General features: G+C 35.4%; 57 protein-coding genes (2 of these 57 running past the window's edge). 2 read left to right on the top strand and 55 right to left on the bottom strand.

Annotation, left to right across the window (positions count from 1 at the left end; all coding sequences use genetic code 11):
• From QY331_02345 to QY331_02265, 17 genes are all read right to left on the bottom strand, one after another.
• Positions 1–1,761: the 5' portion of an FTR1 family protein gene (locus tag QY331_02345; protein ID WKZ70094.1), read on the bottom strand. It extends 207 nt beyond the left edge of the window; 1,761 of the gene's 1,968 nt are visible here — the first part of the coding sequence; its start codon is at positions 1,759–1,761; its stop codon lies beyond the left edge, outside the window.
• Positions 1,762–1,847: 86 nt separating this feature from the next.
• Entirely contained in the window at positions 1,848–2,303 is a 456-nt protein-coding gene (locus tag QY331_02340) for a hypothetical protein (GenBank protein ID WKZ70093.1), read from the bottom strand.
• A 48-nt stretch (positions 2,304–2,351) separates the two neighbouring features.
• Positions 2,352–2,555 carry a hypothetical protein gene (locus QY331_02335; protein ID WKZ70092.1) on the bottom strand — a complete coding sequence of 68 codons (204 nt, stop codon included), beginning with the start codon at positions 2,553–2,555 and terminating at the stop codon, positions 2,352–2,354.
• A gap of 242 nt (positions 2,556–2,797) precedes the next feature.
• On the bottom strand, positions 2,798–3,133 hold the full coding sequence (locus QY331_02330) for a carboxymuconolactone decarboxylase family protein (GenBank protein ID WKZ70091.1): 336 nt from the start codon (positions 3,131–3,133) through the stop codon (positions 2,798–2,800).
• Positions 3,134–3,216: 83 nt separating this feature from the next.
• Positions 3,217–3,888, bottom strand: a complete 672-nt coding sequence (locus tag QY331_02325; protein WKZ70090.1) for an FAD-binding oxidoreductase — start codon at positions 3,886–3,888, stop codon at positions 3,217–3,219.
• A 61-nt stretch (positions 3,889–3,949) separates the two neighbouring features.
• On the bottom strand, positions 3,950–4,672 hold the full coding sequence (gene ric / locus QY331_02320) for an iron-sulfur cluster repair di-iron protein (GenBank protein ID WKZ70089.1): 723 nt from the start codon (positions 4,670–4,672) through the stop codon (positions 3,950–3,952).
• A 42-nt stretch (positions 4,673–4,714) separates the two neighbouring features.
• Positions 4,715–6,106 carry an NAD(P)/FAD-dependent oxidoreductase gene (locus QY331_02315; GenBank protein ID WKZ70088.1) on the bottom strand — a complete coding sequence of 464 codons (1,392 nt, stop codon included), beginning with the start codon at positions 6,104–6,106 and terminating at the stop codon, positions 4,715–4,717.
• A 17-nt stretch (positions 6,107–6,123) separates the two neighbouring features.
• On the bottom strand, positions 6,124–6,351 hold the full coding sequence (locus tag QY331_02310) for a 4Fe-4S dicluster domain-containing protein (protein WKZ70087.1): 228 nt from the start codon (positions 6,349–6,351) through the stop codon (positions 6,124–6,126).
• Complete coding sequence (locus QY331_02305) at positions 6,351–6,806, bottom strand: cbb3-type cytochrome c oxidase subunit I (GenBank protein ID WKZ70086.1); 456 nt, start codon at positions 6,804–6,806, stop codon at positions 6,351–6,353. Before QY331_02305 ends, QY331_02310 begins: the two co-directional genes overlap by 1 nt.
• Before the next feature lies 1 nt (position 6,807).
• Complete coding sequence (locus tag QY331_02300) at positions 6,808–7,104, bottom strand: metal-sulfur cluster assembly factor (protein WKZ70085.1); 297 nt, start codon at positions 7,102–7,104, stop codon at positions 6,808–6,810.
• A gap of 12 nt (positions 7,105–7,116) precedes the next feature.
• The gene (locus tag QY331_02295; GenBank protein WKZ70084.1) at positions 7,117–8,382 is read right to left on the bottom strand and encodes a hypothetical protein; all 1,266 of its coding nucleotides are present in this window, start codon (positions 8,380–8,382) and stop codon (positions 7,117–7,119) included.
• 3 nt (positions 8,383–8,385) lie between these two features.
• Positions 8,386–9,204: a DUF2249 domain-containing protein gene (locus tag QY331_02290; GenBank protein WKZ70083.1), complete on the bottom strand. Its 819-nt coding sequence runs from the start codon at positions 9,202–9,204 to the stop codon at positions 8,386–8,388.
• Positions 9,205–9,216: 12 nt separating this feature from the next.
• Positions 9,217–9,450 carry a DUF2249 domain-containing protein gene (locus tag QY331_02285; protein WKZ70082.1) on the bottom strand — a complete coding sequence of 78 codons (234 nt, stop codon included), beginning with the start codon at positions 9,448–9,450 and terminating at the stop codon, positions 9,217–9,219.
• A 116-nt stretch (positions 9,451–9,566) separates the two neighbouring features.
• Positions 9,567–10,259, bottom strand: a complete 693-nt coding sequence (locus QY331_02280) for a Crp/Fnr family transcriptional regulator (GenBank protein ID WKZ70081.1) — start codon at positions 10,257–10,259, stop codon at positions 9,567–9,569.
• Positions 10,260–10,422: 163 nt separating this feature from the next.
• Positions 10,423–10,839 (bottom strand): Rrf2 family transcriptional regulator, encoded by a 417-nt coding sequence (locus tag QY331_02275; GenBank protein WKZ70080.1) that lies wholly within the window; start codon positions 10,837–10,839, stop codon positions 10,423–10,425.
• A gap of 19 nt (positions 10,840–10,858) precedes the next feature.
• Positions 10,859–11,506, bottom strand: a complete 648-nt coding sequence (locus QY331_02270; protein ID WKZ70079.1) for a hemerythrin domain-containing protein — start codon at positions 11,504–11,506, stop codon at positions 10,859–10,861.
• Complete coding sequence (locus tag QY331_02265; protein ID WKZ70078.1) at positions 11,503–12,246, bottom strand: DUF542 domain-containing protein; 744 nt, start codon at positions 12,244–12,246, stop codon at positions 11,503–11,505. The genes QY331_02270 and QY331_02265 overlap by 4 nt, the downstream gene beginning before the upstream one ends.
• A 70-nt stretch (positions 12,247–12,316) precedes the next feature.
• Here QY331_02265 and QY331_02260 point away from each other — a divergent pair, with 70 nt between their 5' ends.
• The gene (locus QY331_02260; protein WKZ70077.1) at positions 12,317–13,453 is read left to right on the top strand and encodes a tellurite resistance/C4-dicarboxylate transporter family protein; all 1,137 of its coding nucleotides are present in this window, start codon (positions 12,317–12,319) and stop codon (positions 13,451–13,453) included.
• A 70-nt stretch (positions 13,454–13,523) separates the two neighbouring features.
• Here the strand turns inward: QY331_02260 and QY331_02255 are convergent, their stop codons facing one another.
• From QY331_02255 to QY331_02195, 13 genes are all read right to left on the bottom strand, one after another.
• Positions 13,524–15,014, bottom strand: coding sequence for an MFS transporter (locus tag QY331_02255; protein ID WKZ70076.1), 1,491 nt, complete (start codon positions 15,012–15,014; stop codon positions 13,524–13,526).
• A 114-nt stretch (positions 15,015–15,128) separates the two neighbouring features.
• Positions 15,129–15,857: a respiratory nitrate reductase subunit gamma gene (gene narI, locus QY331_02250; GenBank protein ID WKZ70075.1), complete on the bottom strand. Its 729-nt coding sequence runs from the start codon at positions 15,855–15,857 to the stop codon at positions 15,129–15,131.
• 6 nt (positions 15,858–15,863) lie between these two features.
• Positions 15,864–16,538: a hypothetical protein gene (locus QY331_02245; protein WKZ70074.1), complete on the bottom strand. Its 675-nt coding sequence runs from the start codon at positions 16,536–16,538 to the stop codon at positions 15,864–15,866.
• Entirely contained in the window at positions 16,539–18,092 is a 1,554-nt protein-coding gene (gene narH / locus QY331_02240) for a nitrate reductase subunit beta (protein ID WKZ70073.1), read from the bottom strand.
• A 129-nt stretch (positions 18,093–18,221) separates the two neighbouring features.
• Positions 18,222–21,830 (bottom strand): nitrate reductase subunit alpha, encoded by a 3,609-nt coding sequence (locus QY331_02235; protein WKZ70072.1) that lies wholly within the window; start codon positions 21,828–21,830, stop codon positions 18,222–18,224.
• Positions 21,831–21,855: 25 nt separating this feature from the next.
• Complete coding sequence (locus QY331_02230; GenBank protein ID WKZ70071.1) at positions 21,856–22,680, bottom strand: cytochrome c; 825 nt, start codon at positions 22,678–22,680, stop codon at positions 21,856–21,858.
• A 317-nt stretch (positions 22,681–22,997) separates the two neighbouring features.
• Positions 22,998–23,414, bottom strand: coding sequence for a hypothetical protein (locus QY331_02225; protein ID WKZ70070.1), 417 nt, complete (start codon positions 23,412–23,414; stop codon positions 22,998–23,000).
• 72 nt (positions 23,415–23,486) lie between these two features.
• Entirely contained in the window at positions 23,487–24,248 is a 762-nt protein-coding gene (gene ric, locus QY331_02220; GenBank protein WKZ70069.1) for an iron-sulfur cluster repair di-iron protein, read from the bottom strand.
• Between the two features lie 416 nt (positions 24,249–24,664).
• Positions 24,665–25,447, bottom strand: coding sequence for a T9SS type A sorting domain-containing protein (locus QY331_02215; GenBank protein ID WKZ70068.1), 783 nt, complete (start codon positions 25,445–25,447; stop codon positions 24,665–24,667).
• A gap of 1 nt (position 25,448) precedes the next feature.
• On the bottom strand, positions 25,449–26,984 hold the full coding sequence (locus tag QY331_02210; protein ID WKZ70067.1) for a tail fiber domain-containing protein: 1,536 nt from the start codon (positions 26,982–26,984) through the stop codon (positions 25,449–25,451).
• A gap of 29 nt (positions 26,985–27,013) precedes the next feature.
• The gene (locus tag QY331_02205; protein WKZ70066.1) at positions 27,014–28,570 is read right to left on the bottom strand and encodes a tail fiber domain-containing protein; all 1,557 of its coding nucleotides are present in this window, start codon (positions 28,568–28,570) and stop codon (positions 27,014–27,016) included.
• An 11-nt stretch (positions 28,571–28,581) separates the two neighbouring features.
• On the bottom strand, positions 28,582–30,126 hold the full coding sequence (locus tag QY331_02200; GenBank protein ID WKZ70065.1) for a tail fiber domain-containing protein: 1,545 nt from the start codon (positions 30,124–30,126) through the stop codon (positions 28,582–28,584).
• 29 nt (positions 30,127–30,155) lie between these two features.
• On the bottom strand, positions 30,156–31,604 hold the full coding sequence (locus QY331_02195; GenBank protein WKZ70064.1) for a tail fiber domain-containing protein: 1,449 nt from the start codon (positions 31,602–31,604) through the stop codon (positions 30,156–30,158).
• A gap of 866 nt (positions 31,605–32,470) precedes the next feature.
• Here QY331_02195 and QY331_02190 point away from each other — a divergent pair.
• Positions 32,471–32,671: a hypothetical protein gene (locus QY331_02190; GenBank protein WKZ70063.1), complete on the top strand. Its 201-nt coding sequence runs from the start codon at positions 32,471–32,473 to the stop codon at positions 32,669–32,671.
• Here the strand turns inward: QY331_02190 and QY331_02185 are convergent.
• The 25 genes from QY331_02185 to QY331_02065 all read right to left on the bottom strand — a co-directional run.
• Positions 32,659–32,850, bottom strand: coding sequence for a hypothetical protein (locus QY331_02185; GenBank protein WKZ70062.1), 192 nt, complete (start codon positions 32,848–32,850; stop codon positions 32,659–32,661). The genes QY331_02190 and QY331_02185 overlap by 13 nt on opposite strands.
• Before the next feature lie 182 nt (positions 32,851–33,032).
• Positions 33,033–35,309 (bottom strand): TonB-dependent receptor, encoded by a 2,277-nt coding sequence (locus tag QY331_02180; GenBank protein WKZ70061.1) that lies wholly within the window; start codon positions 35,307–35,309, stop codon positions 33,033–33,035.
• A 102-nt stretch (positions 35,310–35,411) separates the two neighbouring features.
• Positions 35,412–36,755 carry a BamA/TamA family outer membrane protein gene (locus QY331_02175; GenBank protein WKZ70060.1) on the bottom strand — a complete coding sequence of 448 codons (1,344 nt, stop codon included), beginning with the start codon at positions 36,753–36,755 and terminating at the stop codon, positions 35,412–35,414.
• An 85-nt stretch (positions 36,756–36,840) separates the two neighbouring features.
• On the bottom strand, positions 36,841–38,184 hold the full coding sequence (locus QY331_02170; protein WKZ70059.1) for an inositol-3-phosphate synthase: 1,344 nt from the start codon (positions 38,182–38,184) through the stop codon (positions 36,841–36,843).
• A gap of 19 nt (positions 38,185–38,203) precedes the next feature.
• Positions 38,204–38,929: an HAD family hydrolase gene (locus QY331_02165; protein ID WKZ70058.1), complete on the bottom strand. Its 726-nt coding sequence runs from the start codon at positions 38,927–38,929 to the stop codon at positions 38,204–38,206.
• Positions 38,926–39,939: a lysylphosphatidylglycerol synthase transmembrane domain-containing protein gene (locus QY331_02160; protein WKZ70057.1), complete on the bottom strand. Its 1,014-nt coding sequence runs from the start codon at positions 39,937–39,939 to the stop codon at positions 38,926–38,928. Before QY331_02160 ends, QY331_02165 begins: the two co-directional genes overlap by 4 nt.
• An 8-nt stretch (positions 39,940–39,947) precedes the next feature.
• Positions 39,948–40,862 (bottom strand): CDP-alcohol phosphatidyltransferase family protein, encoded by a 915-nt coding sequence (locus tag QY331_02155; protein ID WKZ70056.1) that lies wholly within the window; start codon positions 40,860–40,862, stop codon positions 39,948–39,950.
• 17 nt (positions 40,863–40,879) lie between these two features.
• Complete coding sequence (locus QY331_02150) at positions 40,880–41,731, bottom strand: hypothetical protein (protein WKZ70055.1); 852 nt, start codon at positions 41,729–41,731, stop codon at positions 40,880–40,882.
• 28 nt (positions 41,732–41,759) lie between these two features.
• Positions 41,760–42,722, bottom strand: coding sequence for an MlaD family protein (locus QY331_02145; GenBank protein WKZ70054.1), 963 nt, complete (start codon positions 42,720–42,722; stop codon positions 41,760–41,762).
• Positions 42,712–43,491, bottom strand: coding sequence for an ATP-binding cassette domain-containing protein (locus tag QY331_02140; GenBank protein ID WKZ70053.1), 780 nt, complete (start codon positions 43,489–43,491; stop codon positions 42,712–42,714). The genes QY331_02145 and QY331_02140 overlap by 11 nt, the downstream gene beginning before the upstream one ends.
• A 3-nt stretch (positions 43,492–43,494) precedes the next feature.
• Positions 43,495–44,250 (bottom strand): ABC transporter permease, encoded by a 756-nt coding sequence (locus tag QY331_02135; GenBank protein ID WKZ70052.1) that lies wholly within the window; start codon positions 44,248–44,250, stop codon positions 43,495–43,497.
• A 16-nt stretch (positions 44,251–44,266) separates the two neighbouring features.
• Positions 44,267–44,968, bottom strand: coding sequence for a sugar phosphate nucleotidyltransferase (locus QY331_02130; GenBank protein ID WKZ70051.1), 702 nt, complete (start codon positions 44,966–44,968; stop codon positions 44,267–44,269).
• A gap of 36 nt (positions 44,969–45,004) precedes the next feature.
• On the bottom strand, positions 45,005–45,547 hold the full coding sequence (locus tag QY331_02125; GenBank protein ID WKZ70050.1) for an acyloxyacyl hydrolase: 543 nt from the start codon (positions 45,545–45,547) through the stop codon (positions 45,005–45,007).
• 12 nt (positions 45,548–45,559) lie between these two features.
• Positions 45,560–46,966: a DUF3943 domain-containing protein gene (locus QY331_02120; protein WKZ70049.1), complete on the bottom strand. Its 1,407-nt coding sequence runs from the start codon at positions 46,964–46,966 to the stop codon at positions 45,560–45,562.
• Positions 46,963–48,168: an ATP-binding protein gene (locus QY331_02115; protein ID WKZ70048.1), complete on the bottom strand. Its 1,206-nt coding sequence runs from the start codon at positions 48,166–48,168 to the stop codon at positions 46,963–46,965. The genes QY331_02120 and QY331_02115 overlap by 4 nt, the downstream gene beginning before the upstream one ends.
• Positions 48,169–49,251: an endonuclease/exonuclease/phosphatase family protein gene (locus QY331_02110; GenBank protein ID WKZ70047.1), complete on the bottom strand. Its 1,083-nt coding sequence runs from the start codon at positions 49,249–49,251 to the stop codon at positions 48,169–48,171. It abuts the gene before it with no gap.
• Between the two features lie 8 nt (positions 49,252–49,259).
• Positions 49,260–50,492, bottom strand: coding sequence for a hypothetical protein (locus tag QY331_02105; GenBank protein WKZ70046.1), 1,233 nt, complete (start codon positions 50,490–50,492; stop codon positions 49,260–49,262).
• A gap of 1 nt (position 50,493) precedes the next feature.
• Positions 50,494–51,273, bottom strand: coding sequence for an outer membrane lipoprotein-sorting protein (locus QY331_02100; GenBank protein WKZ70045.1), 780 nt, complete (start codon positions 51,271–51,273; stop codon positions 50,494–50,496).
• Positions 51,270–51,839 (bottom strand): YtfJ family protein, encoded by a 570-nt coding sequence (locus tag QY331_02095; GenBank protein ID WKZ70044.1) that lies wholly within the window; start codon positions 51,837–51,839, stop codon positions 51,270–51,272. The genes QY331_02100 and QY331_02095 overlap by 4 nt, the downstream gene beginning before the upstream one ends.
• Entirely contained in the window at positions 51,826–54,045 is a 2,220-nt protein-coding gene (locus QY331_02090; protein WKZ70043.1) for an MMPL family transporter, read from the bottom strand. Before QY331_02090 ends, QY331_02095 begins: the two co-directional genes overlap by 14 nt.
• 99 nt (positions 54,046–54,144) lie before the next feature.
• Positions 54,145–54,732, bottom strand: a complete 588-nt coding sequence (locus QY331_02085) for a TetR/AcrR family transcriptional regulator (protein ID WKZ70042.1) — start codon at positions 54,730–54,732, stop codon at positions 54,145–54,147.
• Positions 54,733–54,781: 49 nt separating this feature from the next.
• On the bottom strand, positions 54,782–55,366 hold the full coding sequence (locus QY331_02080) for a TetR/AcrR family transcriptional regulator (GenBank protein WKZ70041.1): 585 nt from the start codon (positions 55,364–55,366) through the stop codon (positions 54,782–54,784).
• A gap of 271 nt (positions 55,367–55,637) precedes the next feature.
• Positions 55,638–56,396, bottom strand: a complete 759-nt coding sequence (locus tag QY331_02075; GenBank protein WKZ70040.1) for a type IV toxin-antitoxin system AbiEi family antitoxin domain-containing protein — start codon at positions 56,394–56,396, stop codon at positions 55,638–55,640.
• Positions 56,397–56,629: 233 nt separating this feature from the next.
• Positions 56,630–57,280 (bottom strand): hypothetical protein, encoded by a 651-nt coding sequence (locus QY331_02070; protein ID WKZ70039.1) that lies wholly within the window; start codon positions 57,278–57,280, stop codon positions 56,630–56,632.
• Between the two features lie 81 nt (positions 57,281–57,361).
• Positions 57,362–57,671 carry the 3' portion of a hypothetical protein gene (locus tag QY331_02065; protein ID WKZ70038.1) on the bottom strand. 116 nt of this gene lie beyond the right edge of the window, so only the last 310 of its 426 coding nucleotides appear in the window; its start codon lies off the right edge, out of view; the stop codon is at positions 57,362–57,364.

Raw genomic sequence — 57,671 nt, 5'->3', positions numbered from 1 at the left:
CATTATGATAATAGATAGTACAGCTAAAGTAAAAGCTGAATATTTGAAAAGCTTAGCTATGGGTAGTTTTACCGCAAACTTTACGGCAGCCCATGAAATGGTCAAAACAACTAACAAAGAAATACCCGCACCAAAATAGCTGCCGTTCATTCCACCTTCACTTGATTCTAAATTTATTGTTGATAAGAAAATAACAGATTCAAAAGCCTCGCGGAATACAACAACAAACGAAAGCACAGCCAGCCCGATCAAATTTTTACCGCGTACTAATCTAACTATTTTGTTTTCAACAAAGTCTTTCCACCGTTTTGCTTCGGTTTTACTGTGAAGCCAAAATCCAACGTAAAGAAGAATTAAAACAGGAAAGAGAGAACCAAATCCTTCCATTAATTCTCTATTTTGCGCACCGAATGAGATTATCAGATTGACAAAAAACATGCTTACTATTCCGATAAATAGCGCAGATATCCATCCTGCATGAACAAATTTTTCCGCCCAGCCTGCACCTACGGATTTAAGCACACTTAGTATTGTAATTATAATTAGAAAGGCTTCTATTCCCTCGCGCAATATTATTGAAGCGGCTAGTGCAAATGATACCCAAAATGTGAATTTTTGTTCGGTTAACAAGTGACTTGCTTTGTTAATTAGATTCACTGTCTCGGCAACTGAAGCATTCAATTTTTTTACTTCTATCCCGCCACTTATTTCCGATCTAATACGAAACATGGCTGATTCGATTTCATTCTTCAAATTGGGGTCTATGCTTTGAAGCTGCGACTCAAACGGCTCTATACCTTCTAGATATGCAGCGAGTGCCCTTTCTTCTGCTATTTCTATACTGCCTTTTTCATATTGCTTGCGTGCACTCTCCAACATTTTTGCTGCGATTTCAATTGTTACTTTCTTTTGATGTTCCGGCTTGTGCAAGCGTAAGGATGCAATTGTATTTTTGTAATTATCGTTTTTATCAATAAGCTTCTCAGATAAAAGTCCTTCATCGCTGTAGAGTGCAAGTTCTTCAAACGAAACCTTTGTAGAAGCAGAATTAATTACCTGTACTAACTCTGTTGAATTTTCGTAATCATTTAGATAGCGAAGCGCACTTACGTAAAAAGCAACATCCCAAATTTGTTCATCTGTTAAATTATCGAATGGGGGCATTGCTGTTCCGCTTACGCCTAATCGGACTGTGTTATAAATTTGCAGAGGTGCTATTTTTCTCATAAGTGAATGATCCAGCATATCGGCTGGAGCGGGATTTAGATTTTTTATTACCGCAGTCTCTTTCACTCCTTCTGAACCATGACACGAAGCGCAATTTTCATCAAAAAGATTTTCCCCGTTTATAATATCCGGCCAGTGTTTTGGGGTTACAGATATCAAATTCAATTTTAAAATCGCTTTTTTAATAGATGTGGAAATGCGCGCTAATTCATTAGCATTAATTTTGTTATTAATTGATCGACTTAACATGAGGATGGATTTCTCAATCTTATTCTCACTTTCAAATACTAATTGGGAAGCAACAACACTAAATAATTTTTCAATCTCTTCCCCAAATTCCTTCATCTCCTCGTATTCCATTTCATTGATAATTTTGCCATCCGAAATTGCATTGGGATAGTCCGTACCGATGTAATCGAGAAGGCTAATTAGTGACCTAACTTTAGTTTTATCTACTGGCTGAGCAAATATGGTAGTAAAATTGGTTAAATATATTGTGAGTACTATAAAGATAGTATTTATTATGCTTTTCATTCTTAACTCATCTTTCAAACATTCCTTCATCTTCTTAGAGTAATTTTCATTCATACGGTTACAAACTATTTTATTGGGTCAGAAAATCAAGAAATATACTGCTTTACCGATTTAAACAAACCCATCCCAAAAATTATGAGCGAGATAACTTTTATTACCTCCAATGCAATAAATAAAAAATGAATATTTGATCCGGGTACACTTTGATTATTTATATACAGATCAGCTCTTTCACCGAGAATAGGAAGCAGCCAAAATGTTTGGATCAATAAAATAACAACTGGTAGAAAATATGCTAAATTATGGATAGTAATTATTTTTCCATCTGCCAATACAAAATTCAATATAATAATGAATGCCAATGCCCATTCAACTTTATTCAGCGCCCCGAATACAAGTTTCCCGATTCCAAGACCAAGCGGGAGCGTAATACCGGGTGCCTTAAATTTAAGCCAAGCTTCTAAAAAACTGATTGCCGATACAAAACCGATCCACATAAATACTGATACTACCGCAAATGGAAATTTTATTTGATATATCATTTTTCTTTGCTCCAATCTTGCTTAAAAAACAAAGTAATTAGCTGCCATCTAAAGTTGAACAATTGTGAGAGCAAAAGATGAATCATCCGGTGCCTCCACATCATGAAAAATTGCTCTATCTAAAACGATCATACTGTTTGATTTAATTCTAGTTTTTGTATCTCTGACAGCAAAATTAAGATTACCGAACAGCAGAAACAGAGTTATCGCTCCTTCGACCTTGTGTTCGAGCAGCGAATCACCTTTACGCAACTAAATTAATATTACCCGCAGCTTATTATTTTTCCGAAGAGTAACAGCCTTGCGGTCTACGTTCAACCAACCGAATTCTTTTAATAGTTTTTTAATTTCATCATTGATTGAAAATTTTAACAAAGGCATCTTCAGTATTCCCCTACCTAAATTTTCTCTTTCCGATTTATACAATTTTATTTCACGTTCAAAAAAAGATCAAATAGATATTTTGCTACTAAGTCGCTTGCATCATAGCAAAATTAGGATTTGTCCATTTCATCCATAGCAATGCCTGCGTGTGCATAGGCTGCACCTGCGCGCATTTCTGCAGCAATCCAAATTGCTTCCATAATTTCTTCTTTGCTGGCTCCGCTCTGCATTGCCTGCTTTGTGTGCGCTCTTATACAATAAGGACACTGTGTAATATGAGCAGATGCAACCGCTATAAGCTGTTTTGTTTTTATATCGAGCGCCCCTTCTTCAAAAACAGTTTTACTGAAATTGCGCCATGTACTAATAATATTTGGTGACAAAGATGCTTTTTCATCATTCAGTTTTTTGCTTGTTGAAGGATATAGGTTTTCCGTTTTCATCATAAATTCTTTTTAATTTTTTCTTAGATAACACTTATAAATAATTTACCGTATGTTTTATTCGCAGGCAGCTTTCAGATGATCAACTAAAATTGTTCCTTAATAATCGCATCTTTATCAACCTTAAGATTTGCTAGTTGCTTTTCTAAAGCTTCCATCATTGGCGGAGGTCCGCATAGATAAAACTTTTTATCAAAATCTTTTACCGATGATTTTAGAAACTCTTCGGTTATAAAGCCCTCGGCATAACCTTCGGCATTTTCATCCGACAAAATATTTATGAAATTTTTACCCAGCATTCTGCTGAATTCATCTTTGTGAATTATATCATCCGATGTTTTGTTTGCAAATATTAATCTATTGCTGCCAATTTTATTCTCAGCTTCCAGCTTTCGTAAAATTGCAATAAAGGGCGTAATACCGGCACCGCCTGCAATAAAAGTTCCTTCGCCCTTGTATTCTATTGCTCCCCAAGACTCGCTTATAATAAGTTCGTCACCCGATTTTAGTTGTCCTATTTCTTTTGTAACGCCCTTATGATTGTTATATATTTTTATAGTAAACTCCAGATAATCCCAATCATTTAATCCTGTAAATGTAAATGAACGTTTTTGATTGGTGAAGTTGGGTTTGTTTACTGCAACATCAGCCGCCTGCCCAGGTGTAAATTTATACCCATTTGGTTTTTCTAACTTCAACACTTTTACATCATGAGTATCATTTTGGACACTGAGTATTTTCAATTTAAAATCACTCATACCCATCTCCTTAATTATATTCAAAAGATATTGTTTTGTTTAAAACCCAATCGGCAATTCTTTACTTCATCATTTTTTCATATTCAATAGCTTTCGGAAATAGAATGTTATTTTCTAAATGAATATGCAGATGCAGGTCATCTTGGAACTCCTTCAGCAATGCAAACGTAACGCGATAAGTATTACATCCATCTGCGGGCGGTGTGTAATTATTTGATATCTCTGCTATTTGTCTAAATCGTTCTCCCTCGTTATCATGTTCATGCATCATAGCTTGAATTGGGTTTTCGACTGTTCCGAATTGGGGTAAATCTATCTTTTCATTATTTTGTTTTGCGGCAGCCATTTTTCTAACATAAGGGAACAAAATTAATTCTTCCTTTTTCATGTGCATTGCCAGTTCGCCGGCAGACTTATTAAAGTGTTCATTTATTTCAAAAAGCTCCGGATGATTTTCACCATGTACCTTACAGAGTTTTGCAAGATATTGTTTTAATTCCGGTGTTTTTACTTCTACATATCGATGATGTTTTTTCTCAATATAATCTGCAAGTAAATCAAGTTCCCAGGAATCAAAATCTACAGATCCATTATTGTTGTTTTGTTTTACGGAATTTAGCTCCGAAATAATTTTATCCGCATCTAAATTTTTTACTGATAGTACTTCGTTAAAAATTTTTCCGCCGTTGCAGCAAAAATCAATTTTATGCGATTTAAATATCTCCGCTGTCCGGTAATCTTCCGTAACAATTTCTCCAACTGTTTTTTTCAATAATTCGTTCACTGATGCTCCTTAAATTTATTAATATGATTTTTATAAATTAGTTTAGTATGTAATCCAATTTCTGCTTTCTTTTCTGAGCAGAAAAATATGTTTCTCTTTAATAGCTGCTTTGAGAAGTCTTCCGAGAAAACCCACAAAGGTTACTTTTTTGATTAGGGGGAGAGCCATCCACCCAATTGCTAAATGTTTACCTAAACTAACTACCTCGCCTGTTACTTTTGGGTAATATTTCTTTTTCTGCCTACCTGTTGTTTCGCTAAAAATATTTATTGCAACCACCCTACCCTGCTGCAGCGCAAATTGTGCAGCGGCAGGAACCGTTTTGCCGGTGTAAGGATTTATTGCGTTTGCACTATCACCTATTACATAGATATTATTATCACTTTTTGCATGCAGATGTTCATCGACAATTACTTTACCTGTTTGGTCGGTTTCTAACCCGCCGTTTTTCAAAAGTTCCGAAACACGAATGCCGCCTGTCCAAATAAAGTTTTTTGTTTTAATTTCTTTTCCATCGGCAAGCACAATTTCATCTTTTGTGCGTCGTGCAATTTTGGTTTTAGTTAAAACCCGTACCCCCTTATTTATTAGTTTCTCTTTAATTTTTTGAGAATATCCCGGCTCCATAAAAGGAACAAGTCTATCAGCAGCCTCGATTATTATTATTTCCAATTCATCATTTCTTACATTATAATTTTTAATGCAAGCCGAAGTATGATCGGCAAGCTCTCCGGCAAACTCAACACCCGAAAGTCCGCCGCCGCCGATTACAAAACGTAATTTATTCTTTCTAATCATCGAATCATTTTCGGAAGCTGTTTGGGCACATATTTTTGAGATATGGTTATAAATTTTATCTGCATCTTGCAAAGTTTGTAACGGTAAGGAATGCTCTTCCATTCCGGGGATATCATAATAATTAACCTTACTACCGATTGCTATAACCAAAAAATCATAGCCGATAAACTTCGAATCCATTTCTATTTGTTTATGCTTAATATCAATATTGATTACAGTACCGATGTGAAACGAAATGTTTTTCTTTCGTAAAATTCGGTCTAATGGAATTGAGACCTCTTCTTTGCGAACAGCCGCTTCATGAAGCTGTGTTTTTATTGTGTGATAGGGATTCTTGTCTATTAAATGAATTTTATATCTGCAATCTTTTCTAAGGTATTTTTCTAAGCGTAAAGCTGCTGTTAAACCGCCGTAGCCTGCGCCAATTATTACAATGTTCCCGTTCCCTGTTGATTCAGATTGTTTTGATTGGAGTGGTTCCTGTACTTCATTATTATTCTCAAAATATCTAGGTATAAGGTCATTAAACACTTCACGATAATGCTGACGCGCAATTATATGGTCCTTTCCCCTGTATTCAATATGCATGAAATCATCTAAGAATTCGGCAAGTGTTTCATCTTTAATTGAATTCATTCCAACCTCGGTAGATTTTAATTGACTTCAATTGCATTCATTGGACAAACTGCGACACATTTTATTTCGTTCAACTGTGAACATTCATCACAAATTTCCGTAACTATAAAATAATGATCCTCCGATAAAGACGGAAATATAATGCCGTTTACATCTCGCTCTTTGCCGGGTTCCAATACCGCATCACGCGGGCATTCGACCGCACAGGCGGTGCAATTTATACAATCATCGGTTATAAGCATCATTAAAATTTTTCTCCTTTCGCTTCTCTATACTGGCTGCCGACAGGTCTTATTCTTCCCCACATCGAATAAAAGAAGAGCGTCATAGCAATCACTTGTAAAGTGGAGGCAATCGTTACAATAACATTGAGCCACCGAACAAAATAAAACGACAATGCTGCTTGCGAAATAAATCTTAGCGCAGTTGCCGTTGTCATCATCCAGTACACAATTAAAATTAAATCGGGATTGTATCTCTTGTCTTTCTTTTCAGCACGGGGGAAAAACCATAATGCAACGCCCATAATCATCATCATTACCGAACCAACTAAGATTACGTGAGTATGCGCCGATACCAAATCATAACTATAACCAGTTTCAAAAACATTTTTTGCAAACGACATATATAATCCGGTTGATATTCCGAGGATTAAAAATATTATGCTGGTTTTTACAAAATATCTTACTGTGGTAAACATTTTAGTATCCTAACAATTCTTTAATTTCATTACTCATCATATCGGGCGTCCATTGCGGTTCCCAAACAAGATTGATTTTAACATCCATTACCGGGTCGAGTTGTTTTACAACTCTTTCCGCCCATTCCGTAATGCTGTCGTGCATTGGGCAGCCCGGTGTTGTTAGTGTCATTGTTATAATTACTTTTTTATCTTTTATATCTATACCGTAAACTAGACCCATATCAACAATATTAAAACCAACTTCGGGATCGATTACGCTTTTTAGTTTTTGACGAACTAGTTCTTCGGTAACCATCTTTTTTCCTTTCTATCTTCTAAGTACCGTTATCATATTAATCATAAACAGAATTGAAGCGGTGAAAAACAATATAAATGCAATTAATACCCCGATTTGAATATCGAGTATAAATGAAATAGTTAACACCGCCATACCGGAAAGCATAAGATAAAGTATTGAATAACCTACTTTTTCGCTGTACATATCTTTCAGCATAGGTACATTTTCCTTACCAGCTTTGCTGCTGTACTTATGATACCATCTTAGAAAAGGCAATATTTTATGAAGCTGCCCGATTATTAACATCGACAAGTAACCGAACACAATTAGGTACCCGTAGATTAAACTTAGGTTTCTTACATCACTTAAATTTCCAACCCCAGTGATAAGTCCGGTTAAAGTACTGATACCGAAAAAAATAAATGCCGCGACAGAAAGCTCGAGCCCCACATCGAGTTTTCTTCTTACCCTGTTCTTAAAAATCATGTAAACCTGGTAAAGAAATAAAAATATTCCTACAGCAATTAAGATTACAAAGAAGTAAAAGAAGATCGTAGTATTTTCGTAATGCATAGCCGTCGAAATTCCGAGCAGTCCTGTGTTAATTAAAACAAAAGCCCCTAAAGCAGATTTGGTAGAATATTTATGAGAAAGCGTAAACATAGGAATTAATTTATATGTAACTCCCATAACTACAAAGGAAACCCAGCCTACAAACGCAATGTGAGCGTGTAAATTCAAGTATTGCAAGTGATTAATTTTTATATACGGCGTATAAAGGTTTATACTTAAAAGCAAGCCGGCTACGGCAGTAACGATAAGATAGAACACGGCAGCCGCAAGATAGTAGCCTGTAATATTCCATTTCTTAACTCTTATAAATGTCATTATCATATTGAACGCAAAGATTAACATAGCAGCATTAAGAACAATTGCCGAGGGCATTATAAAATTCTTACTATCGAAAACCCAAAAACCATATACTAGTCCGGCAGCACCGATTAAATAAATCCAATACTGAATTTCGGCAAGAACTTCGCTGAATAGTTTAACCTCGAGTACAACCGGTACAAGCTGAAACAGTGCGCCGAAAATTATCATTGTTATCCAGCCCAGGGTAGCAATGTGTGTAAGTGCAAGTATTTTAGGTTGAAAATGATGACCGGTTATGGTTTCGTATTCCAGAAGTTGTAAAAATGTAAGAAGCACAAAAGCAAGAACCGCGGTTCCCATATATTTTATTACTATTTTAATAGGGGGCGAATACGAAGACGCTATGGAATTTGTGTTAATCATTTCTCATTTCTTTACAATAAATACCTTGTAATAATTTTCTTCAATTTTATTTGACTGCGCCCGGTATCCTCGTTCTTCAAGTTTGGGATAAAGCATCAACGGTTCGCGGTGATGATGTACAAGCAAAAGAGTATTTTCATCTACCCGCGGTAATGTTTCAAACACTTTCATCATTGGTTCCGGTGGAGGAAGCTCTCTTACATTTATTTCAATCACGTTTTCGTAACCCGATAAATTAATTGCGAACGTATCATCGATTTGATTTGCTTTATCTTCTTTTATACCATGCTCTTTACCGGTTTTATAAAAGTAAACTTTGAATGTGTTATCCACCTTTTCGGTAAAATGTTCAAATCCTTTGTTCCCGAGAACAGTGTATAACGGTAGAGGTTCGAATGAATTGATTAACAGAAATATTTCGTCATCGGCAATATTTTTTACAAAGTTCATTATTGTCGAGAGCGGGTCTTTTCCTTCATCGATAATAGGTCTTACATCAAGTTCTTTTATTTTCCCTCTTTCAGCGTTTATCAAGAATTCAGGTTTATTCGTTCCCAACTCTTCTTCTTGTTTAGGTCTGTTCATCATCTTTTCAAAATTATCCGGTAATTGGTTAATAGCCTTATTTAATTCAAACAAAAAGTTATACAAGTCAACGCCGCCAATTTTAGCGGCTTGTTCCACGGTAACCCGCCCCGCTAAAGCTTTCCGTAAAATTTTATTTTTTAATTTCGAAAAGTGCGGACTCGCTTTAATAAATATTTCGAGAGTATCGGGATACTGTTGTAAGACGTGAGATACCCTCATTTCTTTGGTAATCATTATAATTCACCCTTACGTTAACCCCTTTTTTGAAATATTAACCCGCCATACTTCGGGACCTTGTTCAACATATTCCCATCCGAACTGCTCCGGTCTTTCCGCTTGAAACTGGTAATAAAGCGGCATCGGGTCGTGATCGTTAATTAATTGAAATGTTTCGCCTGCATTTAATTCATCAAAGGTTTTGAAGATTGTCGGGTGTTTTTCTCTTGGTTGAACCGAACGAATATCAAGTTGATTTGGCATTTATACCTCCATTTTATTACAGTGCTTTTGAATTAATGGAAGCAATATAATGCGGATTGTTATCGCGTTCTTTGACTTAAGTCAGTTTATTACATTTTTATTGAAAAGGAATAAGTCTAATTGTCAGCAAGTTTTTTTAGCTCGGATAAATTATTAATAAATATTTTTTTGCCCTGTACCCGTATAATTTTTTCACTTTGAAGTTTATTTAAAGTTCTTGAAAATGTTTCGGTTATTGTACCTATGTAAGAGGCTATTACAGACTTAGGAGCAGCTAATTTTATGAAAGGTTCGGGCAGGTTTTCTGTTCCGCTTTTTTTCACTTCTTTTATTATATATTTTGCCAGCCTGTTAATTACTTCTTTTGATGAAAGGTCTTCAATTTGTTTGACTAACGACTTCATACGTTTTGCAAATCCCGCCAACATTTTAAGGGATATTTCCGGATTGTTCATTATAAGATTAATAAATTCTTCTTTCGGTATAAATAAAGCAATACTATCTTCAATTGCATCTGCGCTAACCGGGTAATTTTTACCTTCAAACAAAGGGATATCCGCGAATACATTGACAGGCTTAATAATATGAATCACTGTTTCTTTGCCTTCTTTGTTTAGGTCGTAGACTTTTACTATTCCTTTAAGCAGAATATAAAAGCCGCGGTAATAATCTCCGGCTCTGAATAAATTTTCGCCCTTTGAATATTTATGAATTGAACCTATTTCAGAAATTTCTCTTAACTGTTCAATAGAAAGTTCCGAAAAAACCGGGATAGATTTTAATGTCGATTTTTGATCTATTTTTTCCATCTGTATTTACGGGGTCGAGTGAGTTAAAAGAGTATAAGATAAATAAATTGTGGATTCTTTTAATAAACGATTTCAACTAAAGTCTGATTCACATGAGAGTAACCGTTTTTTCCATATCGTTGCTAAATAAAAAATCCACGAAAGATGAGTTGCTAAAGTATTTCTAAAACCTAAACCAACCTGAAGTGAGTAACTCTTTGACGCTATGATTATGTATAATATCGCAAAATTCATCTCTAACTTTATCCAACGAGTCATGCATTGGGCATTTTCCCCCAAATTTACATTCCTTAAAACCGAAAAGGCACAATTTTAAGTCCGCTGCTTTGTTAAGTTCAAAAATCACATCAATGATTCTTATATTCGCAGGATCTCTTGCTAAACGAAACCCGCCTCCTTTCCCTCTCTGAGAATAGATAATTCCGCTTTTAGTTAGTGATTGGAGCACTTTTGAAGTGAATTCTTTTGGAATATGTAAGGCATGGGAAATATCCTTCGAGGAACGAATTTCATTATCGTCAAATCTAGAGAGATAAAGTACCGCTTTTATACCGTATGTAATATTTTTCTGAAAAAACATAGTTAACCTTCCTTCAAATTCATTTTAATGCATCGAATTCATTCTTATCAAACAATTTCATAGCCTGGGAAAAGAGAATATTTTCTTCTCTGAAAATGTGCAGTTTCATAGTCTCGATAATTGCAATAGCTTGATCGAAAGCAGCTTCAAACGTTATCTCTTTTGAACGTTGATCCGGAAAACGAGAACCCAATCCCAAGAAGTTAAAAACAATAGCTGCAGCCTGTGCTACTTTTATATGTTCATCTTCCATAATACTTATTCCGGTTAGAGAAGAATCTTTCGAATTGTGCTCGCCTATCTCAATAAGTTTTTTGTTCAATAGAGGAAATAAATCTTTTTCTTCTTTTTGATTGTGCGCCGGAACTTTCTCATCAATAAACTCGAAGAAGTTTTTAAATTTTTCGTCTATTTCTTCATCAAACTGCCAATTGTTTTCACGCCATTTGATTAATGCTTCTTCAAATCCGCTCAAAACGTCGGAGAATGCGGTGTGTTCATCCGCAAGCTTTTTAAGAAACGGGTGAAGTTCTTCGTAAGGAACAGGTTCAATGTTTTGCGGATCAAAAGCATCGGGCGGATCGAATGGCGACATCTCTTCACCGGAATCTTTTTCAACAAATCTTCTTATCGGGTCGTCTTTTATACCTTTATTAATATTACTCATTTGGAATCCTCATTTAATATTTTTTCAAGTTCTATTACTTTTGGAAATAAAATATTATTTTCAAGATGAACATGTTGCTGCATATTTTCTTCAAATTCAATTAGCTTTCTGTATACTTTCTTACCTTCATCGCAAGCTAAATTATCTATCGAAAAATCTTGACTCGTCTTTCTTATTTGTTTAAGTATATTAGTTGTATTTTCATGTTCAAATTCCATTACACGAACAGGGTTTTTTATAATACCGAATTCTAACCGGTTAAGAGCCAGTTTATTCTCTACAGCAAAAGACAATTCTTTTATATACGGGAATAATTCTTCTTCTTCTTTGGTCAAATGACTTAATAGTTCATCAGCTATTTCTTCAAATAACGTTTTAATGGTTATAAATCTTTGATAATCCTTTTTGCATTTTTTAACCGATTTGTCAATATGCTCCGTAATTACAGCTACATTACTCTTAATATAATTATGATGGACACGGATTATAAAATCTGTTAGAAAACCTGTTGACCAATGCTTAAAATTAGAATTGTCAACCGGATTTGCTTGAATGATTTGATCGGTTAATTCATTTTTCAATTGTTCGAGAGAAATTTTATTAAAGATCGACACCTCTTCCAGAGTTTTATTTCCTCCACAATAAAAATCAATACCGTATTTTTTAAAAACTTTTGAAGTTGAATAATATTCTTTTACAATGTCTCTTATTTTACTTCTATTTTCTATTATTATGTTCATAACGATTCTTTTTGTTGTTTTATATACACAATAAATTTACCGGAACTTGCAATAAAAATTGTAATAACAATTGATAGTTGTTGTCGTTGCTGTTAAATTTCTTATCAATTCAAAAACTTTATCGAATAGATTGAAAAACATTCAAATAACAAGTTTTCTATCCCGCATCCCGAATCTTGCGAAGAAATTACATCCGGCATATTTCGCAATGGTGATGTCTACCGGAATAGTTTCCATCTCATGTTATCTACTCGAATTAAAAACAATTGCATACGTGTTATTCTGGTTAAACCTCTGGTTTTATATTTCATTGTGTTTTTTTTCATTACTACGAATTATTTATGATTTCAAGAAATATATTAGCGATCTCATAGATCATCAGCTTGGACCCGGATTTTTTACAATAGTAGCAGGGTCGTGCATTCTCGGCAGCCAGTTTGTAGTAATAAAGCAAGATTATTACACTGCATTTATATTTTGGTTGATCGGGATTATACTTTGGATTATACTCAACTATACAATTTTTACTGCTTTTACAGTAAAAGAAAATAAACCGACATTAGACAAAGGTATAACCGGTGCCTGGCTATTAGCGGTAGTTGCTACCCAATCAATTGCCGTATTAAGTGCACTTATAGCGGTAAAACTTGAGCAACCTTACAAATTGCAAATGAACTTCTTTGCTCTTTGCATGTGGCTTTGGGGTGGAATGTTGTATATTTGGATGATTTCGTTAATCTTTTACCGATATACTTTTTTCAGGTTTTCACCTGCCGACCTTTCACCGCCTTATTGGATCAATATGGGTGCAATGGCAATTTCTACTTTAGCCGGCTCTCTATTGATTCTAAGTATCGACCACGCTCCGTTTTTGGTTTCAATTCAACCCTTTCTGAAGGGGTTTACAATTTTTTACTGGGTAACAGGCACATGGTGGATTCCGATGTTATTTATTTTGGCGGTTTGGAGGCATGGTTATAAACGCTTTCCTTTAAAATACGATCCTTTATACTGGGGTGCTGTGTTTCCTTTGGGAATGTACACAGCCGGTACTTACCGCATGGCTGAAGCTATGGACATGAGTTTTTTAAACCAAATACCAGAATATTTTATATACATTGCTTTAGCTGCCTGGGGTTTAGCTTTTATAGGGTTTTTACGTTCCGTTTATAACCAGTTGACGGAGCTGCTTACCTACGAGAAATAAAACCGGTCTACTTTATCCACCATCTCATTTCTTAAAGTAACCGAACATAATTTCAAAGAACAATCAAACGTTAACCCGCTGATTCAAACTTGCTGATAAGTTCCGGTGATTTACTATTAAGCATTTTTGTAACAACCGAGTGGAACCAAGCAAAACATATTAAAGAAAGCAAGAGCATTAAAAACCAGCTTGAAGTCCATATCCCTGTAAAACTTAATGCATAACCGAAAACGATAGGGAAGAAAAATCCGCCAAGACCGCCGAGAACACCTACTGCACCGCCGACTACCCCGACTTCGTTAGGAAAATATTCGGGAATAAATTTATACACACCGCCCATCCCGATACCCCAGGCAACACCGATCAGAAAAACCAATCCCGAAAATATCCATACATTTGCCTGGAAAAATATTCTTGTTACTCCTCTTGCTACTAGTTCCTTTCTTTTTACTTCTTCGCCGGTTGAAACAACAGGTTCGTGCCAAGCTTCAATTCTGGGCAAAACCAGCATGTTTTTATCTTCATGATATGACTCTGCATCTTTTGGAGTCAGTTCCAGCCTTTCTCCTTCGATTTCGATATAATTTTCATTTACATCCGTTATTTCTCCACTCTGGTTTGCCGTTACCCCGTAACCGGGTGAATAAATTTCCATTCTGGGAAAGATTAAAAGAAACGACAAAATAATTGAAGCGCTGAAAACACCGTACATAACTCTTCTTGCGCCGAATTTATCCGCAAGCCATCCGCCGAGTGCACGAAATAAACCAGCCGGCATACTGAATAATGATGTTAAAAACCCGGCGGTAACTAAGGAAAGATAATAAGCGTTTACATAATAAGGTACCAGCCATTGAGAAAAAGCTACAAAACAACCGAATACAAGGAAATAATATAAGCCGAATCTCCAAAGACGTATATTTTTTAAAGGATGGAATAATTCCTTAAAAGATTTTGTTTTTTCGGGCAGCTTGTTCTTTGTAAAAAAAATGAAAAGGATTCCCATCAGAATTAAGACTGTCGCATATATTTGAGGTAGAATTCTCCAACCTTCTACGTGCGCACCGTTATCCGTCAGAAAATCTAAAAGACTTGGAGCAATAAGCGCAGTTAAAGCGGTACCGGCAGTACCCACTCCAAATATCCCAAGAGCTGTTCCCTGCTTGCTCTTTGGAAACCAAAGTGAAGTAAATGCTATACCGCTTGCAAAGCTTGCTCCGGTTAACCCAAAAAGAAAACTAAGCAGAGCAAATATTGTAAAGCTGTTTGCATAGGCTAATAAAAACAAAGGTATACTGCAGAAGAATAATATTGTACTGAAAACAATTTTTCCGCCGAATTTATCGGTTAACATCCCGATTGGGAATCTGAAAATTGAACCCGATAGGATCGGAATACCGAGAAGCCAGCCGACTTCTACACTGCTCCAATTAAATGTTCCGGTATCTACAAGAAATGTTACCAAAACACCGTTTATTGTCCACGCCGCAAAACAGATTGTAAATGCAAACGTATTCATAAACAATATTTGGTATGATTTACCGGTTGCTTTTTCTACCATACTTCTCTTATTCCGTGATTATTATTCATTTGTTACGATTATCGGTATAATCCGACAAGTAATTAACTTATCAAGTTGTATAAACGAAATATCTGTCTTATATAGTTCTTTCGTCTAATTATTTTTCGGTTTATGTATATTCCATTTCGTATGGGGATTTCGGATCTGTTTTCTATCCCAATACCAAATAACTTTTTGATAAGGTCGCCATAAATAACTAAGCGGATAGACGAGTAAATGTACAAGCCGGGTAAACGGAATTATTAGAAATATTACGAATGCGAGAATTATGTGTAGTTGAATGATGAATGGAAGCATAACAACTGCATCGATGTTCGGGCTAAATGTGAAAATTGATTTTAAGTAAGGCGAAAGAACAGTTGCGAACCAGGATGATCCCCATCTGAACCCGAAGGCAACCCAAAGTCCCAAGAATATTTCGGTGACTAATAATGCTTCTAAAAGAATGTCTATTAAACTTGTAACTTTTCTCAAACGTGCATCTGTTATCCGTCGATAGAATAAATTGATCAGTCCCAGTAACGTAACTACACCGCCGACAAATGCACTTACTTCAAGAATGATCAATCTTATTGGTTGTTGATTCCAAGCTAAAATTGAACTTGGGAAAAGAAAAGCAATTAAGTGTCCAAAAGCCAAAAATAATATTCCCCAATGAAACGGAACCGAACCCCAGTAAAGCTTCCTTGTTTCTAAAAATTGAGACGACAAGGAAGAAAATTTAAACTTCGTAGCCTTATACCTATAAATCGTTCCGACAAAAAACATCAACAAAGCGGCATAAGGCAGAGCGATAAAAAAAATTACATTGAAGGGAGTCATTTTAGTTTATCCTAATTTTTCTATTTCCAATTCTTTTGTGATTTGATTCGAAAAACTTTTGTCGTTGACCGGGATTCCGGTAATCTCCGAAAAATCTTCTTCGAGCATAACCAGCAATGTTTGAATAGTTCGGCGGTATATTAACCCGTAAGATTCATGCCTCTCTATTATCGTCCTATGATGTTTGTGATATACTTTACTCTTCTTTTCAATATGTTTTGAATCAAACTCGGATTCGATTTTTCTTAATGCCGGATATAAAATTAATGAGATTAGATCAGCAAGCAATTGTTCGTCTTCTAATTTTGCAAGTAATCTTAAAACATTTGGAAGATGATCGCTCAATTCATTCCCACAAACATTGCCTGCTTTCTTATGTTCGTTGTTAAGATTAACAAGCAATTCGCCTCTTTTATAATCATCACCGAAAAGAACGTAACCGAGATCAAGTGTTGTTAATGCCTGAACATCGAATGAACGTGTATAGATTTCTTCCCACGATTTTGGATCCGCAATTTTTGCAAACTTGGTAAAGTCATTAAACAATTTTGCCGCTTCGGGATAATTTGCATCCAAATACTGCTGTACGATTTCAATTTTATTTTTTAACGAATCACTTGGATAGGCGAACACATCCGAATAAATTTCATAGCCTTTGTAGAGATCTATCATGTTTAACATCTATAATCCTCTCTGAGGTGTCTCTTTGAAACCAAATCCTGTTGAACCTTTTGTATCGCCGGTAAAATCCATCATTTCGATCGCCTGCTCTCTGTGTGCCGGAGGAATATTAAATCTATCATCAAACTTGGCAAGCGAAGTTAAACGATAAATATCATCTGCAATTTCCGCGGTTAATTTTACTTCGTTCAAAGTATCATTTGTTAAACCGGCATCCACGTCACCAACTGTTACGTGTCTCCTATGGACTCTTACTGCAAGCTGTTTTTTGAGTACTTCGATTAACTTTTCTTCGCTGCCGGTTCCGAAAAGATTAGCCATATATTTAATCGGGAAGCGAGCCTGTTCAACTGTCTGCATAATTGTCTTTGAAGTTGTATCGTACCGGTGATTCTTATTCCAAAACTTTGCAATCGGATCGAGTTTTGCTCCTTGTTCGCTATCATCGGTTGTACCAAGAGATGCCATAACAGGCAACATCGGGGGGACATAGAAAAGCATCGGCAATGTTCGATATTCGGCGTGAAGTGGAAGGGCCAGTCCCCATTCTTTTACAAACTTATAAACCGGTGAGGTCTGAGCCGCTTTAATTGTTGAATCAGCAACACCGTTTTTCTTTGCGTTTTCAATCACATCATTATCAAATGGATCTAAAATTAAATCGAGCTGTGCATCGATCAATAAAGATTCCGGTACCGCCGCAGCTTCTTCAATTTTATCGGCATCGTAAAGCAGAACTCCGAGATAACGGATTCTTCCGACGCACGAATGCATACAAGCCGGCGCATGCCCGGCTTCCAAACGGGGATAACATAAAATACATTTTTCCGATTTACCGGTGTTCCAATTGTAATATGATTTTTTATACGGACAAGCAGAAACGCACATTCTCCATGCACGGCAGACTTTCTGGTTTATTAGCACAACCCCGTCTTCGCCTCTTTTATAAATTGCACCAGAGGGACACGAAGCAACACAAGCAGGATTCAAACAATGGTTGCAAATTCTCGGTAGATAGAACATCGCCATCTTTCCCAATTGAAACATTGCTTCCTGCTCGGCTTTACTAAGATTTTTTAGATTAGGATCGCGGCGTGCATATTCGGGCGTACCGCTCAGATCGTCATCCCAATTCGGTCCGCCTTTAATATCAATTGGTTTTCCGGTTACAAGCGAAACAGGTCTTGCAGTCGGTTGATCATCTCCCGCGGGTGATTCAATCAAATTAAGATATTTATAAGACCACGGTTCATAATAATCATCAAGCACCGGCAAGTATGGATTGTGAAATATATTCAGCAGTCCTTTGAATTTTCCAGAACCTTTCAATGAAATTTTACTTTGACCGTTTTTCTTCCAGCCACCTTTGTAAATTTCCTGATCTTCCCATTTAGTGGGATAGCCGGTTCCGGGTTTTGTTTCAACGTTATTCCACCACATATATTCGGCACCTTTTCTGTCAGTCCAAATATTTTTACAAGCTATTGAACAAGTGTGGCACCCGATACATTTATCGAGATGAAATACCATTGCTATTTGTGAGCGTACGTCCATAGTTTTTATTTTATCTATTATTATTGAATAATTACATTTACAAAACTCATCCCTGTACCCCCCTTCTCTTACAAAGAGAAGCGGCAAATAAAGGGGGTTAAGTTGTCTTCTCTTAAATATTTTGTATAACTAAAACACAACCTTACTCATCTTCTTAACTACAACGTGCGTATCACGGTTGGGTGCAGTCGGTCCCCAATAATTAAAGTGATACGAAAACTGACCGTAACCGCCTGCAAGCAGATTCGGTTTCAAGTGAGTACGTGTAACACTGTTATTTCCACCGGCTCTTTTATTTCCTCTTTCCGGCGATTTTGGGATTGTAATTGTCCTTTCAACGGTATGATAAACAATGCATACACCTTTAGGTATCCTACTACTGACTACAGCTCGCGTACAATAAACTCCGTTATCATTATAAACTTCAACCCAATCATTATCTCGTATTCCTAATTCATCGGCATCCTCTTCGCTCAACCAGCATGGTTCGCATCCCCTTGAAAGAGTGAGCATTCTTAAATTATCCATATAGGTTGAATGAATATGCCATTTACCGTGAGGAGTTAGACAATTGAGCGCTTTCGCATCTTTGTTTTTTAAAGTTTCTTTTAAGTCGCCGAATACTTCCGGTCTTGGTGATGGTTTATACGTAGGAAGATGTTCTCCAAATTTGATATACATTTCGTGATCGAGGTAGAAATGCTGCCTGCCGGTTAATGTTCTCCACGGTACTAATCTTTCAACATTATAAGTAAACGCTGAATAAGCTCTTCCATTATTCATTAAACCGGACCAAACAGGTGAAGTATTATATCTTCTGGGCTGAGCCTGAAGGTCTTTAAAATCCATTCTTACATCTTTACTTCCTTCAGCTAAATCAGATAAAACTAATCCGGATTTTTCTTCCATAAAATCATATGCACGTTTAGTTAACTCGCCGTTTGTTAGTGAAGAAAGATGAAGCACAGCGTTTGCCGCTGAAATTGCCTCTTTCAATGAAGGATAGACTTTTCCATCAATTTTCTCTTTCGGGAAATGGTTAGATGTTAACATATCATTATAAAAGTCTTCGCACTGATAATGATTGCCGTGAGCACCGAGACCCGATTTTTTAATATTATCACCAAGGGAAATAAATTTATCGTAAATTTTTGTGTAATCTCTTTCAACAACAGCAATCTTATGCATTGTTTTACCAGGGACAGCTTCACATTCGCCGGTGAACCAATCTTTCATTTCAGGCTGCGAGATTTCATCTGCGGAATCGTGAGAGAGAGGGGCTGTTATTATATCGGTCTGCGGTTGGTTGAAATGAGTTTTTGCTAGTTCGCTTGTTTTCTGTGCGACAGCTTTAAAAATTTCCCAATCCGATTTCGATTCCCAAACCGGCGCAATTGCTGCCGAGAGCGGATGAATGAACGAGTGCATATCGGTACTGTTTAAATCATCTTTTTCATACCAGGAAGCTGCTGGTAAAACTATATCTGAATACAAAGCGGATGAATCCATTCTGAAGTTTAAGTCAACAACTAAATCCATCTTACCAACAGGTGCAACATTGTGCCATTTTAATTCTTCGGTTTTCTCTTCGTTGTCTTTTGCGATAGTATTGTTGTGGGTTCCGAGATAATGCTTAAGTGCATATTCGTGTCCCTTCATACTACCGGATATTGCATTGCCGCGCCAGATGTACCAAACACGCGGGAAGTTTATTTCATTATCGGGATCTGCAATTGAATATTCCATTTCTCGATTTTTTAACTTCTCTAAAACAAATTTCTTTATTTCTTCGGGGTCTTTTGATCCAGCTTCCTTGCTTAACTCTAATGTGTTTTTATTGAATTGCGGATAGAAAGGCATCCAACCCATACGAACAGATTTGAAAATCAAATCACCCATATGTTTATTCGTCAGCTCGTTATCCGGACCCGTGCTGTATCTTGAAGTAAGTCCGTCATAACGGTACTGACATGTATTAATGTAATGCCAAATCGGAGTTTGTTGAAGCCTCCATGGACCGACCCAATCTTTAGCAAAAGCAATTGCGCCCCAAGAATCGGATGGAGCTAATTTTTCCTGTCCAACATAGTGATTCAATCCACCGCCGTTTTTACCTACGCATCCGGTTAACATTAATGCCATAATTCCTGCTCGATACATAAGGTTATTATGATACCAATGGTTTACACCCGCACCAATGATAATCATACACTTCCCTTCAGTCACCTCAGCGGTGTTTGCCCATTCTCTTGCATAACTAATAACAGTTTTAGAATCAATACCCGTGAATATCTCCTGCCAAGCAGGAGTGTATGCAGCATCTTTATCGGAATAATCAACCGGGTACTCGCCCTCCAAGTCCCGGCTGACACCATATTGAGCCATGGTTAAATCGTAAACTGTTGTTACGGCTATTGTTTTTCCATCATGTGTTTGAATATATTTTACTGGTACACCTCGTTGTCGTTTTTGATTCAAACCGTATTCGACAAATTCTACTTGTAAGATTTCGTCATTATTATCAATTAAAGTGAGTAAGGGATCAAACTTTGAATTGTCGGTTGAGTTTTCATACTTCATATTCCAACCGCCCTTTTCTTCATCCCATCTGTGTCCCATACTTCCTTTCGGGACGACCAGCTTGCCCGTCTCTGAATCAATGTTCAAAAACTTCCAATCACCGTTTGAAATATTATTGTATTCTTTAATTTGATTTGCTCGAACTAATCGATCCGGTTTATAAACTCCGTTTTCATTTTTTAATTCAACAAGATAGGGCGAGTCAGTGTATTTTTTAACATATTCAATAAAGTAGGTTGTTTTCTTTTTGTGATGAAACTCTTTTAGAATAACATGAGTAACCGCCATCCAAAAAGCGCCATCGCTTCCGGCGTGTAAAGGCACCCACTGATCTGCATATTTTGCTACTTGACTAAAATCAGGTGAAAATACTACTGCTTTAGTGCCGTTGTGACGAGATTCGGCAAAGAAGTGACAGTCAGGTGTGCGCGTCATATTCAAGTTGGCGCCCATCACGGCAATCATTTTTGAATTGTACCAGTCTGCACTTTCACAAACATCGGTCTGTTCACCCCAAATTTCGGGTGATGCATTCGGCAGATCGCAGTACCAATCATAAAAACTTAAGTTCACTCCTCCGAACAATTGAAGAAATCTGCTTCCGGCTGCATAACTTAACATCGACATTGCGGGAATAGGCGAGAAGCCAATTACTCTATCTGGTCCGTATTTTTTAGCCGTATAGATGTTTGCCGCAGAAATAATTTCGAGAACTTCATCCCACGAAGTTCTTCGGAATCCCCCTTTACCACGAGCTGTTTGGTATTCTTTCCTTTTCCCTTTGTTGTTCTGTAAATTTTCCCACGCTTTCAAAGGATCGCCGGTTTTTTCCTTTTCCTCTCTATAGGCATCAACCAATGCTCCTCTGATGAGAGGATATTTAATTCTAAGCGGACTGTACAAATACCACGAAAACGAAATTCCACGTTGACAGCCGCGCGGTTCGTAAGGGGGCAGGGTGCTTTCGAGTAAAGGATAATCTAATTGCTGTGTTTCCCAAACCACTATACCGTCTTTAACGTGAATCTGCCAAGAGCAACCACCGGTGCAGTTAACACCGTGAGTGCTTCTTACAATTCTATCGTGTTGAAAACGATTCCGGTAAAACTCCTCCCACTTTCTCGTATCGGGAGAAACGATGTCTTTAATCCAGCTCATAAATTCACTTATATTTTATTAAAAATTAACGACTGGGATGAACGCTGTATTTCTTTACTCTACGCCAATAAATCAGCAGCAAAAGGAAAGCTAAATTTATTCCAAAGATTAATAGAATTAATAGATTTATATCATATGCACCCGCTAAGGATTGATTAACACCTTTTTTATCTGCATCGTATAAAAAAGCTAGCAGGCTTTTTATTTCATCATCGGTAAGAGGTTTTTGGGAATAAGAATTTGTCATTGCAGGGAATGGTGGATTTCTGATTATACCGTCAACTCCGGCAGCGCTCAATCTTGAAAAAGCTTTTGTTAAATCCTTAGCCAACAGTCCGCCTCCGGTTACATTCGGTAAACTTACATTATGACAAGCAAGACAAGGAACCCCGCCGTTTGCAAATTGAGTTTTGCCTTCAAATAGGTTTTTCCCTTTATCTACATCCACATTCGAGACTAATGAAGCGTTAAAAATATCTTTGGGTGATTTTTTATTTGGATCGTTGGGGTCAGGGCTATTAATTGAGATGTAACTTAAAACCGCTTCTGTCTCACTACGATTAAGCGGTTGATCCGGCATAAGTATTTTATTGTTTTCTCTGTAAACTGCATTTGCGAGTGAATCACCTGAGTTAATAAGACTCTGAGATGATTGAATAAATTTAATTAGCCATTCGGTGTCTCTTCTTTCTGTAATACCGGCTAAATCAGGTCCTATTCTCTTTCCTTCACCTACAGTATGGCATGCAGTACATTTCTCGAAGAATAGCTTTTCACCGGGAGATTGTGCGATGATATTATGCAAAAATACAATACTAACCACCGCAAAAAGAAGAATGAATTTTCTCATATAAATTGCCCAAATAATATTTGATTTATATCTAATCGAAACAACAGTCTAAAAGCGATGGAATAATCAGAATTTTTATTCTGTTTTAATCTATTAGAATTATTATTTAGAAGCAAGTATTTTAAAAAATTATTTTCGGAAAATTATATCTGTTTTTATCAAGCTTATATTTTGGGAATTGCCATTGTTTTATTTACGCGGATAGCTAAATTGCCTCGGGGTATATTAATTCAATCCATTTACTACTATGAACAAACTATAGTTTAAAAAATTAACAACGAATCCATATTAAAGTAAAATTACATCTAAAGCTATAATTATTCAGTGATATCTACAGTTTCATCTTTCATAAATCTAATTAAAAGAAATGACAAGCTGGGCTTTGCAATTACATCGTGAGTTACATTCGCTTCAATCGTTATCATACTACCCTGGTTCAACTTTACTTTTTCGTTTTTATCTATGGCTAACTCTCCCTCACCGGAAGTACAGAAAATGACGATTGGCATTTTAACTGTATGGTCTCCCAAACTTTTACCGTTTGTCATTGTAATATGAGAAATCTTCCGTCGTGTGCCATCAAATAGATGTTCAATATTAAGTTCCTTTTCATCTTCTATGTTTTTTGAAAATTCTATTATTGTAAAACCACTTGTAGCTTCTTGAGCAGTATTTATTTGAATTAAGATTAAAAATATACTTAATGATAACAACGTAAATTTTAATTTGGGCATTTACACTCCTGAAATTATTTGATATCTATCAACACAGTTAATTTATTTGTTTACTTCATTGTTCTCTGATGTTTAAAATTTGCTTCTAGTCATTTTTATTAGGTGTTCTTCGAGCTGAATCGCTTTTGGAAATAGAATATTATTTTCTAAGTGAACATGAATATGTAAATCCTTTGTAAATTCTTCTAATTCTTTATAGGTCAACCTAAAGGTTTCGCAAGCATCTGCAGGCGGAGTGAAGTTGTTTGTTAACTCTTTGATTTCTTCCATTATCGCTCCAGCGTTGGTGTGTCCAGCCTCCATCTTTTCAATAGGATTTTTGACAGTCTTAAAGCCATGCATCTTCGGCTTTTCACTAATTTCATCACAATCAACCAAATAACGGATTACATGGAATAGAATCCTTTCCTCTTTATTAATGTGGATAATCATTTCCTCGGCAACCTCATCAAAAAGTTTTTTTACTTGTTTTAATTCTGAGTATTTACCGCCATGTTTTGAGGTAATTTTTTCTAAGTGAGGTATAATCTGCGGAAGCACGGTTCGAACATAGGAATGGTGATTATTCATGATATATGTGATTAGGAATTTTAAGTTCCAGTTCTCAAAATGATTCTCTTTCGCTTCGGTAGAATTCAGAACAGAATTTAGTTCTGTAAGTAATTCTTCCAGACTTATATTCTTTTCAGAACATGCATCTTTAATTGGTCTATTCCCCTTGCAGCAAAAATTAATACCGTATTTCTCAAACACAAGTGCCGTCTTTATGTTTGCAGTGAGTATGTCTTTTATAATCAGTTGATTAGATTCGTCAAAAGATATATCTGTTAACATTCTTAACCTCTTTTCATCAAAAGGATTTTAATTTTTGTTATTGTTAAAATTTTTCTGCTCCTTCTAACTGAGATTAATTCCAGATTCTATTCAATTTAAAGCAAAGAAAAAGTATGTTACACTCTCTTTATAAAAGATCAAAAAAATCTGAAATTGGAATGGGCAGACAAAAAACAGAATTATTTTTCTGATTTAATATATTGATAAAAAGACATCTTGTCAACCTATTGCAGTAAGAGCTTTGTAGTTGTGTATTGTGGGTTCAGTCTATTCAACTTGATAAAGAGAACACTTCAAAAAATATCAAGATCCTAAAAGTTCATGAGGTAGTATAAAAATAATTAAAAAGAGGAACGTAAGTTCCTCTTAGTTTTATAATCTATGAGTGAGATTTTCATTAATATCTCAATTACATTCTACTTGACCAAAATTAATTTTTTCACACTCATGTACTCATTAAAATCCAATTTATAAAAGTAAATACCACTTGATAAGTCACTGCCATTAAATATTACATGGTGAATGCCTGCATTTTTTACTTCGTTTACTAATGTTGAAATTTCCCTACCAAGTGTATCATAGATTTTTATTTTTACAAGTCCGCTATTAGGCAAGGAATATTTTATCGCAGTACTTGGGTTAAAAGGATTTGGGAAATTTTGCTCTAATGCAAATTCATAGATCATTTCATCTTCAAGTGAAGTAATGTTTGTTAAATCAACAGTAACTGTCTTGGAATAAGCAAACTGTCCATCATTATCAATCTGTTTTAGTCTATAACTTACCTCGTCGGAATTCGGTAATTCTAAATCAGTAAATTCATAATGCCTTGGTGAGTTGGTTGTTCCATTCCCTTGAACAAATCCAATATTAATCCATTTTACTTCTGAATTCTGACTACTGGCCTCTGACTTCTGCACGTCAAACCCATAGTTGTTCACTTCCGTGGCCGTTTCCCATTTTAATAAAACTGTATTCGCTTGCACCTCCCCTGTAAAACTAATTAATTCCACAGGCAAAGGTCCATTATTAAAGGTTCCACCTCCACTATAAGAACCATTTACTGTAATTAGATCAGCACTGACATCCGAACCAGTTCCGACTTCAATATTAGTACCCGAATCATAAACTATACTACTCTGGGCATAAATAAATGAAGTCATCAGCAATGCTAAAGTGATTATTAATTTAATTTTCATTTTACTTACCTAAAGTTAGTTTAGAGGTCTCATTGTTATTTAATTTAAGAGAAGCAATTTCACTGGCAAGCATTTCTTGAATTTGCTCAAACTTTGATAATTTTTCTTTTAGTTTAATGTTCTCTTTTTTAAGCTCATCAATCCCTTCCTTAGTAATGGAGCTAAATTTCATATTCTCCTTTTTTAATTCTTCATTCTCAAGTTTCAACTCTTGAATCGCTTTAATCATTGGAGAAAGTAAATCATTGTAGCGGAGATGATAATAACCATCATCATCAATTGTGAGCATACCGGTGTTTTCGATCTTGAATTCTTTTAATACTTTTTCAAGTTCCTGAGCAATTAAGCCGAATTCGGTTTTTTGTTTTTCGTTATTATTTCTTGTGTAAATAACCGGATTAAGTTTTGAAATAAATTCCAGTCCGAGAGGAGTCTTTTGAATATTATCTTTCCATCTTCTGTCGGAGGTTACAGTCCATGCAACCTGCACGCCGGCATACGTAATAGAAGTATTTCCAATTCTTACCTGGTTGCTTCCTGGTGCAGAGGGTGCCTGTGCAAGAAAACCTATCAATACATTATTATTACCAGATGTAATATTACCTGAATTATACCCGATGAAGGTATTATTGCTTCCTGTACAGCTTTGACCTGCACCAGTTCCCACCGCAGTATTTTCTTCTCCGGTTAAGTTACTGTTTAGTGCTTGATACCCCATTGCGGTATTCCTTACTCCACTAGTATTGGCCTGTAGCGAGAAAGCACCAATCGATGTGTTGGTTAATCCGTCCGAATTAGAGGCCAGGGAATAATAACCTAAGGCGGTATTATAGTTTCCGGTAGTATTGCTGCTTAAGCTATTATATCCAACTGCAGCATTATAGCTCCCAGATGCAATACTTAAGGCCTCATTCCCAATAGCAACATTGTAGGTGCCTCCATTTTTCAGTGAATTAACACCTAAAGCTGTATTATTACTGCCGTTTGAAGCTGACATTGAGTAGTATCCAATTGCCGTGTTATTGTGGCCGGTTGTATTGGTCCTTAATGAGTAATTTCCAATTGCTGTATTTTGAATTCCGGTTGAATTAGCTCTTAATGAAAAATATCCTATTCCCGTATTGTAATCTCCGCTTGTATTTGCTGCTAAGGAAAAATATCCTAGTGATGTGTTCTCATCTCCGGTAGAGTTAATGTTTAATGATGTGTTTCCTACACCAGTATTATTTGTTCCTGTCATAGTGAAATTACCTGAATAATTTCCCATGAATAAATTGTTTGTTCCATAATTATGTAAAAAGTTTACCCCTTCCTTTGAAATTAAGCCGGTTGTTGAATTGGAAGTATTTTTAATATCCAAAATCTTTTGTACTGTAATTTTACCATCGGATTGATCTATTGTTAATAAATTATCAGTAGCATCTTTTATTGTAAACAAACCATTTGCTCCGAGTGTATTTGTAATATTTTGGGCTTGAATATTATTTAAAACAAATAAAAAAAGTAAAAATGATAAGTATTGATTTATGCTTTGCATAAAGATTCCTTTAGTGTGTTAATTTGATTTCATTTTCTTGCTGTTAAAATTTCGATTTTGTCGAGTTCTTCACCGTTAAACCTTGCTGTTAGAATCTTCAATTTGTTCTCATATTCTGAAAGCCGGTCAACCATGTAATTGAAGTCATTATTATGTTGATTCCTTAAATCAGCAATTTGTTTTTCGCTTTTCATTCTTAGCTCTTCACACCTCATACCTAATTCTTGAATCGCTTTAATCATTGGAGAAAGTAAATCATTGTAGCGGAGATGATAATAACCATCATCATCAATTGTGAGCATACCTGGGTTTTCAATGTTGAACTCTTTTAATACCTCTTCAAGTTCTTGAGCAATTAAACCGAATTCGGTTCTCTGTTTTTCATCATTGTTTCTTGTGTAAATAACTGGATTCAGCTTAGAAATAAATTCCAGTCCGAGTGGAGAAGATTGAATATTTTCCTTCCATCTCTTATCGGAGGTAACAGTCCATGCAACCTGCACGCCGGCATAAGTAATAGAAGTATTTCCAATTCTAATCTGGTTACTGGAAGATCCAGATGGCACTTGAGCATCATACCCTATTGCTATGTTGTTGGAGCCTGTGGTGATTAAGGATCCCGCATCATATCCTAACGCCGAATTTCTTACACCGGTTGTGTTGTTAAGCAGAGCCTGATACCCAATAGCGGAAATATGACTGCCATCGGTGCTGTGGTAAAGTGTAAAATATCCTAATGCTGTATTATACACGCACTCATCATTAGTGTAAAGTGATTTATATCCTATAGCCGAATTGCTCTCCCCTGCAGTGTGAGAATAAAGTGAACCAAATCCGAATGCTGAATTATTATGCCCTTGATAGTTGCTTTGTAAAGTGTATGCCCCAAAAGTTGAGTTTTCATATCCTGATGTGCCGCTGGAGTATTGCGAATTATAGCCAAATACTGAGTTATTATAACCTTTATTGTTATAATGTGAATTTACCCCGAATGCTGAATTATCGCTGTTTGTAATTTGGGAATAAAGCGAACGGTATCCAAAAGCTGAATTATTATCACCGTAAGTATTAGAATATAGCGATGTGCTTCCGAATGCTGAATTGTTAAGTCCCTCGGTATTATAATACATTGAAGCATACCCGTGAGCTGAATTATAATAGCCATCGATTGTGGAATAAAGTGAACCGCCTCCCAGTGCGGAATTGTGACTTCCATCAGTTAGGGATAAAAGAGAATTTGCTCCAACTCCTGTGTTGTAACTTCCACCGGTGGCTGATAGCCCCTCGATGGAAAAATTTCCCGAGTTAACGCCAATAAAAGTATTATTACCATCCGTAAATTCATCATAATATGTATGAAGAAATCTGTTTGCACCCTTGAATATTGAGCTTTGCTGAATATTTGGCGTTAGATAATTTAATTCAATTATGCCACTTGGTTGCCTAACATAAAAGAAAGTAGTCGAATTATCCGATATCGCGAAAACTCCGTTCGACCCAAGTGTGTTTGTAATGTTCTGGGATTGAATATTAATTCCAGCTAAAATAACAAATAAAAACCCCAAGTTTAGAATCCTTTTATTCATTTTTTTCCCTTTCATTTACTTGCTGTTTTTATTTTTACAGTCATCTCATTCTCAGAGAATTTCGTGATTAACATGTTCAATTCACTTTCGGAATGATTTAAACGTTCAATTAAAAATGCAATTTCACTATGATGTTTATTTGTTAATTCCGCTATCTGTTCCTCGTTTTTTCTTTTCAATTCTTCATTTTTCACCCGTAATTCCTGCATTGCTTTAATCATTGGAGAAATCAAATCGTTGTAGCGGAGATGGTAATAGCCGTCATTGTCAATTGAGAGCATACCTGCGTTTTCGATGTTGAATTCTTTCAATACTTCTTCAAGCTCTTGCGCAATTAAGCCGAATTCGGTTCTCTGTTTTTCATCGTTGTTCCTTGTGTAAATAACCGGATTCAGCTTAGAAATAAATTCCAGCCCAAGTGGAGAAGATTGAATATTTTCCTTCCATCTCTTATCGGAAGTGACAGTCCATGCAACCTGCACGCCGGCATACGTAATAGAAGTATCTCCAATTCTAATCTGGTTGCTTGCAGTAGCATCAGGTACTTCTGCGGAATTTCCGATACCAATATTATTACTTCCGGTAGTCACATTGCCCAGCGCATAATACCCCATGGCTGAATTATTGTTGCCTGTAGTGTTTTGGTTTAGAGCATAAGATCCGAATGCTGAATTATAATTGCCTGTAGAGTTTGAATAAAGCGAACTAGCCCCGCTTGCTGAATTGTTATTTCCTTCAGTATTGATAGCAAGAGCTAAATATCCGATAGCAGTGTTATAGTCGCCGATGGTATTGTTTTCTAGAGATCTATTTCCAAAAGCTGAATTCCTGTAACCAGTGGTATTATTAGTTAGTGAAGCATTTCCGAATGCTGAATTTTCATAACCGGTAGTGTTGTCGTTTAGTGAATAATATCCAAATGCTGAGTTATCATAACCTGTGTTGTTTGAATAAAGGGAATTTTTTCCAAAAGCTGAGTTATTGCTGCTTGTATTATAATAAAGAGAGTTATGTCCGAAAGCTGAATTATTTGAACCTGTTGTATTGGTGTAGAGTGCGGCTCTTCCAAATGCTGAATTATAATTGCCCGTGGTATTATAATAAAGTGAAGCAAATCCAAAAGCTGAATTCTCATCACCCGTTGTGTTTGCATTTAATGAACCGCCTCCGAATGCTGAATTATCGGCACCCGAGGTTAATGACGATAGAGAATTTGCACCAACACCGGTGTTGTAACTGGCATCCCACGAAGTACCCCCCATCGAAAAATTACCTGAATTTATACCCAGGAAAGTATTATAACCGGCAGTTCCGCCTCCATAATAAGTATGCAGGAATCTACTCGATCCTTTAAATATTGTACCATGCTGACTTCCTGCAGAAGAAGGTAAAGTTATTGTACCGTCTAATTGGCTTATCGAAAAGAAAGTACTTGTGTTATCTTTTATTGTAAAAGTTCCGTTTGCACCAAGTGTATTTATAATGTTCTGAGCATAAATATTATTAATAAAAGACAAAACAAATAAGAATGACAAAAAGTGAATTATGTTTTTCATAGTTATTCCTTTAACTTATTATTTTGAGTTTATTTGCTAACAGTGCTGAATTCGGTATTGTCATTTTCTTCACTGTAAAACTTTGCTGTTAGAATATTCAATTTGTTCTCATATTCTGAAAGCCGGTTAATCAAGGCTGTTATTTCTGATTGGTATTCTTTTTTCAAATTTTCATTCTCCTTTTTTAATTCAGCAATCTGATTTTTATTCTCAAATTTTTCTTTTTGGAGTCCTTCGGACAATTCTTGAATCGCTTTAATCATTGGAGAAAGTAAATCATTGTAGCGGAGATGATAATAACCATCATCATCAATTGTGAGCATACCTGGGTTTTCAATGTTGAACTCTTTTAATACCTCTTCAAGTTCTTGAGCAATTAAACCGAATTCGCTTTTCTGTTTTTCATCGTTGTTTCTTGTGTAAGAAACGGGATTTAGTTTAGAAATAAATTCCAGTCCAAGTGGAGAAGATTGAATATTTTCCTTCCATCTTTTATCGGAGGTTACAGTCCACGCAACTTGAACGCCGGCATAAGTAATAGAAGTATTTCCAATTCGCACTTGATTATTAAAACCTGCATTTGGAACTTGAGCACCATTTCCGATAGCTGTATTATTGCTGCCGGTAATTAACGAACCAGCTCCATTTCCAATTGCAGTATTATTGTTTCCATTTACGTTTTGTGCAAGAGCACTTAAGCCTACGGCCGTATTATAATCTCCAGTAGTATTTGCAGATAACGCTCCTCTTCCAAAAGCTGAATTACTGATTCCCAAAGTATTAGCATATAAGGCAGACTCTCCAAAGGCTGAATTTGAACTACCATCAGTATTTGAATAAAGTGAATTATAACCGAATGCACTGTTTACATCACCTGTTGTGTTTGAATACATTGAATAATATCCGAAAGAAGAATTGACCAAGCCGGAAGTATTTGAATATAGAGCGGACATTCCAAAAGCTGAGTTACCTTCTCCGTCTGAATTTGTTCTAAGCGAGAAACTTCCCACAGAAGTATTATCAAATCCAACTGAATTAGCACGCAATGCAAATTGTCCAATCGATGTGTTGTTATATCCTGTAGTATTGGCGGCGAGTGAAAAATAACCAGTGGATGTGTTTTGATATCCGGTTGTGTTTATTCCGAGAGAATTACTTCCAATTGCAACATTCTTACTACCTGTTAAAGAAAAATTCCCTGAATAATTTCCAATAAAAATATTGTTTGTACCATATGTATGAAGGAAATTAACTCCTTCTCTAGATATTAAGCCGGTTGTTGAATTGGAAGTATTTTTAATATCCAAAATCTTTTGTACTGTAATTTTACCATCGGATTGATCTATTGTTAAAAAATTGCTGGTAGCATCTTTTACCGTAAACAGTCCATTTGTTCCTAGTGTATTTGTAATGTTTTGAGAGAAAACAGCGGTATTTGAAACAACTAAAAACAGCACGACCAATAATGTTTTTTTCATACAACACCTAATGAATATTTGTGAATAATTTGTTTGTTTAAGAGCAACTAGCTGATCAATACATCAAGCTTTTATCTACATCGATACAATTCTAATCTTACTTGCTAATTAGATATAGCAATTCCACAAAAACAGAATTTTTTTTCTGATTAACTTTTATTCTTGTTTTACCTGCTAAATTATTACTAAAATTATTGGATTATAAATCAACAATAAAACTTGCCAAGAGGCTTGGACAAGTGAAAGCCGGAAAAGGAATGTTTTAAATCATACGAAGTATCTCTTATAAGGAATCTAAATAAAAATTTTTTAACTGTAAATAGGCTGCCGAGTATTATTTTCACATTAAACTTACTCTTGTCTTATAGCACAAGATTTTTAAACGGAAAATAAGTCTTAAACAATTATTTAACCCTTGCAAAAAAGTTTTTAATAGTCGATAACTAGTAGATGATAGGTTAAACAAATACTGTATCCCCAACCAATTCTAATTTGAAATTAGAGAAATTTCTGGATTGAATAAACCAAGTTTCATAAATAAACTTGGTTTATTGTAAGTGATACTATTTCATCAACAGTAATTTTCGTGTCTTTACAAGATCACAGGCTTGAAGTTTATAGAAATAGACACCACTTGAAAGATTGCTTGCAACAAATGTCACTTCATGATTACCGGGTTGAAGTTTTTGATTAATCAGTGTCCTAACTTCTCGACCAAGTTTATCCTATACAATTAACTTGGTTAGGAGGGGACGAGTATATTCGTCCCCTACATTTGGGGAACTGTAAATTTAATTTTTGTACTTGGATTGAATGGGTTTGGATAGTTCTGATATCATTGAAATACCGAAGTTAAATTTTATACTTTGACAGTTGTCGAATTGGGATCGCAAATTTTTATTTCATCAAACTATAATTGCGAATTTGATAACATTCTAAATTCATCTACTATTTCAGAAATTTCTACTGAACTCCTATCAGAAAGACCTTGCGGATTATACCGCGCATTATCCCAAGAACCGGTTTCGGAAGAAGATGATAAAGGTATTTCTACTTACTGCCATTGATCATTTATATCGACAACAGTATGGTCAATTGTATAACTCATTTTCCACGGATGATCTTCGGAATTTTCTTTCGTTTCGAGGAATCTTATTTCAAATTTTGAAAGCGGGTTGCTGCCTTTGATCCAAAAACTAATTAAGTAATTATTATGACTTAAGTAACTAAAATCCTTAATCGGCATAAACTCAAAACCGATTGAATTATATTGCGAAGGATTCGACCATGATATACAATAATCTCCTGTATAAGAATCAACATTATAAAAATTTAATTCCCTCCTTATAAAAATAAAACTCTTTAATTAGACAAGGTTGTGAACACTATTGTTTAACAAAAACAATAAGAATTAGATGTCTTGCTGAATCAAAACTTTGCCGTAAATCCGATAATAGGCATTATTCCAAAATCATATCTCGGCTCTGTTGTTACTGTGCCATCCTTGGCAGTTTTGAATGAATATGAAACGACATTATCCCTATTGTAGACATTCCACAAATCAAGGTAAACGGAAAATGACCAGCTATCGAAAACAAATTGCTTATCAATGCGAAGATCCAATTTGTGATAATCAGGATAACGTGCAGAATTGTTCTCACCGTTAATAATATAAAATATATTGTCAATTTTAGTTACACCTGTTACCGGAGTGTAAGGGTTGCCGGAAGCATACTGAAACTTCGCACCAATCTGCCAGCCCGCTCCTATCTCAAGTCCGAAAATCAAGTTAAGTATATGAGGGCGGTCATATTCAAAATCATACAACGCAGTTGATTCATAATCTCTTCTTTTTGAAATTGAATAAGAATAAGAAGCGCTTCCTACAAAACCATCGGTAAATTTCTTTTGAAGCGAGAATTCAACTCCTTGTGCATAACCGCTTCCGGTATTGATTAAAAGGTTTGAACTATCCGGATCAACTATCAGGTTCGAAAGCTCTTTATGATAAATTTCAATTCCAACTTTTGTATCTAATCCTAAACGGTATTCTAATCCTGCAATGTAATGATCGGCATAGCTGCTATTTAATGAAAGATTTCTTTCATCGGGCGCGACTTCGTAATTTGCGGGAGTCTGATAATATCTTCCCCAAGCAAAGTTAAGTTGCGCCTTTTTGGATAAATTATACGAAAGTGAGATACGAGGACTAAAATTAATTTCATCAGTTAATGAGAAATAATCGTAACGTAAGCCGACAGAAATCAACAACGGATCAACAACCCGGAATGATGATTGCAGAAAAAACATTGACTTAAATTCAGCATCAGGTTGATAAGAAATTGTGTTTGCAGGAGTGATTGTTCCGTCCCTAGTTGTATCGGCAGGGCTCCAAGATTCATTATGAGAATTGATCACTTTAAATTGTCCGCCAAGTTTCAAATTTAATTTCGACGAAAATTGATAATTAAATTCAGATCTCAAGCTGAATTCATCTTCACGAATATCTTCACCCAGTAAATCTCGCTCTAATTCCGTTCCTTGAATCGTATTCCAACCATTGCTTGTGTAGGAAGCCGTAACTAACGAGAATGCTTTTTCGGAAATGAGCGAGCGCCAATTAATTCCGATTGCAGAGCCGTAATCATCACGCGTCAAATAGTTGAAACGGTTCCAACTGTAAGTTTCTCCTTTTTCAATTCCTGTGCGTTCAATTTGATCTATATAATAAAATCCTACAAGACTGATTCTGTTATCTTTATTTAAATCAAATGAAATTTTCCCGACTGCATCGTAATAATTTGGAGCAACAGGTTTGTCAAGGAGTGAAGTAATCAAATCGAAATAACCTCGTCTAAGGGAGAAAATCATATTAGCATTATCAGTAAGAGGACCATCCATAGTTACACCAAAACCGGCAATATTTAAATTTACATCTGTATTCATTGTTTCTCTGTTCCCCTCTTTAAGAGTCATATCAAAGACAGATGACATTTTATCTCCATACTTGGCTGGGAAACCTCCGGTTAAGAAATCTACTTTTTGAATTAACGCCGGATTGACAATACTGATTACTCCCATTGACTCACCAGTTCTGGCAAAGTGTATCGGGTTATAGACTTCGATATTATCTAGCAGAGTAAGATTTTCTTCAGGACTACCGCCCCGCACAATTAGTTGTGCGCTTTTTGTACCAGCAGTTGCAACTCCGGGCATTGACTGCATAACTCTAAAAATATCTTCTGCCGAACCCGGTGATCTCCTTATTTCTTCTGGGGATATTGTTCTAAAGCTAACAGGGTTCTCAACCGGCTTTGCAAAATGATCGGCACTAACTTGAACTTCATCCATTTCCGTTACAGAGATGTGGAGCTTAAAATTAGCCGAGTGGTTCCGGTTTGGGTTAACTATCAAATCTGCATAAGTTGCCGATTCATACCCTATCATTGACACTTTTAGAATATAACTTCCGGGGGAAACATTTTTTATTACGTAATAGCCGCTCTCATCGCAAGCGGCTCCAATATCTGTATTTAAAATTATTACATTAGCACCTGGCAGTGGCTGCTGTGTTGTTGCATCTCTTACCTCGCCAGATATTATTCCTGTTTTAGTTTGGCCAACTATTTCGGTTATAAGAAGTGTCAGTACTAAAAAACTTAATACGGTTATCTTAGTAACAACTCGATACGAATTTTTATTCAAATGATACACTCCTTTAGTGACACATAAATTATTTGATATTCTAGTTGTGAAATATTGTTGGACGTGTTATGATTGATAACAAAAAATTTAGTTTAGCAATTTTCAAAACGCATGATCAACATACATCTGCAGGAACATCCCTTCATCTCCGAAGGCTGAGTCAACTCTTAGAATTAAGTTATTCATAAAAATTCTAACACCGCCACCGGCGCTCCATTTAATATCGGTATGAAGAGTTTCGATATTCCATTCAGGTGCAACTCTGCCGAGCTCGGCAAATACGGCAAGCTGAAGCCAGTGTACATTTAACTTTCTGGTAAACGACCAATAATCAAAAGGATTCCATGAGATAATCTGTCTATACTCTGCGCCGTAATAAATTGCCGCTCTATCGTTAAACCTGTCTTCGTAATAAGCTCGAAGTCTATATCTTCCGCCAAGGTATGCGCCTGTATAAGGCGGTGGACGGTAATATTTTTTAATTAAATTCCCTTCAGGATCAATACCTTCAACATCGTAACTATCCCAAGTTAATGTGTTGACAGTCCAGAAATCAAACGCCAAAACTTTCGGTAAGGAATTTTTGCTGCCGAACATTTCGTACAGCGGAAGATACCACCTGAGATCGGTTTCAACGACACTCCACGGAGCCATTGTATCAAACCATCCGAAGTCTCTTCTGAAAGCAAACTTTTGCAGACTGCCGCGTGTCGGGTTAACATAAAAATCCGTGTTCTCTCTAGTTAAAGCAAACTCAATTCCGTTGGTTGCAAAAGCCACGCGCTTTCTGTAAAAGGGTTTTATATCAATAAAAGTTCTTCCGCTTACGAACGGATTCCAGTGCGTAGCGCCCAGTTCCCCTGCAACCAAGATTCCATTTTCCAGTTTAGGCGAAAAGTGAATTTCATCTTTACCATGACCGATCGGTAGAAGAAATCTAAATTTCATTTCGTACCATTGATCCGATCCGCTAACTTCCATATAATCATTTTGATCGGAATCGTTACTCCCAGCGCGTTCTTTTGATGTTGCCGGAGGCGGTGAACCGGGTGGATCTTTGTAAACATTCAATGCTCCGAAATAACCACCGAGAATATCGGGGGCAATATAAAGCCGAGGATAAAACGGCAAATAAAATTCTCTGAATTGAATAAATCCGTACTTAGTACCGTTAGTACTTATCAGCCCTCCAGCATATAGCGACATATTTCTTTGCGACAAACCTTGAATGCCGATAAAACCTCCGGCAGCCCATCCGAATATTTCACTGTAAAGAGCAAACGGCAATGCGGAAACCACAACTTCTTGTTTTTCTTCCTTCACAGAATCTTTTTCGACAGCACTATTAAGTAACGCAGAAGACGGAGTGCGGGAATTTTTATCAAAAGTTTGCCCGTTGATTTCCGAAGAAAAAATCATACTTAATATCAGAAGTAGGTAAATCATATTTTCTTGGTTTCTATATTGGCCGTCTAGTTAATTTAGAAATCCCCGTAATCTCAAAGATCACGGAATTATTAGTATTTAGTTATTAATCAAAGCATTCATATTCTTCAACACTATGTTCCACACCGTTTGTGTCGAGATGAGTAATCGGCATTTCGTTCATTAATTTTCTGAGCGTATTTTTTAATTTCATCGATTGGATAAACAAATCGTGTTCTGGAATAACATTTTCCGAATGCATCGGACTCTTAAAGAACAAAGACATCCACTCTTGCATTCCTTTCATATTGCTTCTTTGTGCGAGATCGGCAAATAAGATAAGGTCAAGCATGATCGGTGCAGCTAGAATCGAATCACGGCAGAGGAAATTGATTTTCAATTCCATCGGGTAACCTAGCCAACCGAAAATATCGATATTATCCCAGCCTTCCTTGTTATCGCCGCGCGGCGGATAATAATTGATACGAACTTTGTGATAGTAATCTGAATAAAGTTCTTGGTACAATTCGGGTTGCAGTATTGTCCCAAGTACCGATAACTTACTTTCTTCCTTAGTTTTAAATGAACCCGGGTCATCCAAAACTTCACCGTCTCTATTACCTAAGATATTATTCGAGAACCAGCCGTTTAATCCGAGCATCCTCATTTTCAACATCGGGGCTATTACTGTTTTGATTAACGTTTGCCCAGTTTTAAAATCTTTACCGGCAACCGGTACTTCGTTTTTGATTGCAAGATCAACTATTGCCGGGATATCCACACAAAGATTCGGTGAACCGTTAATGAACGGTACTCCTTCCGAAACTGCCGCATATGCATACAGCATACTTGGAGATATATCCAGGTCGTTGTTTTTCATACCATCTTCAAACGCCTTAATTGTTTTATGAACATCTTGCTGCTCGATAAAAATCTCAGTGCTCCCTGCCCAAACTACAACCACACGATCAAGCGAATTCATTTCCTTGAATAATTGTATGTCATCACGAAGCTGCAACATAAGTTCATACTTTGTTCTGCCTTCCTTTACATGATCTCCTTTTAATCTTTTCACATAATATTGATCGAATACCGCTTTCATGGGTTTAATGGCTTTCAGCTCTTCGGTAACGTTATTGAGATCTTTTTCGTTTAACACTTTGGCATAATTGGCGGCTTCAAAAATGCTTTCATTTCTAATATCCCATCCGCCGAAAACGAGATCATCAATCGAATTCAACGGAACAAAGTCTTTTATCATCGGGAAATTATTAGCAGCTCTTTTCCCAATTCTAATAGTACCCATTTGTGTTAATGAACCGATAGGCAGCGACAAACCTTTTTTAACGGCAAAGATACCTGCTAAAAAAGTAGTTGAAACAGCTCCGTTCAAGCCAACAATTAAAACACCGAGCTTCCCTTCAGGTTTTTTAATTCCAATATTTTCCATGATTATTCTCCTTTCATTATTAATAAGCGTAATTTTTATTCAATGTTTTTATTAAATCCGGCAATTGCTTAAGTGATTCAATTATAAAATCGGCACTGCTTGTATCTTTAACTTCACTCCAACCTTTACCTTTTAACCAAATGGTTTTACATCCTAATAGTTTAGCCGGAACAATATCGTTTCCGTACGAATCTCCGACCATAGCAGTTTCATTTGCTTGGATATCAATTTTATTTAACGCCATTTTGAATATCTCTTCATTAGGTTTTCTAACACCAACAACCGTCGAATCAATTACCGCTTTGAAATATTTCATTAAATCAAGATCTTCCAAAACTTTATTAATGTTACCGTAATAATTGGAAATCAATCCCAACGTATGATCTTGTTCCAGTATTGCTAAAGTTAACTTTGTGATTTCTATATTATTCTTAACTTGACTTATTAAGTACTTCACCAACTCGTCAAGTATCATATACGAAAAGCCTGATAGGAGATTATTACTTTCGAGGTAATTGAACTGATAATAAATTTGTGTCTTGTAAGTTCTCTCTAATCCATAATCTTTCTTAATCACATTTGGGATATATCTTTCCGAATAGACATAAGCTTTTCTAAAATCCTCTTTTTCAACCGGAAGATGGAAATGTTGATAAACTTCCCAAAACTTTTCACTCCAGTGTACCCCGTGAGTATCGAGAGTTCCACCGTAATCGAATATTATATTTTTTATTTCGATGTTCATTTTATATCCGCGTAATTAATCACTTCTTTGTTTGGAATATTTGTTTTTCGAAATTGAATCAAGAGTAAGCCTATTAAAATCCAGAAAAACTCTCGGATTCTATTTACCAGACCAATATAAATTCCGATTGCAGATGTGAACTTCAATAATCCCATTATTAAAAAGAGACTTCCTTCGCGCACACCTAAATTCATCGGGATGAAAAAGAATAAGTTCATAAACAAAGAAGAAAATGCGTTTATATAAATTGCTTCTTGAAATGATATTTCAATTCCAATTGCTTTTAGTATAAATATAAATTCAACTGAAGCAACAAAACGTGCGGCAACTTCAAGCATTAAAGAAGAATAAAAATCTCTTCTACTTTTGTTATAGAAATTGGTTATTTGTTCGTCGATGTCAACAAGTGAATCTTCTTTCGTTTTTAATTTTTCAACAAGCTTTGCGGTAAACGGAAGTTTGGGAATAATTTTAAAAAGACTTATAAATACTCCCTTCTTGTGACGTGAATAAAAAAACCATATCCCCAAAAGAGCAGCAATAAATCCCGCACTAAAAATTATTTGAAGTTCGTCGGATAAAGTTAGAGATAAGAGAATGAGTACAATTGCAGCTATCCAATAAATAAATGAGGAGAAAAAGTGAAGCATCGAATAAAGTATTACCGAAGAAACGGCATTATTAGTTCCGAGTTTTTCTTTCAGTACCAGTACTTTGTAGGGTTCTCCGCCAAGATTAATTACCGGCGTGATATAGTTAATTGCAAATCCGCTTAAAGATATTGTAAAAATTTCCGCGAATGATATTTTCTCTTTTTGAGGTTTTAAAACAAACCGCCAAGCTAAGGCATTCAATAAATATACAAATAACCAAACTCCAATAATCGGTACCAGCCACCACCCTGTTTTTTGAATATTAGTTAATATATTCTCGAGGCCGAATTCAGAAATAAGCAAAACAAAGATTATTAGTCCCAAAACAAAAAATATCGTTTTAACTTTTCTGTTCATCTTTTATCTCAATTGATGTTTACTTTTAATGCTTCATCAAAAATAGTTGAACTGTTCTTCTCGTGTTTTAGGACCACATAAATAAACAATATGTTTAGCAATGTAAGCTCAAAAAGGAAATAGAGTATCGGTTCATTTAAGAACAGCGCAATAAACAAAAAAATCATGCGTGTGTTAGTTGTAAGTATGTTAAAATATTTTACAAGCGGTTGATTCATTTTTTTATAAAGAGATGATATCCTTTCCGGAATATTTAATGCGAATTTATTCTTTGCTAGGTCATATAACTTGATAATGTTTTTGGAAAAGAGTTCTTGCTCTAAAGTATAATTAAGGTAAACACGCATTAAAAATTTTTGATAAAAGTTTTTTCCCCAGCTTAGCTTGTAATATTTCTCCCTTATGTTCTCGGACTCCTCAATTTCGCTTTTATCTTTCCCGTGTAAGAACATCAAGTAATAGTTGCGAAGGTAATCTGCATAAGCTGATTGAAATGAGTGACTGATTCCCGCTACTACAAGCAAAAGAATACTTGAAGGATCATAACCGTTATTAATAAATCTGAAATACAAGTGAAGATAAATACTTACGAACCACAGGTTACCGGCTAGTCCGTCAAGTATTCTTCCAATTCTACTTTTTGTGTTTGTAATACGTGCTAGCTGACCGTCAGCGCTATCCATTGTATTGGCTAATATTAATAGCGCTATGCCGAACAGATTTAATGAAATACTTTCATAGTAGAAAAAATGGCCTGCGGCAATACCGACAAATATACTTATGATTGTGACCGCATTAGGTGTGAGTCCCAAAGCTTTAAACCCGAGAGCCATAACATAACCTAAAGGTCTGTAAAATATTTTGTCTAATGTTTCCTCTGTATCTTTAGCTTTATAAGTTGATTTAATAGAATGTGCTTGCATCATCACTTTCCTTTTTATTAAATAACATGTTTGAGACTTGCCTTGTATTCTTCAATAAATTTAACTGCGTTGGAGTAAATTGACTTTGCGATAAATTTACTTGCTTCATCTCTAAAGTTTGCAAAACTGGGCCAATCATTAATATCAATTATTGTTATTGATCCATTTTCCGAAATGATTGCATCACCGCCATAAATGTACAAGTTCAAAATGTCTGCTGATTTTTCGGAGAGTTCTCTTAATCGGTTTTGATCAAATCTATAATGATTGTTTCCGTTTACGTAATACCATCTAAAAAAATCTGTGTCTCTTACCGAATAAAACTTTATCACATCACCGCAAATATGTTCTTGAAGAATCGCCTCATTAATTCCTCGGTGGGCAAACTCTTTTAATAAAAAGTTCAACTCTTCATCACTGTAAACCAGCGACACATCTTCTCTGTGCACCGCGTGGACATCTCCGCGCTTGACCCATAACTTTCGCTCGCCTACTTCCGATATTTTGTATTGTCTATCCAATTCAGTTGATACAATCTTGCTCCTAGGAAAAGGAATTTGTGCAGCTTTTAGTTTAGCTATCATCCTGACTCGGTAGCAATCCAGACTAGATAGGGGTGAATTGATAATATATTTTCCATCCTCTTTAAGTTCAGCTAATTTCTTAAGTGCTTTTTCACCACGTGTCATTGAAAAAATTGTGTTTTCCTTTATTCTGTCCGTAAATACATCCGCTTCTTCGTAAAGTTTACAATCAACACCAAGCTTCATTAACTCTTGAGCTGTTTTTAATATTATCAGGTTGTCATTAGTTATTTGATTAGGCGAGAAATCAGTTTTTCTTCTTATGCCTGCTAACTGCAGCTTCATTTTATCACCTCGTTTATAAAATTATTTTCTAAAAGACAGATATATTTATGTATCTATCCGGATTTTCTTTTACATCAACAATCAGCTTGTTTAACTCTTCAATCAGCATTGTAATTTTTGCATAGGTTCCGGTATCATTCAACGCTCCGCCTATAATTGTATTATTGTTATCTGTTTTCAATACTAATTGATTTAGATTATCAGTGAGATCATTTAACTCATTATAAAAACTATCATCCACTAAAAGCTTACCCAAAGTACCTTTGCCGGAATTCAATGAATCGGTCAGCATTTTAATATTGCCTGCTAACGAATTAATGTTATCGTAGAATTCTGTTGTATTAACCAATTTACCTATTGTATTATTTGGTTGATTAAGTTTTGCCGTAAATTCATCAAGATTGGTAAGCATCGAATTAAATCGTACTGCAAATGTTGAATTAATAACCAGTTCTCCTATGCTTCCCTTGCCCCGTGAGATTGAATCCGTAATTATTTTAAGATTGCTTACAACAGCATTTACATTATTTGCGATTGGCTCAATCTTATCGGTTAGCTTATCAAGTGAGAGTGATTCTTTTACCGGCAGAATATCGCCGTTTTTAAGGTTCGGTTCGAAAGTATTGCCCATTGAAATATTTATTAATTTTTCACCCAGTAAACCGCTCGTTTCTATTCTCGCAAATGATTTATCGGTTATGTGATTTGAATATTCTTCACGTATTGAAAGTCTTAACAGCACCAAATTATCTTCGTCTATGGATATAAATTCAATTTTATCAATTTCTCCTACTTTCAACCCCGCTAATGATACAGAAGCTCCCTCTCGTAAACCTTGAGTGTCTTTTAAGAGTATCTTCAATTCATAAGTGTTTCTTAAATAGTTACCTTTCGTTCCAACCAACACAACAAAAAGAAAGAATATTATTAAGCCAAGAAACACAGTGTATCCTACTCTCATCTTATATAATTTTGAATTTCTATTGAACATTTATCATTCCTCTTTGATTTTTCCTCACTGCAGACCAATGATTTTCTCTTCTAATTTGCGAAAAGAATTCCCTTACAAACGTGTTTGTTGATTCCATTATTCTTCCGATAGATCCTGACTCCATAATTGAGCCGTTATTAATCACGGTAAATCGATCCCCAATCTGGATAGCATCGTTTAGTATATGAGTAACAACTACCGAAGTAGTTCCATTTTGTTTTAACTTATCAATTAAATCAAGAACAGCTCCAGAATTAATCGGATCTAAACCTGTAGTTGGTTCGTCAAATAATATAACTTTTGGCCTAAGGGCTAATGCCCGGGCAATTGCAACTCTTTTTTTCATTCCGCCGCTTAATTCTCCCGGGTATAAGTTTTCTGTTCCGGGCATATTAACATAACTCAGAAGCTCTTTTGCCTTTAACACTAACTCCTTTTCTGACTTTTCACTTCTGCCCGGTAAAAAGTAGACTATGTTTTCCGCAACAGACAGCGAATCGAATAAGGCATTGCTTTGAAAAACTATTCCGATATTTTTTCTCACTTCCAATACTTCGGAGTCATCCATTGTTGTTATATCTTTCCCATCAACTAATACGCTGCCTTTATCGGGCAGCCAAAGACCAAGAATAATTCTAAGCAACGAACTTTTACCTGCACCGCTGGGCCCTAATATTACTGAAGTAAGTCCTTGTTTAATTTCACAATTAACATTTTTGAGGATAGTTTTACTGTTTAGCGTTAGCGATATATTTTTTAGAGCTATCATTCTTTACAAGACTTCCCAAACAATTTTTGTGAATATAAAATCAAGTATTAAAATTGTAACCGATGTAAACACAACAGCATTGACTGTATTTTTACCCAAGCCTGCGGTTCCGCCTTTAGTTTTCAAGCCGAAGTAACAACTCATTGAACCAACAAAAAAACCATAGAATAACGGTTTAATAAAGCCAACAAATAAGTCTTTCATTTCTAGAACACTTATTGCAGTATTCCAAAACGAGTTCATGTCAACATGAAAGGTTTGATTAGCAACCAGCATTCCGCCTAAAATTCCCGCAATATCTGCAATTAGTGTTAACGGTAAAAACATCAGCGTTGCGGCAATTGTCCTTACGACAACCAATCTACGAATTGGATCAGCGCCAAATGCCCTAAGAGCATCTATTTGATCGCTCAATTGCATGGCACCCAACTCGGAAGCATTTTTAGCTCCTGTTCGTGCCGCTAAAAGAAGTCCGGTTACAACCGGTCCTAACTCTCTTACCATTCCTAATGAAACGGTTCTGCTTATTAATGCCGTAGCTCCGAAGATTTTTAATTGGTGCCCGGTTTCAATTGCAAGAATTACACCGGAGAAAATACCACCGAGAAATACAAGTAATAAAGACTTAGTGCCTACCAAGTACATTTCTTGTATTGTGTCGTCCCAGTGCTCTTTTACCGCGCCAAGATTTACAACTATGTTTTTAAGCAACAAAGTTTGGTCTTGAAGATGTATGATTATATTTTTGAAACGAGACACTTCTTAAAGTCCTTTCTTAGTTATAATTTCCTAAAAGAAAATCTTCGGCTTTTTTAATATCCAATACATGATCAACATCAATAATTTTTGAGAAAGGGTAAGAATACATTCTCAATTCTTTCTGTAATAAATACCTCAAAAAGTTTCTCAATCGATTAACACCTTGTTCTGCTGCTTCATCAACGTATTTTTTAATATCCTTATTGAACAGGTATAAACCGCCGGTTACAAATTCACAATCTTTATTGTTATCCGTAAGACTCACTATCCTCAAGTCTTTTTCAACTTCAGCATAAAGAGGTTTTTCGTCATCTATAAAATTGGTAACAGCCAAAACCGCATCCGCATCATTTTTATTTAAACCGTAATCGAGAAAAGCTGAAAATTCTTTTTCCTTAAAAACGGAATCGGTTGTTGTTAGCAGAAAGGGTGATGCTGTAAACCTGCTCAATTGATATAAGCTGTGGAATGAACTTGGTGTTGATTTCACTACTAGATTTAATGGGTGATTTGTACAATTTTCATGCAAAAATCTTTCTAGTTCTTCCGATTCTTCATTAATAATACATACAATTGAATTGAATCCGTTTTTAAGCGCTAAATCGATTATTCTCTGTATCACTGGAACGCCGTTAATTTCAACAAGAGGTTTAGGAATGTTAATTCCTTCTTCTTTTAACCTCAGACCCTGACCAGCTGCTATAATTGCTAAATCCATAATCTTAATCTCTTTATGTTAATATTAAAACACAGTTTACAGCACATAAACGACTTCGATATAGTGAATATTTAAACCGGGATTTTTTTCATATAAGCCAGCATTGGACATGTGCTCAAACCGATAGCCTAATTCAATTTCAGTAGTGGGAGAAACAGCTAATGCTATATGACTTTTGAAATTGAATGCTCCGCCGAGATCAAAATTGTTGAATATATGATTAGTCATTAAGCTGGGTTTGAGACCGGTTGAAACTGAGAAAATATCTTTATAGTTAATTATGCTTAATGTTGGACCAATTGAAAACAATAATGAACTGTTTGCTTTATCCCTTACAACACCAAGAGCCATTTCGAAAGAGATATCGAGCGGATCGAAAATATTATCCGTCATTGAATATATTGGAGGAACTGTATGTAAATAGACTTCATACACAGATAAGTCCAAATCTTTTTTATGTGTATCATTTATCCCCGTTCTTACACCATAATGTACTTGCTGTGCAAAGCCATTCGAAACAAACACAATCAAAAACATTGACCTTATTATTAAGGAAGTATATATAATTTTATTTTTCATATTCCTTTCTCATTAAATCGAGTACTTGACATAAAATCTCAATGCAGCATTCGAGCTACTGTAATCAGGATATTTTTCATATTCGCCGTAACGTTCATAAAGAAGGAATTCTAGTCCGAGTGTGGTTTTTTCAAATATGTGATAATTTATACCGGTCATAAGCAAACCGACAAATTCCTCCCCGTCGGCTCCGGCAAGTGTATGGATCCAATATCTTTTATAGTTTGAATAAACTTCCGCGAAATCATCAAATAAGAATTTAATACCGATACTTCCACTTGCACCGGGACCGAGATTATAATCTTTTCCTTCTTCGGCAGCATATTCTGAGTTTGTACCCCCCATCAATATTCCCGATGCGGTTATATTGTTTTCCATCTCAACTAATGATGAAATGTCGATGCGATTTATTAATTTTCCGGTAAGACTTGTAGCTGTTAATTTGTATACTTGATTACTCAAAAAATCAACCTCTTTATACAGACCAATTATGTTGTTGGAGTTATTAAAAAGATTTACTTTTTTATCCGTAAGAACACCACTTGCAAATATTCCTATAATATCATCACCTTCGGCAATATTAACTTCACCGTGAAGCGAGAAATAATCAAAAGGAGATTTATGATTTTTTACATCATTAATATTTCCGTAAATCAGATTAGCTCTAAACGCTGCATAAGTTTTACTAATATCATTTTCGAAAAACACATTATGAGCTCCGGTTGAAATAACTATTTTATAATTTTGTGGATTATTAGATGTTCCAGACCTCCACATATCTCCTTTAATAAGACGGTTGAATCCATGCATGGGATTTATTACGGTAGAAGTTAACTCTCGAAAAAATCTTTCAAATCCAGTTGCACTCTCATCAATAATTAAGTTTGAAACGCGATAGGAAATTTCGCCAAATGTTATGCCGGTTACAGAAGTATTTACAAGATCATTATAAGAAGGAGGTTCATTTTCCATAAAAAACTCCCACATTAGGCTGCCGCCTACTGCATATGGAACTGATTCCCAAAACTCCAACCCGTTTGATCTTGCTGTATTGAAATAATTTGCACCGTGAAACGGATGAAAAAATTGATTTGTTAAATAATTATCCTCATCCCAAACAAACCCGGTTTCAAAATTATCGCCTATTGTTTTGAAACTTATTTTTGCAAAATCTTGATCAGAAACATAAGTGTTAAATGCACCGACAAACAAATTTAGACCTACAACTTCTACTGCAGGAATTAAGTAATTCTTTTCAACTCTCGTATTTCCATTCGTACTTTCTTGCCAATAATTTTTATTCTCCGCAGATAAGCCATAAGGCAAATTTTTCGTGGAAACATTTTGAGTTTGTGCCGTAATTGATGACAGCAAAAGGATTATTAAAAACAACTGTATCCTAACTTTTTTGATTTTCATTTTAATTCCTGCTTAGTTATAAATATTAACGTAATCTTCGTACCGATCCCTACTTCACTTGCAATTTTTATTTCAATATCGTTCAGATCACAAAACTTTTTTACAACAGACATTCCCAAGCCGGCTCCTTCAAATTTTCGACTATATCCATTCGATTCCTGTGTAAAATCGTTGAATATTTTTGATAAATAATCTTGGGATATTCCTATACCGGTATCCGTTATCTCTACAATAAGATTGAAATCACTATCTCTCTTCAGAATTAGTTCAACTTGTCCTTTATCTGTAAATTTTATTGCATTATCTATCAGGTTGGAAAATATTTGCATTAGACTGTATTCATCACCGATAGTTTTTGTATGACCCGTTGTGGAAATTAAATTTAGTTTTAGTCTTTTAATGTCCGCATTATCTTTAAATTCAGTTATTAGATGAGAAAGAATTAAGTTGAGATCAACCTCCTTAAATACGGGATTATAAAGATTACTGGTTAACTCAGCTGAATTTAAAATTAGATCAACTGTTTTAGTTATTCTTCTACTGGATGACTTTATAACTCTAAAATAATTTGGATATGCAAAGATGTTATCCATGTTTAATTCTTCTTCGAGTAGATTTATCGCTATAATCATTGCATGAAGAGGGGATCTGATTTCATGAGACATCTGCATGAGAAATTGCGATTTCATTTGTTCAATTTTCTTAGCTTCTTCTGCAATTTTTTCCAGTTCATCTTCTCTTACCTTCATTTTGCTAATGTCTCTCATCATAACAAGTATGGCTTTCTTATTTTCAAAATAAATTTCCGATGCAATACCTTGTATATAATGAGGTTCATTTTTTAGATTAACGATCCTTACTTCCGCAATCACCGAATCTTCACCACTTGAAATAATCTTAGATAGACTGTTGCGTGCTTTATTTTTGTGCGATTCTTCAACAAAATCCAACATTGAATTATTAATCAAATCATTATCGTTATCTGCACCGAACAGATTTAGAGCCTCCTCATTGGCGAAAATTATTCTATCTTCGTTAAGAACTACAATCGGTTCGGGTGATAATTCAATTAAATGTTTATACTGATTCAGAACGATTTCTGTTTTTTTTGAAAAGATATTCTTCATTAAAGAAAACCATCTCTCATATAACAAATAAGTATCAAAAGCATACCAATAATTTTGTTGTGTTATTGAATTCATCTAATTATTTCCGTAATTGTTAATTATAAAATCCGCATAGACCGGGTAATGATCTGACAGAATAATATTTAATTTTTTATATCGTACGGGTATTACTCCATTAGCAGAGAAAAGATAATCTATACGCAAGGATGGGAACGGGGGTCTAAATGTATTACCAAGCAAAGAATTTGAAACCGAGTAACTGTCATCTGCTATTTTATTGAATTTCTTTATTGTGCTTGAACTTGGATGAGCATTAAAATCTCCGCCGAAAACCACCGGTCCGTTTATTGTTTTTATATAATCAATAATGAAATCACCCTCCATTTGATGTGTATCAATTAAATATTTACTCCAACGCAACGATTCAAATAAGCTGTTATCTTTAGGTCTACCGCCAAGCAATCTCATTGAAATAATATTCACCGACGTTCCGTTAACATCAATAACCGCGTGTAAAAATGCACGATGGGGGTTTCGATGGAGCGTATCAATATCGTTTCCACTGCTTAAGGATGCTTGATAACTTGGAAATTCTATTTCTTTAAAAGTTTGTATTGGATATTTAGTTAGAATTGCAGATGACTCAGGACGTCCGGTTATTGCTTTGTAAGGGAACGCAATGGAATCAAAAATTTCAGCTTGCTTATCAGTAAGTACATTCTCTGTTAGCAAAACTACATCAGCATTAATTTTCTTGATCCCTTCGATTACACTACGAAAACCTTTTGAATAATATTGGACATTAACGGCAGCAACAGAAATATTATTTGCACCAGAGGATTGTTTTGGTTGAGAATTGGTCAATCCCCTAAAATTAATTTCCCCGCTAATTGCAATGTGCATAATTAGTATTGCTAAAAAAACAGATGCCGACCTCCTGTAGCCTAATATAGTCCTGAGGGCAAAGACCGGTAAAGCAACTACAGTTAACCACAATGGAGGTAGATAATCAAATCCATAGAAGATCGAATTATAGACTGGGAGACCTATTTTATCGATCACTGAGATTAAGATTATCAACATTACAAAAACAGCCGGCACCTTAATAAGATTGTTAATGATTGATTTTATAATATGTATTATTCTTTTCTTACTCATTACTCATCTTAAAAACTATACTTCAACTTTGTGTAAATCATATCGTTTTTATCATATCTCCCAAACTGACCTTCATCGCCGACAAACAGATTTGCACCTAACATTATTTCAAATCCGTCAACAAAATCATATGTTACTTTCGGTCGAATAAGTGCATCGCCTTCATTCAAACCGATGTACGAAAACAGTTCAACATTCAAAGTTTCTCTTAAGAAATCCATAGTTGCTAAAAACGTAACTGTATTTTCAAACTCATCGGTAACCATGTAATCATCATAATCCATAATTGCCTGCTGAATGAATTGACTGCTCAATTTCAAATCGCCGATTGTGTAGTCAATCCCGAGTAAATAATGGAGATAATCTTTTTCTACAACACCTTCGCTTAAAGTCGGATTAATGGATTGAAAATTTTTACCGGTATAATATGCACCCTCGCCTCTAAGAACTATTGGTCCAAGTGTTGTACTGAAGCTTCCGCCGAATGTCGTTAAACGATGATGTTCAGGTATAAGCACAACAGAATCAACAACGCCGGTAGTTTGATTTAATATTTTTTGTGAATGAAAAGTCGGATCATCGTCCCAAGAATACGCTGTCATTAATTCAAAATCGATTGCGGATGAAAGCAACGAGTATTTTGCAAATATTTCACTGTTGCTGAGTTTATCTTTCACTTCGGTATTTGCATAATCGACACTATACGGCAAAGGATAATCCGGCTGCAGACTCCAAATGGAATTTTGATTCGGCAATTGTGTCGGAGTAAAAACCGGAATCCAAACGAGTTCGAAAGTGCTGCTGCCTAAGTAATAATTAAATTTTAGTGAAGTTACGCCTACTCGGATTTCGCTGAATTCCGGGAGCAGAAACTCTCTCATATCTTTCGGAGAAACAATATCGGTAATGAATACTCCGTCTCCTTTTCCCCAAACAATCTGCTGTTTTCCGATTCGTATGTCGAAAGAATCAAAGTATAAATCCATATATGCTTGTCTAAATCCTAGTTCCAAATCTTTGTCTGAATAATGATAAAGAAACGGGTTCACTTTGAAATACACATCGCCGCGACTGTGTTCGAGATTAATATCGAACGTGTTTTGGATAATTGAGTATTCACTTTCACCCGTTGTCAATGCCCCTAGGTATGTTCTTGCATAACCGCTTAGAATTAAATCTTGTGCATTGCTAAACGTAAACAATAACAAGAGCAATAGAATAAATAATTTTTTGCTAAACATTTTAGATACCTCGCTTCATCATTCTTTCTGTAAACATGCTATCATCAATGCCGGTGTTCAGTTTTACCTCTTTTAGTTTCATTATAGTTTTGTGATCTTTTTGAATATTGTGCATTTCAGAATGAAGTATCGTCCAAAAACCGTCAATCTTATCATACTTTTCGACGGTAAGATTCTTTAGATGATCCCCGTCTTCGTCATAAAACTCCTTTTTTAGTCCGATCCATTTGTCTTTACTTACCCATACAAATGTTTTCGAATACATATAGTTTTCTTCTTTTGGAATGCTTTCAATTACATAGCATTCCTCTCCATTAAGTTTTTCCTCACGTATAAGTTTATGAGTATCTTCTGATGGATGACGGTCTCCGAGATCATCATATGTAAAGTCTGATCCCATAAAGTAATCGCTTTTACTGTCGCTTGAAATTCGCTTAACTTTTTTAAGCGCAGGGAGATAAATCCACTGATCATCATCTTTGCCTTCTTCATCATAACTCCAGTTCATGAATGAAGTATTTCGCACATCAGCAGGTGAAAGAAAGAACATTATACTTTTTTCTTCTTTACCATAGTCTTTGCTGAATTGCTGAATTTCACGGACTCTTTCATCACCGCGTGAATTGATCAGTGTCATAGTTAATTCTGATGTAGCATCTTCACCGGTTTCACGGTAATAAACGTTTTCGACGATTTTCTGTCCGGTTAAATTTTCCTGGGCATGTATCGTCATTCCAAGGGCAAATACCAGTAATGTCATTATTATTTTTGTGAGTTTCATTTTGATTCTCCTTTATTTATTTGTAATTCTATTCTGCTCAGTAATTCGTTTTCAACCTCTTCCTTTAATTCATCCGAATAAAGAGAGACAACCACACCGTTATCACTAATTAGAAGAATATTCGGATTATCTCCGGACAACTCCCATTTGTTCAATACTACTTCATTTTTATCGAGCACATAAATTTTTGTTGTATCTTCTTTAGCTTTACCTCTTACTTTACCTTCAATAATTGAATTGGGAATCCAAGTTGCTTCGGTGTTTAGTATAAGCGTTACTTGAAATTTATCCTTACTATAATTCCGTTTGTCGATCATTTCAAGAAATTTTTGGACATTGCTCTGTTGATCGGGCGCAACGTATAAAAGCAAATTGATTTTTCCTTTTAGTCTCTTACTTAACCATGAAGATCCATCAATATTTCCGCCGTTTTCTTTATCCAAAAATACTTCAGGCGGAATTTTATTTATTTCAACCTGAGCGCTTACCGAAAGCGATATAAAGCAAATCATTACCACTAACCGGCATATAGTTCTAATAATATTTTGATTCTTATTTGTTCTCATCAGCATTCCTTTTCTTTTTGAAATACACGTTTGATTTATAAAGAACTAAGAACATTATTGTAACTGTACCGATGAAGCTTGTAAACATATTGAGGGAGACTAACGCACCAAGAGATCTGTTTGGCGGAAATACGGAAAACAATAGGACTAAGAAACCTGCTATCACTACAACAGCATTAAAGCTTATTGCTCTTCCGGAATGATGCATCGTTTCTTTAATTGTTAATTCTTTATCCCCCGATTCGAGCGCGTAAATTTTATATCTCTCGATAAAGTGAACCGCGTAGTCAATTCCTATACCAACCGCAATACTTGAAATTAATGCCGTTGTTGTGCTTAAAGGTATGTTGAATATTCCCATCAGTCCGAAACTGATGATTGCAGTTATAGTGATTGGGATGGACCCGATTAAGCCGATTGAGATTTTCTTGAACATAATTGAAAGAAGTACAATTATAATTAACAATGAAAGGAGAAGGCTGTTAATCTGTCCTTCCAAAATAAGATCGGTAAATACGAGAGCTTTATAACCCGATCCGGCATATTCAATATTTATATTATAGTTTGCGAAATCATCTTTATACTCATCGAGTTTTTCAATTGCGCGGTTTACTTCTTTCGAATTATCACTCTTTAGTTGAACATTCACATTTGCCTTTTTGTAATCGTAGTCGACAACTTTCCAAAGATTATCCGGGTCGCCGGACATTTCGTAAAGAAGTAGATATTGAGCAATCAAATTTTGGGACTCGGGTATGGTGTTATAGGCATCATTATCAGCGTTCATTACTTTGTTCATTCTTTTTATGTAATCCGCCAATGAAAATGAATTACCTACCACATCAATCGATTCGACGTCTTTCTGCATTTTGTCGATTAACCGTTGAACTTCAGGTTCTTTGAATTTATCGTGTTCATCCGAATCGAGAATCACATTTAGTGTATTTGTACCGCCGAAGTGTTGATTTATAAATGCATCTGTTTGAACTATATCGCTGTCTTTTTCAAACTTGTCGAGAAAACTTGAGTTGATCCAAACTTCATTTATCTCAATTACCGAGACAACTATAATAAAAGCGGTAACCGAAATTACAAGAAGCTTGAATTTTACCGTCCACTCGGCAAACTTATAGGAGAATTTTCCGCTTTCTTCTTTTGATTTTTCATGATGAACTTTTCTTCTCGGCAATCCGAATACAATTATTGCAGCAGGAATCAAAACAAGCGAAAATACCATTGCCATCATGACTCCGAATGCAGTAAACAATCCAAAATATTTGATTGGATAGACTTCGGATGTCAAAAGCGAGATAAATCCGACTGCTGTTGTAACGGAAGTCATGACAATCGGTTTCCACATCTCTTTGATCATGTCTTTTACTGCATCTAACTTATTTGCATCGGGATGCTCAAATAGATAGAGATCAAGATGGCTATAAAGGTGGATGCCATCCGCAACACCTATTGCAATAAGCATAACTGGCATCATTGTCGAAACCGAGTAAATAGGAATCCCGATAACCGCCATTAATCCGAAAGCCCAAATTGTGCTAAATAGAACTACGAGTAAGGTGAAGATCGTATTTCTTACACTTCGCATAACAAAATAAAGCACAAGTATTATAACAACTATTACAATAGGCACCATTATCATCATATCTTTCGGGGCGAGATAAGCAAGAGTTCCTTCAACTATCGGAACGCCAGCTACATGTAGCTTTTCGGGTCCTTCATAAGAATGCGCTAAATTCAATACCTCATGATAAAATTCGATTGTAAAAACATCATCATCTATTGCCGCAACAATGAGCGCTATCTTTTCATTTTCCGATACAATTCGCTTAAAAACCATATCATTGCTTCGAACATCCGATTGCAATTGCTTTAATTCTTCTTCGGTTTGAGGAATCTTATCGTAAAAATCTTTTACATCCAGACTCCCTTCGGTTCCGACAATATTTTCAGCAGTATACAGTGAAGTAACATCATCTTTATTAATCTCCTCCATCTTTTGAAGTTCGCGAGTAAGATCTTTTATTTTCTTTAATGTAGAGGGATTATATATTCCTGCTTTATTTTCGACCGCGATCAATATACCGTCATTAATATCGAATATCTCTTCGGCTTGATCACTGAAAACAAATGCGGGATGATCATACGGCATATATTCATCAAGATCGGTTTCCATTCTCGAATTTTCTATCATTCTATCCATGAAAAACAGGGATATAATTAGAATTAATACAAGAGCAATTATAGATCCGATTAAGTGTTTGTTTTTAGGGCATTTCATATTTTACTCGTTTTAGTTTAGTGGAACTAACTTATAGTTTAAAAATCTCTTTCCTTTCTTGGTAAGAGCGCCGTTCAGAACGATCTTCAGTAACTGATCAAGTTCGCATTCAAAATGTTTAGTATTCCTTCTGGTAACTTCGGTTATTGCACCGTAGATTAGTTTGAGATAAAGTTCTGCCGGGTAATCGTTGAGCACGCCTTTTTTTATTCCGCTAGTTATCAACAAACGAAGCAGCGGTATGATATTGTATTTACGAAACCGTGCAACCTTAATCCAGATTTCGGGATAAGAGCGTTTCAACTCTAAAAGCGAAATATCATCAAAGGCCTTTAGATTTTTTTTGACGATGTCAAATATTGTATAGAACTTTTCAATGAATGGAGATTCATTTGCCACGATATAAATTACATCACCATAAGCTTCGTTAAGCATCTTCGATATAGTGTTATCAATTAACATATATTTGTTTTCAAATTCTGTATAGATAGTTTTTTTACTAATCTTAAGCTCCGATGCTATCTCGTCAACGGGAATATTTTGAAAACCTTCAGCTTGAAACCTTTCTGCTAGATATTTTTGAATTTCTTTTTTAGTCATCACTTCACTAAATTGGTTAACGTTAACTAACTTTATAATGCAAAAAAAATTATTTCCCGATCATTTCCGTTATTGTACTAAAAATTTTATCACCTTTACTCGAGAGATTAAATCCAAAACCCCCGAGCCGCCATTCCAAAACTGTTAAACGAATAAATCCTAAAATCATCGTAACTATATCACCTGTTTCAATGCTTTTAAAGTTATTCTCGGCTTTTCCTTGATCGACAATTGATGTAAGTAAACTCTTCCGGTATTTAATTATTTTCATAAGTTTTTGTTTCAAAAGGTCGCTCTGGTTAAAGATATCTTCTGAAAAAAGAACCGAGGTCATTTCTTTATTTTTTTGCAGAAAATCGAAATGAAACTGGATAAACCGTCTTAACTTATCTGCTGCTATTTTTCCGTTGTCTAAGTGAGCTTCAAGTTTATGATCGAACTCTCCAATACGGGATAATATCCCCAATATAATATCTTCTTTATTCAAAAAGTGACGATAAATAGCCGGTTCACTAATCTTAACTTTACCGGCTAATTCACGAATTGATAAAGATTCGTATCCCCCCTCATGAATTATATTTATTGCTTCATCAATAATTGTTTTTTGTCTTTCTTCTGTTGTTAAACGTGCCATAATCTATCCAAAAAAAATTGTTTGTTATCGCTCACTAACAAATATAACTTCTGAAACATGATTTGTCAAGTAAAAAAATTATTGAACTTCGATTAGTAAGCATATTTTTATCACTTAAGTAACTCAGTATAAAATTGGGAATGATCTAAAAGGTTTAACTTCACCGTTTTTGTATTTGAAATAATCTCGGCGGAGAAGACTTTCGACTTCGCAACAGTTAATCCGGTCAATGAAGATGAATGATTTGAAATTCATAGTGACTATTAACTGACTACCAACTTTTATATTCTCGCGGCACAGTGATTCCATACTTTTTATTAAATGTTCCGTCTCTGACTATCATTCTATCTCCTTTACCGAAATCTATTCTTGTTATATCAAGGTCGACTACCCAATTGTGATCTAGTTTCTCAGCCATCCACATAAATATTCGTTTTACTTTTACAGAGTTACAATTCTCAAGCAGGTACTGTACTTTTTTCGGTCTTAGGGTCATTAAGTTTTCCATTATTTTTACTGCTTCATCAAATGTTTGATTCTTAGGTATTTCAAATAGCAATTCCATAACTGCCATTTCAGGTATTGAGATTTTAAGCTCAACTCCTTCCAATGTTACAATTGTATATAATTCTCCATCATTATAGTCGAACAACTTAGTTTGAGTAAATGTTATAGATTTGCTCCACTCTTGATTTTTAAACCATGCTGGTAAGTTTTCTTTGTGGTTTCCAAATATTCTTATACTTTGTTCGCCATGTCTGATGTAATGAGCATAGCCTTTTAATTCAAGTGCACTTTTACCTCCCGGATGTATATTACTGGACTTTTGATTTTGCAAAGCCTCTATTCCGCTATACCATCCAACCTGATCTCCGGATAATTTGTATGCCCCGTACCCCAAAGATTCCAGCCAATTACTTTCTTTATATTTTTTGAGAAGGTCTTTCTGATACCCCATTCCTCGCAAATGAGAAGATAACTTTATAGTTCCTCTTTCCCACTCTCTCAATAATTGATTTATTTTATCCATTTAAATGGTACTCATAGTCTACTTTCACAGCAGATTACAAAGTATTTATAAATTTTACTTTATAATTATACTCAAAAGTAGACTAGTAGTCAACTTTCAGCATAATTTATAAAGTAAATGAGTTTAATACAAATGCAATCAGTTTATCTAGTTAGTTACAAAGTAGATCAAAGACTCATAGACTTTAGTATTCATAAGGGTTTCGTGAGTACAGCCATAGTAAATTTCGCAATCTATTTCTCAGCAATAAATTTTAAATAGTCGTCCAACTTTTCTATGTAAAACTTTTTTCTCAGAGAAGGTTGATGAGGTAGCGGATAAATTACTCTATCCAGATCATTTTGATATTCTTCAATTCGTTTGAAATTGAACTCACTTCTTGCTTGCCAGTCCTGAGTATAATCCCAATAGAATCTTACTCGCTTAACAAAGTTTTCTTTTACTAATACATTTAATACTGGCTCACCCAAACAAATTATTTTTGCTTTTGGGAATTCTTTAATCTCACTTTGTAATAACGGAAGCCAATATTTTTTTGACTCCCTCAGAACATCAACCTCTTTAATAGATGTAGGAGGAGATGCGAAAAAGTTTTTTGCTAAGTTTGTTGCAAAAACATTTTCATCCAGCTTTATACCTAGTGCATCACAGATTTTTACAACATAATTTTTCATCGAACCGTTTTTATCAAGATTTAATACTGTCTTAACACCTTTTCTACTTTCAGCTCTTTGAACTGTAGGATCTTGACCTAAAAGGATAATCTTTATTTCTCCTGAACCTCTAAAATTACTGGGTATCGGAACCGAAGTGTCTATATACCTAGTTAGCAATGAATCACTCTTCATTAGTTCCAGCACATCTTCTGCTGATATTACATTCATATATTCTCCAAAGAAATTTTATATAACTTCTTTAAGCTATCCTTTCTAACCGGTTAATTTTGAGTCTCTCTTATACTGACACTACCTAAATACTTTTTCATATAACATGTTTTTCATACTCTCATCCGGATGCCATTTATACTGTGTTTCGATTCGCCTTTCTAAAAAGATATTTGTCGCATCGATAACATTGCCTTTTATCGAAATCTTATCATCATCTTCCTTAAAAAATGTTTTCGCCAACAAATCTAATTGAACTCGTAATCCTTCATCATCAATTCTATCTTCGTCATCAAAGAAATAAATATTATAGAATTCTCTTATTATTCTAATTGGTTTTCGGTTTTCTAATTCTACTATAAACTCAGCAATTCTCACCTTACGGTTACTA

It is taken from the genome of Melioribacteraceae bacterium (assembly GCA_030584085.1).
Taxonomy (GTDB): domain Bacteria; phylum Bacteroidota; class Ignavibacteria; order Ignavibacteriales; family Melioribacteraceae; genus SURF-28.
Note: the sequence above shows the minus strand (reverse complement) of the source record. Positions and strands in the feature narration are given on the sequence as shown.

Excerpts from the sequence above, each read along its gene's own strand:
- QY331_02340 (WKZ70093.1), bottom strand. The coding sequence starts at position 2,303 with ATGATATATCAAATAAAATTTCCATTTGCGGTAGTATCAGTATTTATG.
- QY331_02330 (WKZ70091.1), bottom strand. The coding sequence starts at position 3,133 with ATGATGAAAACGGAAAACCTATATCCTTCAACAAGCAAAAAACTGAAT.
- QY331_02325 (WKZ70090.1), bottom strand. The coding sequence starts at position 3,888 with ATGAGTGATTTTAAATTGAAAATACTCAGTGTCCAAAATGATACTCAT.
- QY331_02315 (WKZ70088.1), bottom strand. The coding sequence starts at position 6,106 with ATGAATTCAATTAAAGATGAAACACTTGCCGAATTCTTAGATGATTTC.
- QY331_02310 (WKZ70087.1), bottom strand. The coding sequence starts at position 6,351 with ATGATGCTTATAACCGATGATTGTATAAATTGCACCGCCTGTGCGGTC.
- QY331_02305 (WKZ70086.1), bottom strand. The coding sequence starts at position 6,806 with ATGTTTACCACAGTAAGATATTTTGTAAAAACCAGCATAATATTTTTA.
- QY331_02300 (WKZ70085.1), bottom strand. The coding sequence starts at position 7,104 with ATGGTTACCGAAGAACTAGTTCGTCAAAAACTAAAAAGCGTAATCGAT.
- QY331_02295 (WKZ70084.1), bottom strand. The coding sequence starts at position 8,382 with ATGATTAACACAAATTCCATAGCGTCTTCGTATTCGCCCCCTATTAAA.
- QY331_02290 (WKZ70083.1), bottom strand. The coding sequence starts at position 9,204 with ATGATTACCAAAGAAATGAGGGTATCTCACGTCTTACAACAGTATCCC.
- QY331_02285 (WKZ70082.1), bottom strand. The coding sequence starts at position 9,450 with ATGCCAAATCAACTTGATATTCGTTCGGTTCAACCAAGAGAAAAACAC.
- QY331_02280 (WKZ70081.1), bottom strand. The coding sequence starts at position 10,259 with ATGGAAAAAATAGATCAAAAATCGACATTAAAATCTATCCCGGTTTTT.
- QY331_02275 (WKZ70080.1), bottom strand. The coding sequence starts at position 10,839 with ATGTTTTTTCAGAAAAATATTACATACGGTATAAAAGCGGTACTTTAT.
- QY331_02270 (WKZ70079.1), bottom strand. The coding sequence starts at position 11,506 with ATGAGTAATATTAATAAAGGTATAAAAGACGACCCGATAAGAAGATTT.
- QY331_02265 (WKZ70078.1), bottom strand. The coding sequence starts at position 12,246 with ATGAACATAATAATAGAAAATAGAAGTAAAATAAGAGACATTGTAAAA.
- QY331_02255 (WKZ70076.1), bottom strand. The coding sequence starts at position 15,014 with ATGGTAGAAAAAGCAACCGGTAAATCATACCAAATATTGTTTATGAAT.
- narI (WKZ70075.1), bottom strand. The coding sequence starts at position 15,857 with ATGACTCCCTTCAATGTAATTTTTTTTATCGCTCTGCCTTATGCCGCT.
- QY331_02245 (WKZ70074.1), bottom strand. The coding sequence starts at position 16,538 with ATGTTAAACATGATAGATCTCTACAAAGGCTATGAAATTTATTCGGAT.
- narH (WKZ70073.1), bottom strand. The coding sequence starts at position 18,092 with ATGGACGTACGCTCACAAATAGCAATGGTATTTCATCTCGATAAATGT.
- QY331_02235 (WKZ70072.1), bottom strand. The coding sequence starts at position 21,830 with ATGAGCTGGATTAAAGACATCGTTTCTCCCGATACGAGAAAGTGGGAG.
- QY331_02230 (WKZ70071.1), bottom strand. The coding sequence starts at position 22,680 with ATGAGAAAATTCATTCTTCTTTTTGCGGTGGTTAGTATTGTATTTTTG.
- QY331_02225 (WKZ70070.1), bottom strand. The coding sequence starts at position 23,414 with ATGCCCAAATTAAAATTTACGTTGTTATCATTAAGTATATTTTTAATC.
- ric (WKZ70069.1), bottom strand. The coding sequence starts at position 24,248 with ATGTTAACAGATATATCTTTTGACGAATCTAATCAACTGATTATAAAA.
- QY331_02215 (WKZ70068.1), bottom strand. The coding sequence starts at position 25,447 with ATGAAAATTAAATTAATAATCACTTTAGCATTGCTGATGACTTCATTT.
- QY331_02210 (WKZ70067.1), bottom strand. The coding sequence starts at position 26,984 with ATGCAAAGCATAAATCAATACTTATCATTTTTACTTTTTTTATTTGTT.
- QY331_02205 (WKZ70066.1), bottom strand. The coding sequence starts at position 28,570 with ATGAATAAAAGGATTCTAAACTTGGGGTTTTTATTTGTTATTTTAGCT.
- QY331_02200 (WKZ70065.1), bottom strand. The coding sequence starts at position 30,126 with ATGAAAAACATAATTCACTTTTTGTCATTCTTATTTGTTTTGTCTTTT.
- QY331_02195 (WKZ70064.1), bottom strand. The coding sequence starts at position 31,604 with ATGAAAAAAACATTATTGGTCGTGCTGTTTTTAGTTGTTTCAAATACC.
- QY331_02185 (WKZ70062.1), bottom strand. The coding sequence starts at position 32,850 with ATGCCGATTAAGGATTTTAGTTACTTAAGTCATAATAATTACTTAATT.
- QY331_02175 (WKZ70060.1), bottom strand. The coding sequence starts at position 36,755 with ATGATTTACCTACTTCTGATATTAAGTATGATTTTTTCTTCGGAAATC.
- QY331_02170 (WKZ70059.1), bottom strand. The coding sequence starts at position 38,184 with ATGGAAAATATTGGAATTAAAAAACCTGAAGGGAAGCTCGGTGTTTTA.
- QY331_02165 (WKZ70058.1), bottom strand. The coding sequence starts at position 38,929 with ATGAACATCGAAATAAAAAATATAATATTCGATTACGGTGGAACTCTC.
- QY331_02160 (WKZ70057.1), bottom strand. The coding sequence starts at position 39,939 with ATGAACAGAAAAGTTAAAACGATATTTTTTGTTTTGGGACTAATAATC.
- QY331_02155 (WKZ70056.1), bottom strand. The coding sequence starts at position 40,862 with ATGCAAGCACATTCTATTAAATCAACTTATAAAGCTAAAGATACAGAG.
- QY331_02150 (WKZ70055.1), bottom strand. The coding sequence starts at position 41,731 with ATGAAGCTGCAGTTAGCAGGCATAAGAAGAAAAACTGATTTCTCGCCT.
- QY331_02145 (WKZ70054.1), bottom strand. The coding sequence starts at position 42,722 with ATGTTCAATAGAAATTCAAAATTATATAAGATGAGAGTAGGATACACT.
- QY331_02140 (WKZ70053.1), bottom strand. The coding sequence starts at position 43,491 with ATGATAGCTCTAAAAAATATATCGCTAACGCTAAACAGTAAAACTATC.
- QY331_02130 (WKZ70051.1), bottom strand. The coding sequence starts at position 44,968 with ATGGATTTAGCAATTATAGCAGCTGGTCAGGGTCTGAGGTTAAAAGAA.
- QY331_02125 (WKZ70050.1), bottom strand. The coding sequence starts at position 45,547 with ATGAAAAATAAAATTATATATACTTCCTTAATAATAAGGTCAATGTTT.
- QY331_02120 (WKZ70049.1), bottom strand. The coding sequence starts at position 46,966 with ATGAAAATCAAAAAAGTTAGGATACAGTTGTTTTTAATAATCCTTTTG.
- QY331_02115 (WKZ70048.1), bottom strand. The coding sequence starts at position 48,168 with ATGAATTCAATAACACAACAAAATTATTGGTATGCTTTTGATACTTAT.
- QY331_02110 (WKZ70047.1), bottom strand. The coding sequence starts at position 49,251 with ATGAGTAAGAAAAGAATAATACATATTATAAAATCAATCATTAACAAT.
- QY331_02105 (WKZ70046.1), bottom strand. The coding sequence starts at position 50,492 with ATGTTTAGCAAAAAATTATTTATTCTATTGCTCTTGTTATTGTTTACG.
- QY331_02100 (WKZ70045.1), bottom strand. The coding sequence starts at position 51,273 with ATGAAACTCACAAAAATAATAATGACATTACTGGTATTTGCCCTTGGA.
- QY331_02095 (WKZ70044.1), bottom strand. The coding sequence starts at position 51,839 with ATGAGAACAAATAAGAATCAAAATATTATTAGAACTATATGCCGGTTA.
- QY331_02090 (WKZ70043.1), bottom strand. The coding sequence starts at position 54,045 with ATGATAGAAAATTCGAGAATGGAAACCGATCTTGATGAATATATGCCG.
- QY331_02085 (WKZ70042.1), bottom strand. The coding sequence starts at position 54,732 with ATGACTAAAAAAGAAATTCAAAAATATCTAGCAGAAAGGTTTCAAGCT.
- QY331_02080 (WKZ70041.1), bottom strand. The coding sequence starts at position 55,366 with ATGGCACGTTTAACAACAGAAGAAAGACAAAAAACAATTATTGATGAA.
- QY331_02075 (WKZ70040.1), bottom strand. The coding sequence starts at position 56,396 with ATGGATAAAATAAATCAATTATTGAGAGAGTGGGAAAGAGGAACTATA.
- QY331_02070 (WKZ70039.1), bottom strand. The coding sequence starts at position 57,280 with ATGAATGTAATATCAGCAGAAGATGTGCTGGAACTAATGAAGAGTGAT.